The 46,371-nt window shown below is 32.4% G+C and carries 41 protein-coding genes and 1 pseudogene; 38 read left to right on the top strand and 4 right to left on the bottom strand.

Annotated features, from left to right (window positions below):
• The first annotated feature begins 97 nt into the window (after positions 1-97).
• The 4 genes and pseudogenes from trpS to EUBIFOR_RS12595 all read left to right on the top strand — a co-directional run.
• Positions 98-1,156: a tryptophan--tRNA ligase gene (trpS, locus tag EUBIFOR_RS00700; RefSeq protein ID WP_003863960.1), complete on the top strand. Its 1,059-nt coding sequence runs from the start codon at positions 98-100 to the stop codon at positions 1,154-1,156.
• A gap of 11 nt (positions 1,157-1,167) precedes the next feature.
• Positions 1,168-1,512 carry a cupin domain-containing protein gene (locus EUBIFOR_RS00695; RefSeq protein ID WP_003863959.1) on the top strand — a complete coding sequence of 115 codons (345 nt, stop codon included), beginning with the start codon at positions 1,168-1,170 and terminating at the stop codon, positions 1,510-1,512.
• Between the two features lie 462 nt (positions 1,513-1,974).
• The gene (locus tag EUBIFOR_RS00690) at positions 1,975-2,955 is read left to right on the top strand and encodes a S66 family peptidase (protein WP_003863958.1); all 981 of its coding nucleotides are present in this window, start codon (positions 1,975-1,977) and stop codon (positions 2,953-2,955) included.
• Positions 2,956-2,968: 13 nt separating this feature from the next.
• Positions 2,969-3,145, top strand: a pseudogene (locus EUBIFOR_RS12595) (hypothetical protein); the annotation flags it as partial.
• A gap of 44 nt (positions 3,146-3,189) precedes the next feature.
• Here EUBIFOR_RS12595 and EUBIFOR_RS00680 read toward each other — a convergent pair.
• On the bottom strand, positions 3,190-3,612 hold the full coding sequence (locus EUBIFOR_RS00680; RefSeq protein WP_003863956.1) for a type II toxin-antitoxin system HicB family antitoxin: 423 nt from the start codon (positions 3,610-3,612) through the stop codon (positions 3,190-3,192).
• Positions 3,613-4,142: 530 nt separating this feature from the next.
• Positions 4,143-4,439 (bottom strand): hypothetical protein, encoded by a 297-nt coding sequence (locus EUBIFOR_RS00675; protein ID WP_003863954.1) that lies wholly within the window; start codon positions 4,437-4,439, stop codon positions 4,143-4,145.
• Positions 4,440-5,289: 850 nt separating this feature from the next.
• On the opposite strand from EUBIFOR_RS00675, the gene EUBIFOR_RS00670 reads away from it, so the two are divergent.
• Both EUBIFOR_RS00670 and EUBIFOR_RS00665 read left to right on the top strand, forming a co-directional pair.
• Positions 5,290-5,640, top strand: a complete 351-nt coding sequence (locus EUBIFOR_RS00670; RefSeq protein ID WP_003863953.1) for a type II toxin-antitoxin system RelE/ParE family toxin — start codon at positions 5,290-5,292, stop codon at positions 5,638-5,640.
• On the top strand, positions 5,633-5,929 hold the full coding sequence (locus EUBIFOR_RS00665) for a helix-turn-helix domain-containing protein (protein ID WP_173790169.1): 297 nt from the start codon (positions 5,633-5,635) through the stop codon (positions 5,927-5,929). The genes EUBIFOR_RS00670 and EUBIFOR_RS00665 overlap by 8 nt, the downstream gene beginning before the upstream one ends.
• 899 nt (positions 5,930-6,828) lie before the next feature.
• Here EUBIFOR_RS00665 and EUBIFOR_RS00660 read toward each other — a convergent pair.
• A complete protein-coding gene (locus tag EUBIFOR_RS00660; RefSeq protein ID WP_003863951.1) occupies positions 6,829-9,012 on the bottom strand; it encodes a glycoside hydrolase family 2 TIM barrel-domain containing protein in 2,184 nt (727 codons plus the stop codon).
• On the bottom strand, positions 9,009-9,725 hold the full coding sequence (locus EUBIFOR_RS00655) for a sugar-binding domain-containing protein (protein ID WP_040465987.1): 717 nt from the start codon (positions 9,723-9,725) through the stop codon (positions 9,009-9,011). Before EUBIFOR_RS00655 ends, EUBIFOR_RS00660 begins: the two co-directional genes overlap by 4 nt.
• 103 nt (positions 9,726-9,828) lie before the next feature.
• Between EUBIFOR_RS00655 and EUBIFOR_RS12590 the strand changes: the two genes are divergently transcribed.
• From EUBIFOR_RS12590 to EUBIFOR_RS12000, 32 genes are all read left to right on the top strand, one after another.
• Complete coding sequence (locus tag EUBIFOR_RS12590; RefSeq protein WP_003863949.1) at positions 9,829-9,966, top strand: hypothetical protein; 138 nt, start codon at positions 9,829-9,831, stop codon at positions 9,964-9,966.
• Positions 9,967-10,122: 156 nt separating this feature from the next.
• Positions 10,123-11,787, top strand: a complete 1,665-nt coding sequence (locus tag EUBIFOR_RS00650; protein ID WP_003863948.1) for a hypothetical protein — start codon at positions 10,123-10,125, stop codon at positions 11,785-11,787.
• A gap of 57 nt (positions 11,788-11,844) precedes the next feature.
• Entirely contained in the window at positions 11,845-12,015 is a 171-nt protein-coding gene (locus EUBIFOR_RS13070; RefSeq protein WP_003863947.1) for a DUF2871 family protein, read from the top strand.
• A gap of 150 nt (positions 12,016-12,165) precedes the next feature.
• Positions 12,166-12,780 carry a sugar transferase gene (locus EUBIFOR_RS00645; RefSeq protein ID WP_003863946.1) on the top strand — a complete coding sequence of 205 codons (615 nt, stop codon included), beginning with the start codon at positions 12,166-12,168 and terminating at the stop codon, positions 12,778-12,780.
• 46 nt (positions 12,781-12,826) lie between these two features.
• Positions 12,827-13,924, top strand: a complete 1,098-nt coding sequence (locus tag EUBIFOR_RS00640; protein ID WP_003863945.1) for a glycosyltransferase — start codon at positions 12,827-12,829, stop codon at positions 13,922-13,924.
• A gap of 111 nt (positions 13,925-14,035) precedes the next feature.
• Entirely contained in the window at positions 14,036-15,142 is a 1,107-nt protein-coding gene (locus tag EUBIFOR_RS00635; RefSeq protein ID WP_040465986.1) for a glycosyltransferase family 4 protein, read from the top strand.
• The gene (locus tag EUBIFOR_RS00630; protein ID WP_003863943.1) at positions 15,139-16,146 is read left to right on the top strand and encodes a GHMP family kinase ATP-binding protein; all 1,008 of its coding nucleotides are present in this window, start codon (positions 15,139-15,141) and stop codon (positions 16,144-16,146) included. The genes EUBIFOR_RS00635 and EUBIFOR_RS00630 overlap by 4 nt, the downstream gene beginning before the upstream one ends.
• Positions 16,146-17,384, top strand: a complete 1,239-nt coding sequence (gene gmhB, locus EUBIFOR_RS00625; protein ID WP_040465985.1) for a D-glycero-beta-D-manno-heptose 1,7-bisphosphate 7-phosphatase — start codon at positions 16,146-16,148, stop codon at positions 17,382-17,384. Before EUBIFOR_RS00630 ends, gmhB begins: the two co-directional genes overlap by 1 nt.
• A 2-nt stretch (positions 17,385-17,386) precedes the next feature.
• Positions 17,387-18,043 carry a D-sedoheptulose-7-phosphate isomerase gene (locus EUBIFOR_RS00620; RefSeq protein WP_003863941.1) on the top strand — a complete coding sequence of 219 codons (657 nt, stop codon included), beginning with the start codon at positions 17,387-17,389 and terminating at the stop codon, positions 18,041-18,043.
• Positions 18,040-18,885: a glycosyltransferase gene (locus EUBIFOR_RS00615; RefSeq protein WP_003863940.1), complete on the top strand. Its 846-nt coding sequence runs from the start codon at positions 18,040-18,042 to the stop codon at positions 18,883-18,885. Before EUBIFOR_RS00620 ends, EUBIFOR_RS00615 begins: the two co-directional genes overlap by 4 nt.
• Positions 18,886-18,896: 11 nt before the next feature.
• Entirely contained in the window at positions 18,897-19,850 is a 954-nt protein-coding gene (locus EUBIFOR_RS00610) for a glycosyltransferase family 2 protein (protein WP_003863939.1), read from the top strand.
• A gap of 80 nt (positions 19,851-19,930) precedes the next feature.
• Positions 19,931-21,061, top strand: a complete 1,131-nt coding sequence (locus EUBIFOR_RS00605; RefSeq protein WP_003863938.1) for an ABC transporter ATP-binding protein — start codon at positions 19,931-19,933, stop codon at positions 21,059-21,061.
• 11 nt (positions 21,062-21,072) lie between these two features.
• A complete protein-coding gene (locus tag EUBIFOR_RS00600) occupies positions 21,073-21,855 on the top strand; it encodes an ABC transporter permease (RefSeq protein WP_003863937.1) in 783 nt (260 codons plus the stop codon).
• A 36-nt stretch (positions 21,856-21,891) separates the two neighbouring features.
• Entirely contained in the window at positions 21,892-22,863 is a 972-nt protein-coding gene (locus tag EUBIFOR_RS00595) for a glycosyltransferase (protein WP_003863936.1), read from the top strand.
• Between the two features lie 24 nt (positions 22,864-22,887).
• Complete coding sequence (locus tag EUBIFOR_RS00590; protein WP_003863935.1) at positions 22,888-25,368, top strand: glycosyltransferase family 2 protein; 2,481 nt, start codon at positions 22,888-22,890, stop codon at positions 25,366-25,368.
• A 2-nt stretch (positions 25,369-25,370) separates the two neighbouring features.
• Complete coding sequence (locus tag EUBIFOR_RS00585) at positions 25,371-26,519, top strand: MerR family transcriptional regulator (RefSeq protein ID WP_003863934.1); 1,149 nt, start codon at positions 25,371-25,373, stop codon at positions 26,517-26,519.
• 4 nt (positions 26,520-26,523) lie between these two features.
• On the top strand, positions 26,524-28,185 hold the full coding sequence (locus tag EUBIFOR_RS00580) for a CDP-glycerol glycerophosphotransferase family protein (protein WP_003863933.1): 1,662 nt from the start codon (positions 26,524-26,526) through the stop codon (positions 28,183-28,185).
• A gap of 66 nt (positions 28,186-28,251) precedes the next feature.
• Positions 28,252-29,130 carry a glucose-1-phosphate thymidylyltransferase RfbA gene (rfbA, locus tag EUBIFOR_RS00575; RefSeq protein WP_040465984.1) on the top strand — a complete coding sequence of 293 codons (879 nt, stop codon included), beginning with the start codon at positions 28,252-28,254 and terminating at the stop codon, positions 29,128-29,130.
• 13 nt (positions 29,131-29,143) lie between these two features.
• Positions 29,144-29,716 (top strand): dTDP-4-dehydrorhamnose 3,5-epimerase, encoded by a 573-nt coding sequence (rfbC, locus tag EUBIFOR_RS00570; RefSeq protein WP_003863931.1) that lies wholly within the window; start codon positions 29,144-29,146, stop codon positions 29,714-29,716.
• 6 nt (positions 29,717-29,722) lie between these two features.
• Entirely contained in the window at positions 29,723-30,757 is a 1,035-nt protein-coding gene (rfbB, locus tag EUBIFOR_RS00565; RefSeq protein WP_003863930.1) for a dTDP-glucose 4,6-dehydratase, read from the top strand.
• Between the two features lie 38 nt (positions 30,758-30,795).
• Complete coding sequence (gene rfbD, locus EUBIFOR_RS00560) at positions 30,796-31,710, top strand: dTDP-4-dehydrorhamnose reductase (protein WP_003863929.1); 915 nt, start codon at positions 30,796-30,798, stop codon at positions 31,708-31,710.
• A gap of 185 nt (positions 31,711-31,895) precedes the next feature.
• Positions 31,896-33,707, top strand: coding sequence for a DUF2142 domain-containing protein (locus EUBIFOR_RS00555; RefSeq protein WP_167528764.1), 1,812 nt, complete (start codon positions 31,896-31,898; stop codon positions 33,705-33,707).
• Positions 33,708-33,779: 72 nt separating this feature from the next.
• Positions 33,780-34,496, top strand: a complete 717-nt coding sequence (locus EUBIFOR_RS00550) for a glycosyltransferase family 2 protein (protein ID WP_040465983.1) — start codon at positions 33,780-33,782, stop codon at positions 34,494-34,496.
• Positions 34,497-34,499: 3 nt separating this feature from the next.
• A complete protein-coding gene (locus tag EUBIFOR_RS00545; RefSeq protein WP_003863926.1) occupies positions 34,500-34,850 on the top strand; it encodes a DUF2304 domain-containing protein in 351 nt (116 codons plus the stop codon).
• A complete protein-coding gene (locus EUBIFOR_RS00540; RefSeq protein ID WP_003863925.1) occupies positions 34,843-36,093 on the top strand; it encodes a lipopolysaccharide biosynthesis protein in 1,251 nt (416 codons plus the stop codon). Before EUBIFOR_RS00545 ends, EUBIFOR_RS00540 begins: the two co-directional genes overlap by 8 nt.
• 13 nt (positions 36,094-36,106) lie before the next feature.
• On the top strand, positions 36,107-37,207 hold the full coding sequence (locus EUBIFOR_RS00535; RefSeq protein WP_040465982.1) for a glycosyltransferase family 1 protein: 1,101 nt from the start codon (positions 36,107-36,109) through the stop codon (positions 37,205-37,207).
• Positions 37,208-37,220: 13 nt separating this feature from the next.
• Positions 37,221-38,099: a LicD family protein gene (locus EUBIFOR_RS00530; protein WP_003863923.1), complete on the top strand. Its 879-nt coding sequence runs from the start codon at positions 37,221-37,223 to the stop codon at positions 38,097-38,099.
• Entirely contained in the window at positions 38,089-39,246 is a 1,158-nt protein-coding gene (locus EUBIFOR_RS00525; protein ID WP_003863922.1) for a glycosyltransferase family 4 protein, read from the top strand. The genes EUBIFOR_RS00530 and EUBIFOR_RS00525 overlap by 11 nt, the downstream gene beginning before the upstream one ends.
• A 13-nt stretch (positions 39,247-39,259) precedes the next feature.
• The gene (locus EUBIFOR_RS12010; protein ID WP_167528763.1) at positions 39,260-41,911 is read left to right on the top strand and encodes a C39 family peptidase; all 2,652 of its coding nucleotides are present in this window, start codon (positions 39,260-39,262) and stop codon (positions 41,909-41,911) included.
• Positions 41,912-41,921: 10 nt separating this feature from the next.
• Complete coding sequence (locus tag EUBIFOR_RS12005; RefSeq protein ID WP_003863920.1) at positions 41,922-42,929, top strand: GH25 family lysozyme; 1,008 nt, start codon at positions 41,922-41,924, stop codon at positions 42,927-42,929.
• Positions 42,930-42,974: 45 nt separating this feature from the next.
• Positions 42,975-43,754 (top strand): PspC-like choline-binding domain-containing protein, encoded by a 780-nt coding sequence (locus tag EUBIFOR_RS00505; RefSeq protein WP_261795736.1) that lies wholly within the window; start codon positions 42,975-42,977, stop codon positions 43,752-43,754.
• Between the two features lie 66 nt (positions 43,755-43,820).
• Positions 43,821-46,343, top strand: a complete 2,523-nt coding sequence (locus EUBIFOR_RS12000) for a glucosaminidase domain-containing protein (RefSeq protein ID WP_003863918.1) — start codon at positions 43,821-43,823, stop codon at positions 46,341-46,343.
• Positions 46,344-46,371 lie beyond the last annotated feature (28 nt).

The raw sequence follows: 46,371 nt of genomic DNA, 5'->3' as shown, positions 1-46,371 counted from the left end.
GGTTCAACTTGGTTGGGTAGCTGAAAAGAATTTAGATGATATGTGTAGAGATACATGGAATTTTGCGAAGAAACAATTATTGTAGAATGAGGTATTTATGGCAAAGATTATTTTAACGGGGGATCGTCCCACAGGAAAATTACATATTGGACATTATGTTGGTTCATTAAGAAATCGTGTTCTTTTACAGAATTCTGGGGAATATGATGAGATTTATATTATGATTGCGGATGCGCAGGCTTTGACAGATAACTTTGACAATCCGGATAAGGTTCGTGAAAACATTTTAGAGGTTGCCTTAGATTATTTGGCTTGTGGTATTGATCCTAGTAAGACAACGATTTTTATTCAGTCTGAAATTAGTCAATTAACAGAATTGACATTCTATTATATGAACTTGGTTTCTGTAAGTCGTCTTCAAAGAAATCCAACAGTAAAGGCTGAAATTAAAATGCGTGGATTTGATGCGAGTATTCCTGTAGGATTCCAGTGTTATCCAATTTCACAGGCTGCTGATATTACGGCATTTAAGGCAACGACAGTTCCTGCTGGAGAAGATCAGATGCCTATGATTGAACAAACACAGGAGATCGTTCATAAATTCAATTCGATTTATGGTGAGACTTTAGTTGAGCCTAAGATCTTATTGCCACAAAACGATGCTTGTTTGCGTCTTCCTGGTACGGATGGTAAGGCGAAGATGTCTAAGTCTTTGGGGAATTGTATTTATTTATCGGATGATGAGGAAACAATTAAAAAGAAAGTTATGAGTATGTATACAGATCCAGATCATATCAAGGTTAGTGATCCGGGTAAGATTGAGGGAAATTGTGTATTTACTTATTTGGATGCGTTCTGTAAGCCGGAGCATTTTGAAAAGTATTTGCCGGAATATGAAAACTTGGATGCATTAAAAGCACATTATCAACGTGGTGGTTTAGGAGATGTTAAAGTAAAACGTTTCTTAAATAGTGTTATGCAAGAGGAGTTGGGCCCAATTCGTGAAAGAAGATTGGAATGGCAGGCAAAACTTCCTGAGGTTGTCAAGATTTTAGAAGAGGGTACAAAAAAGGCTTATGCGACGGCTGAAAAGACGTTGAATGAAGTGAAATCAAGTATGAAGATCAATTATTTTAAAGATAATTCTTTGATCTAGGGGTATAGAAAATGGTAGTAGTTGATAAAGAAAATTTTATGGGTGGTACTGGTATTGCGCATTTTGAACATGTCATGACGGCAGATGAGATGCATGGTATGAATCGTGTCTATGCTAAGGTCACTTTAAAGAAGGGTTGTAGTGTTGGTTATCATGTGCATAATGGAGATGGCGAAGATTATTTCGTTCTTTCTGGAATGGCAACGCTTGATGATAATCATGAAAGAACTTTATATTTAAAACCGGGTGAGCATTATTTTACACCAAGTGGTAAGGGTCATAGTATTTCAAATGAGCAAGATGAGGATTTGGTTTTCATGGCTTTGATTATTTATGATTCTCAACAAAAAATATAAATAGATTACTAATTTGTGCAAACGCAAGGAGCCAATTTGATATATAATACTATTGGTTTTGTGAAAGCGTTTTCGCACATAGAACTATTTCTCTCTATAATATTTCTGTGAGAAATAATCCGTCAGTATATTCTCTTAAATCGCGACTTAATGGAGGATACATAAAGAGTAGGAATGCGCGCCTACTCTTTTTTGTTGCATATTGAATGTTTGAAGTGTTTAAAAAGGTATCGTAGGGCAGGCGTTCAGTATCATGATATAGAATTTTAGAATTAGAATATTCGCTTGTAGTTCATATAAATTTACTAAAAAGTACAAAGACAAATGGATTTGTTTTGACTATAATAAAAGTGTATTGGGGCAATACTAAAACTTCCTTTCTATCTTAAAACTATTGGGAATGCGGCAGGACTTTGTGTCTTGTCGTTTTTCCTTTATAATGGATTTGGAGGTTTTTTTATTATGAAATATCCTAAGTTTTTAAATGAGAATAATAATACGATTGGTGTTTGTGCTATGTCGAGTGGTGTAGGGCATAAGTTAGATAGTTTTGATGAGTCGATGGATTATATTCAGTCTTTTGGGTTTCATATTGTAGAGAGTAGTAGTGTTCGTAATGATAGTGAGCCAAGTTGTGATGCCTTGACGCGTGTTGATGAATTGAATGCATTGGTGAAGGATTCGAGTATTGGAGCTGTATGGTTAGCGGCTGGTGGTGATTTTCAGTTTGAGACGTTGCCATATATTGATTTTGAATGGATTGAAAAGAATCCTAAGTGGTACTTGGGTGCGAGTGATCCTACAAATTTATTATTTCCTGTAACTTGTAAGTGTGATTTGGCTACGGTGTATGGTTTTAATGCGGGTAGCTTTGATGCATATGGAGTGAATGAATATTCCAATTTGTGCCTTGATTTTTTAAAGGGAAAGAATATTGAACTTCATTCAAGTTCTTTACATCAGGATGTTGATTTTTATAATGATGGAGCGCCTATTCTTAATACTAAGACTGAATATGATGGTAGTTGTAGTGTATCGGGTAGATTACTTGGTGGATGTTTTGAAAGTATCAATGATATGGCGGGTACGCCTTATGATTTTGTAGAAGAATTTAATGAGCGTTATAAATCGGATGGTGTTATTTGGTTTTTTGATATTTTTTCGATGAATTCATGTGATGTGTATCGTGCTTTATTGAAGATGAAGTATATGGGGTATTTTAAATATACAAAGGCCATATTGGTAGGTCGTGTTTTATTTAAGAATGTTTCGGATTTAATTGGATATGAAGAGGCATTTAAAAGGGCACTACCTGATATAGATGTTGTATTTAAGATGGACATTGGACATACGTATCCGCATATGTATGTGGTGAATGGTGCTATGGCTAGAGTTGATATTTGTGATGGTCATGGTTCGATTCAATATGAAATGAAAGAGTGATTCAAAATATCAAGGTTTGGGTATTGCAGGTCATTTGATTGAACTTGTTAAAGAGAAGTATAAGGATTGTTTATATATTGATGGTATGCCTGAAGACAAGAGCAATGTGGCTTTTTATGTTAAACATGGCTTTCAAGAATTTGAGGGTGCTGGTTGTATCATCATTTGTAATCCGGGTAAAAAAGAATAGTTTAAAGCCCCGTATCTATAGAAGGTATGGGGCTTGTTGGTGCTTTAATTGGAGTGTAATTTGGCAATTAATGCTTCTTGAAGTACTTGGGAAAAATTGATTTTCTTACTCATGGCTTCTTTGTTTAACCATTCGGGAATTGTGAGTGTTTTCTTGATAGCCTTGTTGAAATGGGTTTTCGCATATTCTTCAACATCAACAGATACAAGGGTGACAAAAGATTGTTTAAATTCGAATTCAAGTTCAGATGCGATTTGTGTTGGATTAATTTCTTCTAACTTTGAAGGAATTGGACTATCTTCATTGTCTAGTTTTGCACTGAATAATGCACCGGCTAGACAATCAATGGCCATTTCCATAGCGTCTTGTAGAGAATCTCCGCAAGTGGAAAGGGAATTGAAGTCTGGAAAAATAACGGAATAATGATTTTCTTCTTCAAAGAAACATGCTGGATAAATTGATAGCATATTGTTTGCCTCCTTTTTAAATAGTATATTAAAATATACGTATATATTCAATACGTATATTTATGAAACGTGTAAATAAATATAATAAAAAATCTGTCCTGTTGTCATATTTTCATATGCAACAAGCTTTGATTCAATTACATTAATGTCATCATGAATTAAAAGAAGATGAAATGCTATATAAAAGATTACAATTCATTCACAAAGTTCAATAAATTACTTACATAGTGTGAGTATTATTGCAGCCTTTCCAATAGGTATAGTCATGATTGCGATTGGTTTTCTAAAGGATGGTAAAAAGGGTTGAATATTGATTAAACACTTTAAAAAATGTGATACAATATCTTCGACGAAGGTGTGAGGTGCGCACCCTGGAATCCTACCTCAACTTGATTGATATGGAGGCCAGGCTTTTTTTGTGTAGCGTAAATAATATAAAAAGGCATCCTTGTGGAATCTGACTTCATAAGAATGGTTAATTGTTATAATGATCTTCTTGTGCATAAAATGCATTAAATTTTTCTTGTTCTTCATAATCTGTTTCTAAATAGAAATCTTTTTCTTTGAGCTTGTAATAGAGATTGGTTTTTCAAAAATGATTCTAGAACACTCTTCTTGTTGTCATTCATTTCTTTCAAATCATTAAAATCAATATTTGCGATAAACCATTTTTGGTATTCGCATAATTCATAACATACGCATAAGTATAAATTTGAAAAATCATCTTTTAAGGTAAATAGTATAGGCTGATCATCGTAATGAAAAATATAATCAATATACAAATCTCCATATTCTGGAGTATTTTCAAAATAAATCTGTTTAGTCATTTATATCATTTTCTTACTTAATAAACATACACTAATTCTTCTAGTTGTGTGAAACTAAAAGGCAATTCATTAGATTCTTATTCTGCAAATATATGTATTAATGCCACTTTTAAAGTCGTTGGCATAAAAACAATAGAGGAAGCAATGCCTCCTCTATATCACTTTATCGTCTCCCGTTTCAACGTCTTCGGCAGGGAATCGCCAAACTTTATCGGTTCTATTAAAGAATTACCACTATCAAAATAGATATTTCTTTTTTCGTACTGTCATAATAGCATGTTTTATCAAAGATTTCATTAATGATTAGTTTATTTTGAAAATTGCATAAAAAAGTGGGTCCAATCGATATAAGCGAACACAATAATATCGACTTGCTCTTCACTTATATCCCGCTTATTCTTTGAAACGATTGAGTAATCGGTTGGATATTGGAGTGGCTAATTTTTTTATCTCTACATGTAATATACAAAAAAAAGGTGTAAATCAAAGACTTGATTATCTTGAGAATTTTGAAAATTAAGCATAAAATCGCATAAAAAAGATGTTCTAAGACATCAGTATAATCTTTAAGCAAGTTTTATTCTGGCTGTCAGCTCATCGCTATTAGCAACAATGATTAGGATGTTTTACCGACTTTCTATTGTCTTCAGCTTATAGTGCTTGTTCACTAAAGATATTTCTATCTCGACTTATAATTTAGCATAAAACACGAATAATTGTAAGTTATTAAAAAAGTGACCAATTCACTGATACTTTAAATCGATTTTTTAGGATGAAAAAGTGTTTGGAATTACCTTGACAATATGTTGAATGCGACATATTATGATTATAAAGAGGAAGGAGCATACTAATGTACGAGATCATTTTATATGATACAGAAGATGGAAGATGCCCTGTGCAGGAACTATTAGATTCCCTGGAGCCTAAGTTGCTGGCAAAAACATTGCGGACAATTGACTTACTGGAAATGAACGGTCCATTGCTTCGTGAGCCATATTCAAAACCATTGGAAAATGGAATATTTGAGCTTCGCACCAAGCAGGGATCAGATATTACAAGAGTACTGTATTTCTTTATTGTAGGAAAGAAGGCGGTACTGACTAATGGATTTATAAAGAAATCGCAGAAAACACCAAAGGCAGAAAAAGAACTGGCAAAGAAGTATAAATCAGATTATGAACGGAGGTATGGCAATGAGTAGCTATAAAGATTATAAGAAAAGAGCATTGCAGAATCCGGAGGTAAAGGCAGAATATGATGCATTGCAACCGGAATATGATATTATCCAGGCGATGATTGATGCAAGAGTGCAACAGAATATGACACAGAAAGATTTATCAGCTAAAACCGGAATAACGCAGGCAGATATAAGCCGGATTGAGAATGGAACAAGAAATCCCAGTCTGAGTATGGTGAAAAAACTTGCTCATGGATTAGGGATGCAATTAAAGCTGGAGTTTGTTCCGATGCCAACAAAGAATAAAATGTAAAGAGTAAGATAGGAATCGCAGGAATTTTCGTCTGCGGTTTTTCTTTCTTTTCTTCAAGCGAGAATTTCGAATCAATGTCTATATTTTTTGACAAAAGAAAAAGAACCCGACGCATCAGGCTCCTTCTAGGTGTTGTTCGAAGACGACCACCGCAATTTATGCAATTATATACCACACCGAATAACATTATGCAAGAGATTTTAAGATTGGCTAATAAAATTTTGTAACTGCCGCAGGTGTGCTTGCTGCTGAGCCCCTAGAATTTGATTGCAAATGTTTGGGGAAATTTGTTGGTGCAGTCGATGAATGCCATTATAAAGTGTTTGCAGGCTGTTTTAGTCTCTCCTATTTTGCGTTGAGTATAAGTAATTAAAACAATGTAAGCATAAACATACTAGAAATCTAAACCGGTGATTTCAACCTCTGTTTCGAGAAGAAAAAAGTCTATAAAATAATTTATAAAGATTTTTGATTTTTGATAATAAATATTGCATAAAGTTCTTGTAAAAAATATCAGGACGCTTAGTCCGCATAATTGGTAGGCACAAGCCTACCTTTTATAATATTTGATTCTTGTCTTGGTAACATTTAGATTTGTCTTTTGGCTTTTGTGTTTCAAAACAAAATAATCTAAATTTCATTTAAGGAATCTTGAAATCTGTTTATAGAATTATTTGATTATGAATTTGTTGGGGAAGTGATAATTTTGGTGTTTTACAACTCTAAATGACTATAAGATAAAAAGAAGCTCACCGTGAACTTCTTTTCTTTGAAAAAGTAATAATATCTTTCTCACTCCGGAAAAAGATTTCTTTGTGATTAAATGATAGCTAGATAGTAATTTGTTGTCAATACTTGATTTTAAATTTGAAATTTGAAGGTAAATAAAAAGAAGGAGATTAATCCTTCTTTGAAATGTAAAGTGTACATGTAAAGTCTAGGTTTTTCGATTGATCAATCAAATATTGGGGTTGTACTTTAGCGCCCCAGCTATTGATTCCGCCTACGCCCATTTGTTGTTTTGTGATTCTTAAATAGGTTGTGTGGGTTTGTGGCAGTTCAAACGTGTGTTTTGCGTTATATAAGTGCATAAAGGAATATTTGCTGGCTTGACATTCCATGTTTTCTGCTTTGATGTTGAATGTGTTTGTTTCATTGGATAGGCAGCACCATTTGCAGTCGGTATGATTGCCGTGTTCTTGTGGTTTTAAGTATGGAATGTAGTTTGTATCTACATTTTCAGAGTAGAAATCGGTTAGTGCGTGATTTCGATCTATATATGTGTCTTTTTCGCCTTTTCCAAAATACGCAAAGTTTTTAAATGTTTCTTTTAGGGCAAACTCGATCCCAAATAGTGGTAGGGTTTGTCTTTTTGAGTTTTTGTCTAAGTGCAATTGGATTTGAATACTTTGATTGTTGTAGACTGTATAGACGAGTTTACATTCTTCTTCAATGGATTCTAGTTGAATTGTATAGATCATTTGTGCGCATTTGGAGTTGCGTATCATTTTAAAGTCAACTACATTTTGAAATAGGCTTGCGTTAAGCCAGTTGGCATAAGTTTGTTTGGCACCACGATCATTGTCGGTTAAGGCTCTGTAGAAGACAGGTTTTGGTGTTTCTTGAAGTAATTCTGTATCGTTTACTTGAATGGATACTAAGCCTTTTCGTTTGTCGAATAGATATTCAGTGTCCATAAATTGAATGCCAATTGTATTTTGTCCTTCCACTACAAGCATTGCACTTTCTTTTGGTTGGTCTTGTTTGACTTCGAAGACTTGTTGGTCAAAAGCTTGAATACCAAGTGGTGTTTTATAGTAGATGGTTTTTGTATAGTAGCCTGGCGTATTGATTTGTTTAAATTGTACGGGCATTGTTTTTGTAGTGCCTGGTTCTACACTTGTTTTAAAGATGCCGGATTGAATGGCTAGTCCATTTCGTTTGAGTTCAAAGATAAATGTATCTTTACCTAGGTCGTAGAATAGGTTTTTGTTTTTAATGGTTACCGAATCGAAATGGATTTCCATATCGACATATCTGTAGAGTTGTTTGAGTTCTTGGCTTTTGCCAGTTTCTTGTCGGTTGGCTAGAAGGATACCGTCTCCACAGAAGTTAGAATCGTTTGGATAATCGTCAAAGTCTTTTCCGTAGTAGTATTTGCCGTCTTTTTCAATGGCTTGGTCTACATAGTCCCATACAAAGCCGCCTTGGTATTGTTCATATTCGTCTTCTAGGTCTGTATATTCTTCCATGCCTCCTAGACTATTTCCCATGGCGTGCATATATTCACATAGAATAAATGGTTTCATTGGATGGCTTTCTAGATAGGCTTTTACACTTTGTGGTGTGGCATACATTCTGGATTCAATGTCACTGGCATTTTCAAATGTTCGATCTTGTGTGATGCCTTCATAGTGTACAAGTCTTGATGCATCTTGTTCTTTGAAGTAGTCGTGTAGAATCATAAAGTTGGATCCGCTTCCAGCTTCATTTCCTAGTGACCACATTAAAATGCATGCATGGTTTTTATCTCTTTCGTACATGCTTCTTGCACGATCTAATAGACAATCGGTCCATTCGGTTTTGTTTTGTGGGATGATGTCATTAGCACCATGGGTTTCTAGATTCATTTCGTCAATGACATAGATTCCATATTGGTCACATAACTTATACCAATAACTGTTGTTTGGATAGTGGGATGTTCTTACGGCATTGATGTTTAATGCCTTTAGCATATGGATGTCTTCTTCCATTTGTTCATATGTAATGGCTCTTCCGGTTTTCACGTTCCATTCGTGGCGGTTGATGCCGTGGAATACGATGCGTTTTCCATTGAGTTTCATAATGCCATATTCGAGGCTGAATTTACGAAATCCTATTTGTTCTTGAATGGTTTCAATGATTTCGTTGTTTGCATCGTATAGAACAATTTCCAATTGGTATAGGTTTGGGTATTCACTACTCCAAAAACTTGTATTTTCTACAGGTATTTCAAATGTGTCTTGCATATTGGCATTCCATACGATATTTCCTTGTGGATCGTATAGTTTGGCTTGTAGTATATGGCTTTCATTACTGCTCATTTTACATGTGCATGTAAGAATACTTTTTTGGTGTCTAGATCAATATTTGTATCAATCTTTAAGTCTTGTATGTGAAGATTTGGTTGTTTGTAGATCATGACATCTCTAAAGATTCCGCTAAAGCGCCACATGTCTTGGTCTTCTAGCCATGTGCCTGTACATTTTTGAAAGATGCGTACGCAGAGTACGTTATCTTTTTCTTGTGTATATTTTGTGATGTCAAAACGGCTTGGGGTAAAGGAATCTTCTGAGTATCCGATAAATTTACCATTTAGCCATACGTAGATATTGGATTCAACACCTTCAAAGGATAGAATGAGTTTATTGCCAATGAAGTCTTGTGGACAATCGAATGTTTTACGGTATTGATAGACTTTGTTTTTGTCCATATCGATTTGTCCTGGTTTTACTACGTCATGTCCATCCCATGGGTAGGTCACATCTGTATAGTGGGGGTTGTCAAATCCTTGAAGTTGAATGTGTCCAGGAACTTGGATGTCGTTCCAATTGGCATCATTAAATTCTGTGTTATAGAAGAATTTAAAGCATGTATCATAGTTTTTGGATTGGTTGAATTTCCATGTTCCGTTTAGGGAAAAAGAGCTTGGTTTTTTGTCTTTTCCAATTGTATATTTATGATCACTGTATGCTTGTAGTCGGTTGACTTGAAAGATACGTGAGTCTTTTAGCCAGTTTAAATCTGGTGTTCGCATTGTATCACTCCTCTGTATTCGTGTACCTTTCATTATAGCAAACCGCCCTATTGAAAGGAAGGTGAAAATGAATTAAAATAAGTGTTAAATTGGAGGTTGAAAGATGTCAGACATTCTTGGTTTAGTGGTTTCAATAGCTTTGATTTATTTTGCGATTAAGTTTACTTTTAAATGCATTAAATGGATTGGTATTCTTTTGATTGTAGTCTTTGTGTTTAAGATGGTGGCTTTGATTTTATAGAAGAGGTGAACTCTTCTTTTTTTATAACCTAAACAATGTGAAATTATCATATATAGATTTGTTAACGTATGATGATTTATGGTCAAGTTCTAACTGAAAGCGCTTTTAATGATACTTAAAATCTAGTACAATGAAGTTAGTTAGGAGGGTTTAATAATGAACAAATTAACAAAGCAGTTATTATCGCTAGGGTTGAGTGTTGTAACTGTGGCTGGTATGGTTTCACCGGTACTCGCAAATGATGGAGTGAATGTTTTAAAAGCTCAAAATTCTTCAACTCATACAACTAAGGAAGGCACGAAAACAATTAAGTTGCATGTTTTCAAGGATGGAAAAGAAGAACCAAATCCTATTGATGTGGAAGTACCTGCAAATGCTGATTTTTTCGAAGTGATGAATATAATTGCGAATAATTATGTTCCTGCTGGATATGGCATTGATGGAAAAGGTGGGGCTTCAGGTCTTTATAATACTCCGGAAGATGAAAACGTATGGTATATGCATTTAGTGAATAAGAATGCTCCACAAGTTCAATTGAAGGATTACAAAGTTGAATATGTACTTAAAGGATCTGATGAAGTAGTTGGAAATTTTTTGATTAAATTAAGTGACTATTTAGATGCAGATAAGGTAAGTAAAGATGTTGAGTTTGGTATTTCAACAGAATATAAACTTGCGTATGAAAATGAAAAGCCATTGATTGAAAAAGATGGTAATGGTGGATATAGAGTTTATGTAGTCAAAAAGTCTACAGATGTTTTGGAGAATCATCATTTAAAAGTTGTTTATCAATATGAAACTAGGGAACCACAAAATTTTGAGTTGAAGCTAAATGAAACTGAAGATGCTTTTGGTTATATTGAAGATAATTATGTTCCAACTGGATATAAATCATTCACTTTAGGATATGATTTTGATAAAAATGGTGAAAAACAATGGACTTTACAAGTTTATAAGCCAAAAACTGTAAGCTATAAAGTGTATATCAATGATGCTACAGATGGAGTGATTCATACTGCAGAAGTTCCTGCATATGGTACAAAGAAAGATGTTCAAGATTGGCTGCTTAGTGAGAATGGATATGTATTCTATACTTTTGATGATTTGATTGAAGAATCTTCTGATACATATGTAATGTATTTACATAGTAGTGATGCGCTTGTAGCTAAACCAGAAAAATATCCAACAGATACAACAGATTTATTAAAGAATAGTTTAGCTTTAGAGGCAAATAAAGATCTTAAGGCTAAATATGATGAGGCTGTTTCAAATGGTGCTACACCTACACTTGTTCCAGTTATGAAACGTGAGGGTGCTGTTTCTGATACAGACAACAATTGTTTAAATAAATTCGCCAAAGAAAATGGATATGGTGCTGGAAATGTGTTTGCAATCGATGTTGCGTTGGTAAGTGATGGAGAAACTTTGGGTTATTTAACTCAGTTATCTGAACCATTGACTTTCAAAGTTGAAATTCCTAAGGAATTGAAAAAAGCAAATCGTAAATTCTATGTATTGCGTTTACATGATGGTAAAGTTACTGCATTAGATTTAGCTGAAGATGGAACATTTACAACAGATCAATTCTCAAGTTATATGTTGGCATATAAAGATGTAGTTGTAACTAAGCCTTCAACAGGCACAACTACAACTAAGCCTGCAACACAAACTAAGAAAGATCCTGCTGCTAAAAAAGATCCTAAAAAGAATAAAACTGTGAATACGGGTGTACAAACAGCTGGTACATTCTTTACTGGCTTAATGGCTGTTTCTGTTGCTGGTTTTGGTGTTGTAGAAGTATTAAAAAGAAGAAATAAATAATGGTTCAATTTGGAGGTAGAGATACCTCCTTTTTAATATGGGCATACCCATTGATGGATGTCTAAGAAAATAGGTCGTGGTGGTGTGTTTTATCGTGAATTCACAAAATTGAATGGTTTTACTGGTTTTACAACATTGTCGGTTGTTCATACACATTATTTGATTTTACGCATTTCTATGGTTTTGGTTTTGATTTCAATTCGAAATTGTATCAAGAATTCATTTTGACAATATCACATAATTTAATGAATGCGCTTTATATAAAGAGAATATTCCATCTTAAGTTCAGCTTTTGTTGAACTTTTTTTGTTTCATAGAAATGAGTATGGTATAATTCCATATGGGGATTTTTCCCTATATTTATAGGAGAGTGTATTTATGTATTCGAAATATGGTAAGCGAACGATTGATTTTGTTTTGAGTTTAGCTGGAATCATAATTTTATCTCCACTTTTAATTGTATTAATGGTTTTAATTAAAGTGACTTCTCCAGGGCCAATCTTTTTTAAACAGAAGCGCGTGGGAATTCACAAATCTTATTTTAATATTTTAAAGTTTAGAACAATGCGTATTGATACGCCTAAAGATATGCCAACACATTTATTGGAAAATCCAGATCAATATATTACAAGTGTTGGTAAGTTTTTAAGAAAAACGTCTTTAGATGAGCTTCCACAGTTGTTTAATATATTCAAGGGGGAAATGGCAATTGTGGGTCCTAGGCCTGCTTTATGGAATCAATATGATTTGATTGAATTAAGAGATGCATATGGCGCTAATGATGTCTTGCCGGGTCTTACTGGTTGGGCACAGGTCAATGGTCGTGATGAATTAGAGATTGATGTCAAGGCTAAATTGGATGGCGAGTATTGTAAAAATTTAAGTTTTTTATTTGATGTAAAATGTTTTTTAATGACAATTTTTTCGGTATTGAAACATGATGGAGTTGTCGAAGGGGGTACAGGAAGTATCCATAATAAAGATAATAACTAGGGGATAGTTAGAAGGTCTTTAATTCATTTATATTGGAGAGTAATCTATGGTAGTGGCATTGGTGTATGCGTTTGATACATGTTTGGATCGTGTGCAATTATTGAAGAAATACTATACTTCTAGGGGGTATGAAGTTAAAAGTGTTACTTCAAATTTTTCGCATAGAAAAAAAGCTGTGTATGATCCAAGTACGGATGTAGTCATACCTGTGCGTGAATATCACAAAAATTTATCATTGGATCGAATTTTATCGCATAAACAGTTTGCGAAAGGGGCAAGGAAAGCTTTGTGTGAAATTCAGCCGGATTTAGTACATTGTATCATTCCGTGTAATTCACTTGTCAAAGAAATGTCAAAATATAAAAAAGAACATGGGGATGTAAAAATTATATATGACATTATTGACTTATGGCCTGAATCGATGCCGATTGAAAAATATAAGAATCTGTTGCCTTTTAAAATATGGAAAAACACGCGAGATAAGTATTTATCAAGTGGAGATGTGATATTCTGTGAATGTGATTTATTTAAGCAATATTTGCGTTGTGGTAAAGTTCTATATTGGTCTATAGATCGTGATTGTTTACCAATGAGTCCTGATTTAAAAGAGGATGAATTACAATTTTGTTACTTGGGTTCAATAAATAATATTATAGATATTTCAATGATTACTACATTCTTAAGAGAATGTAGCATATTAAAGAAATGTGTATTGCATATAATTGGTAATGGTGAAAAGAAAGAACAGTTTATACAAGATGTATTGGCAGTTGGTGTGAATGTCATAGATCATAAAGAGGTTTATGATCAAAGAGAAAAACAAGAAATACTTGATCAATGTAATTATGGATTCAATGTAATGAAATCAAGTGTGGTAGTTGGACTAACCATGAAATCATTGGATTATATGTGTGCTGGTTTACCAATTATTAATACAATTCAGGGAGATACAAAGAATTTTTGTGAAGAATGGGATATTGGATTTAATATAAATAAAGGTAATATCAAAGAAATAGCAAATCAAGTTTGTTTGGAGAGTATGGATGTGCAGCTTCAAAGAAGAAAAAATATTCAAACTCTGTATAATACTTATTTTACGAAGAAGCGTTTTTATGAAGTGTTAGATAAAGCTTTAGATTTATAAAAATGTGAGTATTCACATTTTTTTTGATTGGAGGTTGAGTTATATATGAATATATTGCATATTTCTCCGTATGTTCCTAGCTTGCATACAAATCATGCAGGAGGGGTTTGTATGGGAAAACAAGTAGAAGCATTAAGAAAAAAACATAATGTTTATGTTTTGTCATTTATAACAATGCCTTTAGAAGAGAGAATAGTAAAAGAAGAATATAATACGAATAGCAGTTATTTTGTCCGTATATCGAATAAGGATCGATTAAGAGAAGGTTTATTACATTTAAATAAGCCTTTGATGTTTTCAGCTCGAACTTCAAAGGAATTTAAGCAGCAATTCCTTAAAATAATTGAAGAAAAGAAAATTGATGCGATTCATTGCGAATATACGGCAATGGCTCAATACATTTGGATTAAGAAAATGTATCCGAATATAATTTTTAATATAGTTGAACATGATGTGACAAGACAATCTTTTTATAGAAAGTCAATGGACTCAAAAGGGCTTAAACAATTATTTTGGAAATGGCAATTAAATTTAGCAACTAAATATGAAAAAGAGTATTGTCAAAAAGCAGATCATGTTATTGCGGTAAACTCAAAAGATCAACGATTGCTTCATGAATATTATGGATTGAATCAAGTTGAATTGATGAATCCATATTATGGTGTTGACTTTGATGAGATTTCAGATAAGGTTGTAAATAAAATTCAAAAATCAATTTGTTTTATTGGACAAATGGGAAGAGAAGAAAATCATTTGGCTGCCATGCGCCTTATTCATATTGTGAAATCATTAAATAGAGATGATATTCGATTGACAATTATTGGAGCACATCCTAATGAGGAGTTACAAAAAGAAGAATGTGAGAATATCCATATTACTGGTTTTGTTGAGAATATTGAAGATGAAATTCTAAAGAATCAAATTGCCGTATTCCCATTAACATTGGGAGCTGGAATTAAGCTAAAAGTATTATTGGCATGTGGACTTGGGTTACCTGTAATCACAACTGATATTGGTGCTGAAGGTATTGATGAAGATGGAAATACATTGATTCTTGCTAATACAGATGACCAAATCAAAAATGAAATTATAGAATTGATTGATGATTCAAATAAAATTAAATCTAAATCAATTGAGAGTAAAGATTTTGTAAAAAAATATTTTAGTTGGAATAAAACGGTCGAATTATTTGATCGACTATATGAGGTGAGAAAATGATAATCACAAAGACACCATTTAGAATGTCTTTCTTTGGTGGTGGTACAGATATGGAATCTTTTTTTAAAGAAAATGGTGGATCTGTATTATCTACTACTTTTGATAAATATTGTTATGTCAATGTTAGACATTTACCAAGATTTTTTGATTATTCAACTGAATTAAGTTATTCAAAGACAGAAAGAGTAACGGATATTGATGCGATTGAACATCCTGCCATTCGCAATGCGATGAAGATGTTAGATATGCATGAAATTCGATTGACATATGAAGCCGATTTACCAGCTAGAAGTGGATTGGGTACTTCAAGTTCTTTTGCGGTAGGAATGTTAAATGCTTTTTATGCATTAAAAGGTAAATATGCATCAAAAAAACAATTGGCAGATGAAGCTATTTACCTAGAAAGAGTATTATGTGATGAAGCAGGTGGCTGGCAAGATCAAATTGCGGCAAGTTTTGGTGGTTTTAATCGCATTGATTTTAATGCGGATGGTTATTCTGTGCATCCTATTATTATTTCACCTGAAAGAAAGAAACGATTAAATGATAATTTAATGATGTTTTTTACCGGCTTTACACGTTTTTCAAGTGACATTCAAAAAGCGAATCATTTGGATGATGAAAGTAAGACTAAGCAGTTAAAACAAATGCTTACTTTAGTGGATGAAGCAGAAAGCATATTGACGGATCAGTCAAAGGACTTAGATGATTTTGGTAGATTGTTAGATGTGACTTGGAAATTAAAGAGACAAACAGGAAAATCTGTTTCAACAAATAATATCGATAATTTATACGATAAAGGGATTACAGCCGGAGCTCTAGGAGGAAAATTGCTTGGAGCTGGTGGCGGCGGATTTTTAGTTTTCTATGTACAACCTGAAAAACAGATGCTTGTAAAAGAAGCCATGAAAGACTTATTGTATATTCCTTTTAAATTTGAAGATGGTGGTACCCAAGTTATATATTATGGACCAGAAGATTACTCGCCTTTGGAGGACAAATGATGAAAGTTGTTATAATGGCAGGAGGGAAAGGAACTCGCATTTCAAGCGTTGCATCCGATATTCCAAAACCAATGATTTTAATTGAAGGTAAACCTGTGCTTGAACATGAAATTGAATGTTTAAGAAAACAAGGTTTTACAGATATCATTTTAACTGTATCTCATTTAGGGAATATTATTATGGATTACTTTCAAGATGGATCTAAGTTTGGTGTTCATATAGATTACTATTTTGAAAAAGAACCATTAGGAAATGCAGGAGCTTTATTTCAAATCAAAGATAAATTATCAGATGACTTTTTATTATTAAATGCAGATGCGATGTTTGATGTAGATTTCAATCGTTTTGTTGCATTTCATAAGAGTCATAAAGGTTTGGTAAGTTTATTTACACATCCTAATAATCATCCTTATGATAGTGGTTTGATTATTTCAAATTCGAAACATCAAGTAGAAAAGTGGTTAGCCAAAGAAGACGAAAGACCAGATTATTATCAGAACCGTGTAAATGCCGGTTTACATGTAATCAACAAAGAAATATTAAATCAAGTAATTGAAACTAAGAAGGTTGATTTGGATAGACAACTATTAAAACCATTGGCTGGTACAGGAAAGATGTATTGTTATGATAGTCCTGAATATGTTAGAGATATGGGAACACCCGAAAGATATTATGCGGTATGTGAAGATTTTAAAGAAGGTCGAGTTCAATCTAAAAATTTATCAAATAAACAGAAAGCTATATTTTTAGATCGAGATGGAACAATCAACAAATATGTTGGCTTTTTAAGAGATATAGATCAATTTGAATTATTACCAAATGTATCAAAAGCTATTAAGAAAATTAATGATTCAGGGTATTTAGCTATTGTTGTGACAAATCAACCTGTTATCGCAAGAGGAGAAGTAACTTTTGATGAACTAAAAAATATTCATAATAAAATGGAAACGTTATTAGGAAATGATGGAGCCTATCTAGATGGAATTTATTATTGTCCGCATCACCCGCATAAAGGGTATGAGGGTGAAATTTCTGAATTGAAAATTGATTGTGATTGTAGAAAGCCCAAACCAGGTATGTTACTTCAGGCATCAAAAGATTTTAATATTGACTTAAATGAATCTTGGATGATAGGAGATAGTGATAATGACATTCTTGCTGGTGAAAATGCAGGATGCAAAACAGCACGAGTAACAGATGATGAATCATTGTATGATATTGTAGAAAGGATATTGTAGGCATGTTAGAAGATAAATTAAAAAAACATATAGATTTATTAATAAAGCGATATCCAATGTTGGAAAGCTGTAAAGCTGATATTATTTCTGGTTACTTAATATTGGAAGATTGTTATGCACATGGTGGAAAATTGTTAATAGCAGGTAACGGTGGTTCTGCAGCTGATGCTGAGCATATTGCAGGTGAATTAATGAAACGTTTTAAAACTCCACGTCCTGTACCTAATGAATTAAAAGAAAAATTAATTAAAATTGATCCTATACGAGGAGAAAATTTAGCTAAAAATCTTGAAAGACCTTTAATGGCTATTCCATTAGTTGCACATGAAGCACTAACTACGGCTTATATCAATGATGTAGATGGTTTGGGTGTGTTTGCTCAACAATTATATGGTTTTGGCAAAAAAGGAGATGTCTTTTTAGGCATATCTACTTCTGGAAATAGTCAAAATATTATGAGTTCTACTGTAGTAGCTAGAGCTTTAGGTATTAAGGTATTAGGATTAACTGGAGCTTTAGGTGGTGAGTTAAGTAGTGTTTCTGATGTATGTGTAAAAGTACCTGAAACAGAAACATATATGATTCAAGAATTACATCTTCCAATTTATCATTGTTGGTGTTTAATGTTAGAAGATCATTTTTTTGGAGAAAGTCAATGATTGGGTGTGTTGTTTTAAATTATAATGATGCAGTCACTACAATTGATTTTGTTGAACGCGTAAAAATAATGGATTCAATAGATTTGATTGTGGTTATTGACAATTGTTCTACAGACGATTCATATATTCAATTGAAAATGTTAGAGTCAAATAAAGTCCATGTTATAAAGTCTGAAAAGAATGGTGGATATGGATATGGTAACGATGTTGGAATTGACTATTTAAAAGATAAAGTGGACTATATAATGATAGCAAATCCGGATGTGATTTTCGAAGAATATGTTGTTTCTAACTTAGTATCTTCATTTGATAAAGATACAGCAATTGTGGCTCCTTTAACTTTGCAGCCTGATGGAAAAAGACAACAGCCTGAAGCTTGGAAAGTTCCAACAGTTAAAGATTATTTCTTGTTTTCTTCGAAAATTTTAAATAAAAAATTACGTCCTATGTGGTATCCTAAGGAATATTTAAGTCACGGTATTGTCGAGGTTGATTGTGTTCAAGGCTGCTTCTTTATGATAAGAACGGATATTCTTCCTGAAACATTATATGACGAAAATATATTCTTATTTTTTGAAGAATCTTGTATTGGTAAATACTTTAAAGACAACGGGTTAAAAACGAAATTATTGATTGATACTACATATATTCACAATCATTCAGCAAGCATTAATAAATCTTTTCAATCCGAAGTAAAAAAAAGAAAGATCACTTTAGATAGTTTTTATGTATATTTTAAAGATTATTATGATTTAAGTCCGTTTTTATTGTGGATTATGAGAGTGTATAAAAAAATCATTTATATTGAAAACTATATTATTTTGAAGACATTATATAATTAGGTGGTGAAATTATGATTTCTGTCGCAATGACTACATTTAATGGAGAAAAATACATTGAAAAACAAATAGAATCGATATTAAATCAGAGTTTATCGGTTGATGAAATCATAATTTGTGATGATGGTTCAACGGATAATACTATTGAGCTTATAAAAAAGTACAATGTTCAAATCATTCAAAATAAGAAAAATTTGGGGTATAAGTTAAATTTCAAAAAAGCAATGGAAAAGTGTAAGGGTGACTACATTTTTTTATGTGATCAAGATGATATATGGAAAAAAGATAAAGTTAAAGAAATGATTTCTATTATGGAAAAGAATAGAAATATTCATGTTTTAGCAAGTTCATTTGAATATATAGATGAAAATGGTACTTTGATTATTTCTAAAAATAAAAAAGGATATTCAAATAATAATCTTTATAATAAAGAAGTAAGACCAGATGATATTGTGCAAGTAAAAACAGATGAATTTATTTATGGAAATTATTTTCAGGGTTGTGCTCTTGCCATAGATAAGAAAACAAAAGATTTTTTTGTGCATCATTTTGATGAAAGAATTCCACATGATTGGATCATTAGTCTATATGGATCATTGGATGGTGGCATGTATTTTTTGAATAAACCACTCTTTGAATATCGTATCCATAGTCAAAATTCGATTGGTGTTTCTACATTAAATCAAGATGCATCTACACATGTAAAGCGTGCTTACCAATTTGAAGAAAGATATCAAAAGGCAAGAGATGCATTATATATTTTGGATATTTTAAAAATAAATTGTAGGGATTATTATTTGCGTAATAAGGTTGATTATTTAAAAATTGAATCATTTATGAATAATCATATTGAATATCTAAGAAATAAAAAACTGTTTAAATTATTCTTTCAAAATAAATATGCTTATTATAAAAAATTAAAAACAATACGTGGAAGAATTATGGACTTGGTTTATTGTTTAAAATAATGAGTGTTGTGTTAGGTATGTAGTATAATATTGTTTACAGTATACAAGTGTGTTAAAATGAATTGAATTGAGGTGTTGAAATGGATTCACAAAATGCGATTGAAGTACGAAATATGTATAAACAATTTAAGGTTGATTATGATAAAGCTCATACTTTAAAAGATAAATTATTATTTTGGAAAACGAGTCATGTTGAAATTCATGAAGTTTTAAAGAATATTAATATGGATATTAAAAAAGGTGAAACAGTAGCATTGATTGGTACAAATGGTTCTGGAAAATCTACTTTATTAAAATTAATGACTAAGATTATTTTTCCTAATAAAGGTACTGTTGAAACAAATGGAAAATTAACTTCTTTATTAGAGTTAGGTGCTGGTTTTCACCAAGATTTTACGGGAAGAGAAAACATTTATTTTAATGCTTCTATTTTTGGTTTAACAAGAAAAGAAATTGATGAACGAATTCAAGATATCATTGATTTTAGTGAACTAGGCGAATTTATTGATCATCCCGTTCGTACTTATTCTTCAGGTATGTACATGCGATTGGCTTTTTCTGTTGCGATTAATGTAGATGCTGAAATCTTGTTGATTGATGAGATTTTAGCCGTTGGAGATCAGCATTTCCAACAGAAGTGTTATCGTAAATTAAAGGAATTAAAGGAATCGGATAAAACGATTGTGATTGTTACACATAGTTTAGATGTTGTAAAAGATTTATGTGATCGTGCAGTTTGGATTTATAAAGGAGAGCTTCGCTTAGATGGTGATCCAATATATGTCATTGATGAGTATTTAAAACAAGTTGCGATTGATCATAAGGAAGAAAAGAAAAAGGCAATTGCAGAAGGAAAGCATAAATTTAAGGCTGCTGTCTTTATTGATGCGCCAAAGGATTTTGCGACAATTCAAAAGGATAAGGGAACGTTAGTAAGTCAAGGTTGGCAAATCAGTGATCATGATCAAGCTGTATTTAAGTTTTTCTTAGATGGTAATGAAATCTGTGGAATTAAGCGAAAGAATCGTCAGGATGTTTTTGAAGCCTATCAAGAAGCATATGCGGGTGACATGGATCCAGATGCAATTGGTTGGCAGGTAAATTTAGATTTAAATGATTTAGATTTAGGGAATCATAAGATTGATATTCAATGTTCAGAACCGGATGGAAATATTTTGGCCGATAAAAGTATACAGTTTACTTTAGAGTAGGTGGTGAAAAGATGCATATATTTAAAGATATTTATGATTATCGTGAATTATTGAAGACAAATGTAAAAAAAGATATTCGTGGAAAATATAAAGGCTCTTTTCTAGGTATTCTTTGGTCATTTATTAATCCTTTATTACAGGTGGTTGTATATTGGATCGTGTTCCCCTATTTAATGCGTGGAGCTGGGGGAGATAACTATTTAGTCTATTTGATTACAGGTTTGATTCCTTGGACATTCTTTTTAACAACTGTAAGCACAGGAACGACTTCGATTAAGGCAAATGCGGGAATTATTAAAAAGGTGTATTTTCCTAGAGAAATCTTATTGATTTCGCAAGTCTTAAGTGGATTAGTCAATTTCTTTATTTCTTGTATCATTATATTTATTTTCTGTTTCGCATTTGGGTATGGAATTTCTATTCAAATTCTAATGCTTCCTGTAGTTGCATTGATTCAATCTATTTTGATTTTAGGTATTATTTTATTGTTAAGTTCATTAAATGCCTATATTCAAGACTTAGAGTATATTGTATCCTTTTTACTAACCATGGGAATGTATGCCACTCCTGTTATCTATGATTTATCTTTATTAGATGGAGCTGGTGTTTTAGGTCAAATCATTCGTATGAATCCATTGACGATTTTAGTTACTTCCTACCGTGATATTTTTATGTATCATGTATGGCCGCCATTAAAACCATTAGGTGCTGTTGCCTTATTGGCTTTGGTTATTTTAGTGATTGGCTATGCCGTTTTCAAAAAATTAGAAAAAGGATTTGCAGAAGAATTGTAAAGGTATTTTTAAAATACCTTTTTTTTGGAGGTTTTTATGATTTCAGTCGCAATCGCCACGTATAATGGTCAAGAATTTATTAAAGAACAGCTTTTATCTATATTGAATCAAACAATGCCGGTTGATGAAATCGTGATTTGTGATGATCAATCGAGTGATGATACAGTAAAAATTATTCAAGAGCTTCTGTGTGATAAGATCTATTTGTATCAAAATGAAAAGAATTTGGGCTATAAGTTAAATTTTAAAAAGGCACTTTCTTACTGTAAAGGAGACTATATTTTTTTATGTGATCAGGATGATATTTGGAAGCCTAATAAGGTACAAACGATGATTGAGATTATGCAAAATCATCCAGAAATCAAAGCATTAGCGAGTACATATGATTTAATAGATGAGTTGGGTAATGAAAAACAGATTGATATTAATCGAAATTATTCCAATAAGAACATGTATAAGTGTAAGGTAAAAGATAATGCATTGGTAAAGGTCCCTTTTGAAAGATTAGTTGTAGAAAATAGCTTTCAGGGATGTGCACTTTGTGTTCGACAATCGATTAATGATAAATTTCAAAGATGCTATACAGAAGACTTCTATCATGATTGGTTTATTAATTTGTTGGCGAGTGAAGAAAATGGAATGTATTTTTTAAATGTACCTCTCTTTCAATATCGTATCCATTCGAAGAATGCGATTGGCTTAAAAGGAAATGTCACCTTAAAAGGAAAAGAGCATTTGAATGCGACAAATACTATAGAGGCGCGTTTGAATACGGCTTTCAATTGTGTTCAAACATTAAATCGACTGGAAGAATTGGATGTAGATTTAAAAAACAACTATCCAAGCTACATACAATATAGATTGTTTTTTATACATCATATGGATTATATTGAGCATGGTAAAGTGTTTAAACTGTTCCTGCAAAATTTTGATTCTTACTATAAATACTTTAAAACAATCAAAGGTAGAATCATGGATATTGTGGTTACTTTAAAAAATATATGTTAATATAGAACTGTTTTGGAGGCTACTATGAAAAGAAACTTTTTTTATACAATAGATAAAGTCATATATAAAGACATTGAAAGTGCAAGCTATATTGCGATTATTGGATGGTGTTATTCAAAGGATGATCTTCCTCTGACATATTCAGCTAAAATTAATAATAAAGAAGCTGCAGTGGATTTGATTAAATCTCATCGTCAGGATGTATTTAAAGAACAGCATGTGGAATTAAAATCTGATTTAGTGGGATTCCGTATTAAAGTCGATGTTGATACGGATATTGTTGATTCATTTGAATTGCGAGTTACGGATGGTCATGCAAGTGAACAAATCTTAGTTTTAAATAAAAAGAAAATTGATAAGATTCGCAATACGACTGCTATTGAATATAGTATGGATAGTGTTGCCAAAGATCTTGATAAGAATTCAATTGCTGTACAAGGGTGGGTATATTCTGAAAATGGAGAACCTGTACAAATTGATGTTTTAGATGAAAATGGAAAGTCATTGGAGTATAAAAAGCGTTCAATGCCTAGACCTGATCTTGTGCGTTATCATTTAGTCAAGGCAGAAAATAAAAATTGTGGATTCCAGGTGAAATTTGATGGTAATCCTGAGAAGACATATTATTTATTATTTAGTACGGAAAAGGAACAGAGAAAGGTTGAAATTGAAGAGAACAATTACACGGCTTTTGGTTTGTTTAAATCGTACTTGACACATATGAATGCGCAAAGTATTCATAATGCGATGAATTATTTGAAACAAAATGGTGTGAAGCGGTTTTTTGAAAGAGTGAAACAAGGCCCAAATTTAGTGGGGTATGAATACCAAAACTGGTTCTTAAAGCAGAGGGTAAAGCCAGAAGAATTAGCTAGACAATCTAAAGAGCAATTTGCGTATAATCCAAAATTAAGTATTGTTGTTGCGACATTTAACACAAAAGAAGAATACTTAAAGGAAATGATTGATACAGTTGTCAATCAAAGCTATTCCAATTGGGAATTGTGTATTGCGGATGGAAGCACAACGGATGCGGTAGAGAAATATGTAAAGGCACATTATGCTTTGTATGGGAATAAAATCAAATTCAAAAAGTTAGATCAAAACTATGGCATTTCAGGTAACACAAATAAGGCTTTAGAAATGGCAGATGGTGACTATTTAGCTGTATATGATCATGATGATGTATTGGAACTGGATTGTTTCTATGAAGTTGTGAAAGCTTTGCAGGAATATAGATATGATACGCTATATACGGATGAAGATAAGTTGAATGATAAATATAAGGTTTTTACAGAACCAAACTTTAAGCCAGACTATAGTGAAGACTTATTGCGTTCGCAAAACTATATTACTCATATTTTCTTTGTGAATCGTCATATTTATGATGAAGTGGGTGGCTATAGAAGTGAATATGATGGAAGTCAGGACTATGACTATATTTTTAGATGTATTGAAAAGGCAAATGCTGTTTATCATATTCCGCGTGTTTTATATCACTGGAGAATGCATCCACAATCAACTGCGATGGATCCAGAAAGTAAACTATATTGTTATACTGCGGGACAAAGAGCTATTGAGTCGCACTACAATCGTATTGGCTTAAAGGATGTTAAGGTGGAACTGATGCCCAAACCATACTATGGTTTCTATCATACGACATATAGTACAGAGCCTAATCCGTTGGTTTCGATTTTGATCCCAAACTATAATTTAAAAGATACATTAAAGACTTGTGTGGATTCTCTGTATAATGTGAATACATATAAAAACTTTGAAATTGTGATTGTAGAAAACAATAGTACAGATAAAGATATTTTCGAATATTATGATAAGCTTCAAAAGGAACATGACAATGTAAAGGTTGTTACATATCAAGGTGAATTTAACTATTCAAAAATCAATAACTTTGGTATGAAATATACAAAAGGAGATTATGTATTATTGTTAAATAATGATACAGAGGTCATTGAACCAACGGCCATTGCAGAAATGTTAGGCTGCTGCTTACGTAAAGAAGTAGGGGCTGTAGGGGCTAAGTTATTATATGAGGATGATACAGTGCAGCATGCTGGAGTAGTTGTTGGCTTTGGAGGCTATGCAGGACATGTCTTTACGGATATTGATAAGGATGATCCAGGAATTTTAATGCGTCCAAGAATTAATTGTAACTATAGTGCAGTTACGGCAGCTTGTATGATGGTAAAAAAATCTGTATTTAATGAAGTGAATGGTTTTGATGAACAATTTGAAGTGGCATGTAACGATGTAGATTTATGCTTGAAATTCCGTGAAAAAGGTTATTTGATTGTCTACAATGCGTTTGCGTTATGGCATCATTATGAGTCAAAATCAAGAGGTTATGAAGATACGCCTGAAAAAGAGGCTCGTTTTGAAGCGGAAAAGAAGAAATTCCAAACTAAATGGCCAGAGATTTTGAAGAATGGAGATCCATACTACAATCGAAATTGGAATATTAATTTAGCACCTTTTAGATTTGAATAATTATGAACTACTATAAGACAGGACAGTTCGCAAAATTAGCGAATGTGAGTGAAAGAACGATTCGATATTATGACAAAATAGGGTTATTAAAACCCTCTTTTGTTATGGAGAATGGATATCGGCAATATAGTGATTTGGATTTGTTGAAGCTACAAAAGATCTTATCGTTGAAGCATTTGGGGTTTAGTATTGAAGAAATCTTTCCGATGGTTATGGACAATACGGATTTAAAGGAAAGCTTTGATTTACAGATTGATTTGATTGAAGATAAAATGAGTCACTTACAATCTTTAAAGGATGCTTTAAAAAGAGCGAGTCAGGCTCCCGATTTATCTTGGAATATGATTCTTTCTTTAGTGCAATTGTCGAATGAAGAGACGAATATTATTGAGCAGTATAAGAATGCGAAGAACCTAAATGATCGGATTCGTCTTCATGAAAAATATTCTACAAATAAGCAGGGGTGGTTTAATTGGTTATTTGAGAAGATTGATTTTTCTAAGGTGAACCGTTTGTTGGAGATTGGCTGTGGAAATGGGAAGTTGTGGCAAGAGAATAAGATTGATTTAAGGAATCGTGAAATATTCTTGTCCGATATTAGTGAAGGTATGGTGGAAGAGGTTCGTAATAAATTGGGTTCGGATTTTAACTGTATTGTGGTCAATGTGGAAAAGATTCCTTTTAAGGATGCGTATTTTGATACGATTATTGCCAATCATGTATTATTTTATTTGAATGATTTAAATCAGGGATTAAAGGAAATAGATAGAGTGTTAAAGCCGAATGGTGTTTTTTATTGTAGTACATATGGAAAAGAGCATATGAAAGAAATCAATGAGATTGTACAGAATTTTGATTCTCGTATCAATCTTTCGAATCATAGCTTGTATAATATCTTTGGATTGGAAAATGGGGAAGAGATATTAAAACATTATTTTTCAAACGTTGAAAGAATGGATTATCAGGATTGTTTAGAGATTACAGAATCGAAGCCGTTGATCGATTATATTATGTCTTGTCATGGCAATCAGAATGAGATATTGGGTCCTAGATTAAATGAGTTTAAAGAATATATTGAATTTATATTAAATAAAAATGATAAAATAGTTGTCACGAAACAAGCTGGCTTATTTATTGGCCATAAAGGATAGAAAAATGGAAAAGAAATTATTTGTGTTCGAATCTGCTCCTGATTTTGCGGATAATTCGAGAGGATTTTGGGAATATTTAAAGAATAATGAAAATGTAGATACATTTTGGTGCGTTCGTGATGAAAATATGTGCCGCAGAATGCAAGAAAAAGGCATTCGCTGTGCTCTATTTGGCACGGATGAGGCGAATGAAATGATTGAACAAGCAGATTGTTTTATTACTTCTTCGTTTGAATTTGCGTATGCAAAAAGGAAAAATCAAATTCATGTTTCTGCTTGGCATGGATTTCCTTTAAAATTAATTGGATACTTTGATAGTGCGAGTCCCAATACAGATTTTATGAATCTAAAAGTAATTACAGCACAGAGTGATATTATTACGGCTACCTCAAGAACGTGTCAGCTAAATATGAGTGGGATGTTGAGTGTAGATCCAAATAAAGTGAAGGTGACTGGATTTCCAAGAAATGATTTATTATATACAGAAAATGGAAAAGAGAATCTTAAGAAGCTGTTGAATGTGGACTTAAATTGTAAATTTATATTTTACTTACCAACTATGCGTAAAGGCTTGAAAGATGAAGGGAAACAGTTTGAAGACAATATCTTTAATTATGATGATTATGATGTGCAAGCATTAGATGCGTTTTTAGCCGAAAATAATGCGTATATTGTGTCGAAATTCCATTTTGCAGATCAAGAATATTACAAGAAGAATAATTTTGAAATTCCTAAGAGAATGATTCTTTTAGATACAAGTACTTTGAATGAACAGTTATTAACGATTTATCATATTATGAATGCATTTGATGTTTTAATCACAGATTATTCTTCTGTTTATGTGGATTATTTATTGTTAGATAGACCAATTGTATTTTCGTGTCCTGACTTAGAAAAATATAAAAAGGACAGAGGTTTTGTTGTAGAAGATCCTAGTCTTTTAATGCCGGGTACTTTGGTTCACAATCAAAAAGAGTTGATTGATTCATTAAAGGCATGTGATTTTGAAAAAGATAAGAGAAAGAATATGATGCCTTATTTCCATAAGAATTGTGATTCATATTCTTCAAAAAGGTTATATGATGAAATTGTTAAGAAGTTTTTAAATAACGATTATGATTTTGATAAAAAATTAGGAAAAGCCTATCTTCCTGGTTATTCAGGTTTATGCAGTTATAATATGGATTTACATACGGAGATATATATAGATAAGGGAAATGGATTAAATGAAAATGACAAGCTGTATATAGATAAGAATGTACAGAATAATGGGGATGAAATTGTTTATGAGATTTCTGGTTTAAAGGATGTAACATATATGCGCTTTGATCCAGATACAAATGGGCATTGGGTAATTGAAAATTTAAAAATTAAGGCGAATGATACATTGCTTCCTTTTCATGTTTTTAATGGAGTTCAGGTTGAAAACAAAATATTTTTTCTTGAATTTGATCCGCAAATTCATATTGATTTAAATAAGAAAAATATAGATTCATTAAATATTTCATTTACTATTTATGAAAGTTATCAAAATATACATTTAATAACAGAAGTGCTTTGTGAGGTAAATGAAAAGAATTCTATTTATAAAAATGAATTGAATTCTATAAAGAATAGTCGTTCTTACAAGGCGACTGAAAAAATTAAAAAGGTAATTAAACGATAAAAAGTTCTTGACCCTTACGTTACGTAAGGGCTTATTGTTTATATGTAATATATGGAGGAACTTATTATGAAAGGTATTATTTTAGCTGGTGGTAGTGGTACGCGTTTGTATCCTTTGACAAAGGTTACAAGTAAGCAATTGCTTCCTATTTATGACAAGCCAATGATTTATTATCCAATGTCTATTTTAATGCAGGCAGGGATTCGTGAAATCTTAATTATTTCAACTCCAGATGATACACCTCGTTTTCAAGAATTGTTAGGGGATGGTCATCAATTTGGAATTGAGCTTTCTTATAAAGTTCAGCCAAGTCCTGATGGTTTAGCACAAGCATTTATCTTGGGTGAAGAATTTATTGGTAATGATAGTTGTGCAATGATTTTGGGTGATAATATTTTCCATGGTCATGGTTTGACTAAACGTCTTCGTGCGGCTGCTGAAAATAAAGTGGGGGCTACCGTATTTGGTTATTATGTAGAAGATCCTGAACGTTTTGGTGTTGTTGAATTTGATTCTCAGGGTAAGGCTATTAGTTTAGAGGAAAAACCTGCTTGTCCTAAATCAAATTATGCCGTAACAGGACTTTATTTCTATGATAATAAAGTGGTTGAGTATGCGAAAAACTTAAAGCCAAGTGCTCGTGGAGAATTGGAAATCACAGATTTGAACCGTATCTATTTAGAGAATGGTGAATTGAATGTCACATTACTTGGTGATGGATTTACGTGGTTAGATACGGGTACACATGAGTCTTTAGTGGATGCTACAAACTTTGTGAAGACAATCGAAGAGCATCAACATCGCAAGATTGCATGTCTTGAAGAAATTGCCTACGACAATGGATGGATTGGTGATGATGAATTAGCTTCTACGTATGAAATTTATAAGAAAAACCAATATGGTGCTTATTTAAAGAAGATCATGGATCGTAAGTATATTAAGTAATGGGGGTATTAGAATGAAGGTAACTGAAACAAAGATTCCTGGAGTATTAATTATTGATACAGATGTATTTGGAGATCATAGAGGATATTTTACAGAAACGTATTCAAAGCCTAAATATGAAAAGATGGGTATTACGGTTGATTTTGTACAGGACAATATGTCTTTTAGTGCGCAGAAGGGTACGCTTCGTGGATTGCATTGGCAAAATCCGCCTTATGCACAAAGTAAATTGGTTTCTTGTACAAAGGGAACTGTGATTGATGTTGCGGTCGATATTCGCAAAGGTAGTCCTACATTTGGTCAATGGGTCAGTGTAGAGCTTAGTGAAGAAAATCATAGACAATTCTTTATTCCACAAGGATTTGCGCATGGATTCTTAACTTTAACGGATGATGTTGAATTTAGGTATAAAGTCGATAATGTCTATAATAAAGAGTCTGAGGGTGGAATGCGTTATGATGATCCGACTTGTAATGTAGATTGGGGTTCATTATTAAATGGTATTGAGCCTGTCTTGAGTGAAAAAGATCAGGTTGGACCTACTTTAGAAGAATCAAACAATCAATTTGTATATGAAGGAGAATAGAAAAATATGAAAATTTTAGTAACGGGTGGTGCTGGTTTCATTGGTGGAAACTTTGTACATTATATGGTAAATAAATATCCTGAGGATATGATTGTAAACTTAGATAAATTAACATATGCAGGTAACTTAGAGACTTGTAAGCCAGTTGAGGATAAACCGAACTACAAGTTTATCAAGGGTGATATTGCAGATCGTGAATTCATCATGGATTTATTTGAAAAAGAAAAGTTTGATGTCGTTGTTAACTTTGCGGCTGAAAGTCATGTTGACCGTAGTATTGAAGATCCTGAAATCTTCGTTAAGACAAACGTAATGGGAACAACTACTTTATTAGATGCTTGTGTTAAATATGGTATTCAAAGATATCACCAAGTTTCTACGGATGAAGTATATGGGGATCTTCCTTTAGATCGTCCTGACTTGTTCTTTACTGAAAACACACCTTTACATACTTCAAGTCCTTATTCAAGTGCAAAGGCAAGTGCTGATTTATTTGTGTTGGCATACCACAGAACTTATGGTTTACCAGTAACGATTAGTCGTTGTTCAAATAACTATGGTCCTTATCATTTCCCAGAAAAATTAATTCCATTAATTATTTCTCGTGCCTTAAATGATGAAACAATTCCAGTATATGGAACTGGTGAAAATGTGCGTGACTGGTTACATGTATATGATCACTGTGTCGCCATTGATTTAATTGTTCGTAAGGGACGTGTTGGTGAAGTCTATAATGTGGGTGGTCACAATGAAAGAACTAACTTAGAAGTTGTAAAGACTGTACTTCATGCATTAAACAAACCAGAAAGCTTAATTACATTTGTAACAGATCGTAAAGGTCATGATATGCGTTATGCGATTGATCCAACTAAGTTGGAAACAGAACTTGGATGGAAACCAAAATATACATTTGACACAGGTATTCCAATGACAATCCAATGGTATTTAGACAACAAGGAATGGTGGGAAAACATCATTAGTGGTGAATACCAAAACTATTTTGAAAAGATGTATGTAGAAAAAGGAAGAGCTAAGGAATAATCTTTAGCTTTTCTTACTATAAATAGGAGGATGAATAAATGAAGGTTTTTGTGACAGGTGTGGCAGGTCAATTAGGTCATGATGTTATGAATGAATTGGCTTCTAGAGGATATGTAGGAGTAGGTACAGACTTAGCTGAAAGTTATAATGGAATTCAAGATGGTACTTATGTAACAACAGCTGAATATGTATCTTTAGATATCACAAACTCAGAGGCTGTAATGGATACAATCAAGTCTGTAAAGCCAGATGTTGTTGTGCATTGTGCGGCTTGGACTGCAGTTGATTTAGCAGAAGATGAAGATAAACAAGAAAAAGTAAAAGCGATTAATGTGGGTGGTACACAAAATATTGCCAATGCTTGTAAAGAAATTGATGCGAAGATGGTTTATATTTCTACCGATTATGTATTTGATGGTCAGGGAACAGAGCCTTGGCAACCGGATTGTAAGGATTATAAACCATTGAATGTTTATGGTGAAACGAAGCTTGGTGGAGAACTAGCTGTATCAAATACTTTATCTAAATATTTCATAGTTCGTATTGCATGGGTATTTGGAAAGAATGGAAATAACTTCATTAAGACAATGTTAAATGTTGGAAAGAAATTTGATACATTAAAAGTCGTAAATGATCAAATTGGTACACCAACCTATACTTATGATTTGGCCCGTTTATTAGTCGACATGATTGAAACGGATAAATATGGTTACTATCATGCGACAAATGAGGGTGGCTATATCAGCTGGTATGATTTTGCGTGTGAAATCTTTAAACAAGCGGGTTATACAAATAAAGTAATTCCAGTAACAACGAAAGAGTATGGTTTATCTAAAGCAGCTCGTCCTTTTAATTCTCGTTTGGATAAATCAAAATTAGTAGAAAATGGGTTTAAACCTTTACCTACTTGGCAGGATGCTTTAAAGAGATATTTACAGGAAATTGAGGATTAGTTGAAAGTATGGATAGAATTAAAAGTGGTATTCATAAGAATAAAAAGTTTTGTATAATTCTTACTTTATTTCTATTTGTTTTTATTTGTTCTTCTTTCGTAACTTATATTACATATGTGAAGAATTTTTTACCTAATGACAATATAGTATATAAAGTAAGAACTAAAGCAGAGCAAGGAGTCCCTTTGGAGAACAATGTTTTTAAACAAGAAATAGATAATGTTTCATCTTCATTAACAGGTGTTGGACTTGGTTTAAAAAATGTTGATAAAAACTCAGATAGTATTTTAAATGTTTCCATAAAGAGTCAAGAGGGCAGTCTTATTCGAAAATGGAGTATGAAAGAAAAAGATTTGAATGATGGTTTTAATGTGCTTCATATGGAATCGTTAACTCTTCCTGATCAAAAATTACTGATCGAAGTATCTTCTTCTGGTTTTACAAATATGCAAGTAGATGTAACTGCTGATGTAGAAGATAATTATCTACAACTGTCTAAATGTAAATTGAATGACGAAAATACAGATTATTCGCTTGTCTATGGTTTGGCGAATGGAAATTGTTTTGCGGTAAGGAGATTATATTTCTTAGTTGTTTTGTTATTTATTTTATTGATTGTTTTGTTTGGAATTTTAAAAATTCTTGAAGTGCACTTGGCTAAAATTTCATTTGTGGTTATTTTTATTACAGGTATTATTTATTCACTTGTATTACCACAATTTACAGTTCCAGATGAATGGACACATTATTTAACGGCTTATTCTCAAAGTAGTGTTTTATTACATAAAAAAGCATTTGATGAACATGGGAATGTTATTTTGTATGAAGATGGTTCTTATTACTTTGTTAGATATGATTGTCCTAATCAATCGACTTATGCGATGGAAATGAATGAGTTAAGTGGACATCAAATGGTGGATATCAAAGGTCAAAGAGCTTCAAGAGCACCATTGAGTTTGGCTACTTTTGGGTATATACCACAAACAATAGGTGTTACGATTGGTCGTCTTTTACATATGAATTCGATGCAAGTTGCCTTTGTAGGAAGAATGTTTGCGTTAATCGTATATGCAATATTGATTTCATGGGGTATAGCGTTAATCCCTAAGTTTGCGAAACGAATTTTCTTTGCGGTATCTATGCTTCCAATGTGTATGCAGCAAGTTTGTTCTTTTAATTACGATTCAGTGTTATTCGCGGCTTCCTTTTTCTTGTTTGCGTATTTATTATATTTAGCCTATAAAAAGGATGAAGTGAATAATGTAGATTTAGCTATAGTTACGATTTGTACGATGGCCATTGCCACAATCAAGTTTATCTATTTACCAATTTTAGGTATTGGATTACTGATTCCGACTAAAAAGTTTAAACATAAAAACACGAAATGGATATATATAGTCTTATTGATGGTAATTAGTGGAATATCTTTTGGTTTAATCACAAAATATAATCAATATTTTTGGACAGTACATATAAATGAAACTAAATCTATTTGGGACGTAGAAACATACAAAGCTTCTTTTATCTTGTATCATCCTATTAAAGAAACGATTGTATTCATAAATACAATTCAATACTTTATGAGTGAATATATTGAACAAATGTTAAGTTCACCATTAGGTTGGTTGGAAATAAAAATGCCAAGTATTATTACAGCTGGATTTAGTAGTGTTTTATTATTATCTTCTATGTCTAGTAAAGATGAGGAAAGTTTAAAATGGCAAAATCGATTGTGGCTTCTAGTACTTTGTAGTTTGATGTTTATAGCTGTTATATTGGCTTTGCAAATCACATGGACTCCAGATCAATTTAATTTAATTATTGGTGTGCAAGGACGTTATTTCTTGCCGATACTGCCTTTATTTCTAGTGTTGATTCATAGTTATTTAACATTAAATATGGAATCGAAATTTATAAATGTAATTACAATTATGAGTATACTTTGTCTTAATATTATGGAAGTTATGACGATATTAATAATTGTCATAGGACGATAGAATATTTTAATAGAATGTGATAACATATAGAGCGGTTATTACATTCTTTTTTTAATGGATGGGGGTTACACAATGGAGGAAAAAGTATTAATCATTATTCCTGCATATAATGAAGAGGAAAGTATTTTAAATACATATAAAACAATTTTAGAATACAATCAAACTCATACTCGTCAATTGAGTACGATTGTGATCAATGATGGATCTAAAGATAAAACAGAACAAATTCTTATTGAAAATAAAATCCCACATATTCAATTGATTCATAATTTAGGCATTGGTGGGGCTGTACAAACAGGTTATAAATATGCTTATGAAAATGATTTTGATATTGCCATTCAATTTGATGGAGATGGTCAACATGATATTACATTTGTAGATGCGTTGGTTGCACCTATTGAAAATGGTAATGCGAATATGACAATTGGTTCACGTTTTGTCGAAGGCTCTACTAGTGAATTTAAATCGACAAAAGCGCGTCAAATGGGAATTCGTATGATTTCTGGATTTATTAAATTTTTTACGAAAGTTAAATTGTATGATGTAACATCTGGTTTTCGTGCCATTGATAAATCTTTAATTAAAGAATTTTCTATGAATTATCCAACAGAATATCCAGAGCCAATCTCAACCACAAGAGTATTGAAGCATGGAAAGAAAGTAGCAGAAGTACCTGTTAAGATGAATGAAAGACAGGGTGGTACTTCAAGTATTCATAGTTGGAAAAATGCATATTATATGATTAATGTTTTAATGTCTATTATTAATATTGGAATCTGGAGGGATTAGTATATGCCATTCAATTTAAGATTCGCAATTTTTATTGTTGCGTGTGTTTTAGCTTTTACTGTTATGCGTATTTTGCATAAAGATATGATACCTGTTAAATATTCTTTATTATGGTGGATTGCGATCATTATTTTAGTTGTATTGGCACTTTGGCCGGATTTCTTCTTATTTTTTGTGAATTTATTAAGATTTCAAACGACTTCGAATATGGTGATTGGTGTCTTTATTGTCATTTTGATTTTTATCACCATGTCATTAACTGTGATAGTATCTTCGCAAAAGAATAAAATTAATTTATTGATACAAGAAGTTTCGATGTTGAAACAAGAAATAAAGGATAAGAGTAATGACTAAAATCCATAAGTATTTATTAAACAGAGAGGTTTCGTTAAAGGAAAACACTTTATGGTTTACAATGGGAACATTGTGCAGTTCTGCAACAAGTGTTTTATTAATGGTTTATGTAACACATCTTTTAGGGGTAGATGAAGCAGGGGTATACTCGATTGCTTATAGTATTGCTCAATTGATGCTTACAATTGGATGGTTTGGAACTAGACAATTTCAAGTATCGGATGTCGAGGAAGAATATTCTTTTTCGGATTACTTTACAATGAAAATTATTACTTCTTGTATTGCATTATTGGGCGGCTTGATTTATGCAGGTATGCTTCATTTAAATGCGCATAAATTTATGATCACATTCTTATATTGTAGTTTTATCATATGTGATATTTTTGCGGATTTATTTTCAGCAAGATTTCAACAAGAAGACCGATTATACTTATCAGGAATTTCATATATATTAAGAATTGGTGGCTATAATGTCATCTTTTTGGTGAGCCTATTAATTTTTAGGTCGTTATTCATATCTATTTTACTGGCATTCATTTATTCTTTGGTAGAACTGATTCTTTTTGATTATCCATTTATTAAAAGAATGTCGGATTTAAAAGTACACCTTGATATAAAGAAAATCATGAATTTGTTTAAGAATTGTTTTCCTTTATTCATCAGTTCTTTTGTGAGTACTTTTATTGTCAATATTCCCAAAAATGCGATTGAATTGAACTTAAGTAGTAGTATTCAAACGTATTATAATATTATTTTTATGCCTTCTTCGATTGTGAATATGTTTTGTATGTTTATATTTGTACCAATGTATACTCAAATTGCAAAGAAATGGCATGAAGATGATAAAAAGAGTTTTATAAAAGTAGTTCAAAAAGTATTTTTAATTGCAATATTGTTTTCTGTCTTTGTATTTGTAGGATGTGCACTTTTAGGAATTCCATTCTTAGAAATATTATATGGTGTAAATTTAGATGGATATAAAACTCCATTCTTAATTTTGATTGGAGCAGGTTGTCTAACCAGTATTAATTCCATCCTTTCTTATATAATGACGGTTATGCGTAAACAACAATATATTCTATATATTTATATTGTTGCATTAGTAGTTTCACAGGTTTGTATTCAATTTTTAATTACAAGATTTGGATTTGTTGGTGCAAGTATAGATTATTTGATAGGAATGCTTTGTATCACAATGTTTATGTTCATTGTTTTTGTTCATAACTTACACAATAAATCATAAAAGGAGGATAACAATGATAAGAGTATTACATGTAATTGGAGCTATGGATCGCGGTGGTGCTGAGTCTATGATCATGAATTTTTATCGTAAAATTGATCGAACAAAGTATAGCTTTGATTTTTTAGTTCATGAAGATCGAGAGTGCGACTTTGATAAAGAAATTCGTGAACTTGGTGGAAATATCTATAGTATACCAAGATATAAAATTTATAATTATTCTAAATATAAAAAAGAAGTGAAAAAATTTTTTGCAGCTCATCATGATTATGATATTGTACATGGACACATTTGTTCATGTGTCAATATTTATTCTTCTATCGCAAAAAAATATGGAATTAAGACAATTGCACATAGTCATTCGTCCAATTTTGGAATTAGTTTAGCAACGATATTTACTAAAGTTGTGTCATTTAAGACAAAATTTATTGATGATTATTTTATTGGTTGTTCTAAGAAAGCTGGGTTGGATCGATATGGATCAAAGATTGTAGAATCAAATCGATTTGATGTTTTGTGTAATGGTATTGATGTTACTAAATATCGTTTTGACGAGATGAAAAGAAATGAATTGAGAGCTAAATTAGGTATAGAAGATAAGCTTGTATTAGGTCATGTTGGGCGTTTTACTTATGCAAAAAATCATGAATTTTTGATAGAAGTCTTTAATGAACTTCAAACGGTGAGACCAGATTCTGTGCTGTTATTATTTGGACGAGGCGAATTAGAAGAAGAAGTGAAAGAAAAGATTCAATCATTGAATATCCAAGATAAGGTTCGCTTTATGGGCGTAGTCCCTAATGTATATGATTATTTAAATGCATTAGATGTATTTGTTTTTCCATCAAGATTCGAAGGACTGCCTATAGTTCTTATTGAAGCGCAGGCTTCAGGATTATGTTGTGTTATCAATGATAGTTTGACATCAGAAATTGATATTACACCCAATATACATCGCTTATCTTTAAATGAGTCAAAAAGTAAATGGGTTCATAAAATTTTAGAGGTTGATAATAATAATAGGTTAAAGGGATATGAGTTAGTAAAGAATTCGCCTTTTAATATTGATAAAGAGGTTCAACATTTACAAGAGATTTATGATAATTTGATGAAATAAAGGAGGGTATATTTTGAGTACAGTATTATTTAAACAATACGATCCTGTAGTATTAAAAAAATTACAAGGTGTACAAACACAGATGTTGAAAGATGTACTTGATGTTTGTGAAAAACAGGATCTTCCTTGTTTTTTGATTTATGGTACAGCCATAGGTGCAGTTCGTCACCAAGGTTTTATTCCTTGGGATGATGATATTGATGTTGGAATGCTTCGTAAAGATTATGATAGACTAATGGAAATTTTCGATAAAGAATTAGGGGAGCATTATGAATTATTAACGCCAGAGATTGATTCTCGTTATGCTTGTACAGTTACGCATGTACAACGTAAAAATACCGTTTTTATTAGTGAGATGACAAAAGATTTAAAATGCAATTGTCGTATTTTTATGGATATTTTTCCTTTTGATAATGTACCTGAATCTGTTGACGATCAAAAGCGTTTATTAAGAAAATCCACATTATATGGAAAGCTATTATTTCTTTCGGGTTCCGGATCACCTCACATTCCTTATACAGGCTTGAAATATCATATTTTACATTTTGGATGTATGGTTGCTCATTATGGTTTGAAGTTATTTCATATTACTCCAAAATTTTTGTACAAGAAATTTAAAAAGGTGAGTACTTCATTTAATGATGTGGATTGTGAATATGTAACGTCTTATGAGTATACGGGTTGTTTAAAGGATAAAATCAAAAAGGCGGATTTATTGCCACTTAAAAAGGTTCCATTTGAATCGATTGAGGCATATATTCCTGCAAATAATGATGAATTTTTAAAGAAGGTATATGGTGACTATATGCAGATTCCTCCAGTGGAAAAAAGGGTCAACCATGCACCATTAGTCATTCAGTTTGACGGGGAGGAACCGATTTATGGCGAATAAAAAAGTTTGTATTTTTTCTGCACAGCATTTACCACATATGGGTGGTGTCGAAAGATATACTTTAAATTTATGTAAAAAACTCATTGAAAAAGGTAATGAGCCGGTTGTCGTTACTTCTAAAATTGGGGATATGCCTAATTTCGAAATCATGCATGATACTCGTGTATATCGATTTAATTGTTATCCTTTTCTAAAAGGGCGTTATCCATTTTTAAAAAAGGATAGTGAATATAAAAAGATTATTTCTATATTGGAAAAAGAACATTTTGATTTAGTGATTGTAAATACACGTTTTTATCGTCATTCTTTAGTGGCTATGAAATTTGCCCAGAAGAATCATATTCCATGCATAACGATTGAGCATGGTACTTCGCATTTATCTGTCAACAATAAAGTACTTGATTTCTTTGGTTCTGTTTATGAACATGGATTGACGATGTTAGATAAAAGACATTGTGATCGTTACTATGGGGTTTCATTAGCTTGCAATGAATGGTTAAAACATTTTCATATTGAGGCAAGTGGAGTTTTATATAATTCAATCGATGTACATGAGGTGGATGAATTAAGAAAAAATAAATGTGAAGATTATCGTAAGAAATATAATATTTCTAAGGATGCGACAGTGATTACATTTACGGGAAGATTATTACCTGAAAAAGGAATTCCTCAATTACTGAATGTGATGTCAGAAATCAATAAAAAAAGAGATGACGTATACTTGTTTATTGCGGGTGAGGGGGATTTAGAAGCGTATATTGATCAAAGAAAGAATGATCATATTATTCCTTTAGGTCGTATTGATTTTAATCATATTGTTGCTTTATTAGATGATTCTGATATTTTCTGTCTTCCTTCTTTTTCGGAAGGTTTTTCAACCTCAGTATTAGAAGCGGCTGCTTGTGAGTGTTATATTGTCACAACGGCTCGTGGTGGTTCTAAAGAACTTGTCATTAATAAAGATTATGGAACGATTATTGATAATAATTCTGAGGAATTATTACTTCCTGCATTAAAAGAAGCAATTAATGATAAAGAGGGGCGTTTAAAGGCTACAAAATTGTCTTATCAAAGATTGTGTGAAAATTTTACGTGGGATACTGTAGAGCGTAAGGTTGAATTGATTATAGATGAGTTTAATAAATAAGGGGAAGTTGAAAATGAGTTTTAAGAAATTGGTATTAATTCCAATGTTTATGATTTTGTCTGCAGGTATGCCTATATTGGCTGAGGAAACAGAAGTTCAAGAACCTGTAGTAGAACAGACAGAAACAATATTGGGTTGGAATGAAACACATGATATGTATACAAAGGAAGATGGTACATTTGCGCTTGGTTGGCAAGAAATTGATCAAGAAATGTACTATTTTAACGAATCAGGAATTCTTCAATGTGATCAATGGATCGATAATCATTATGTTGGTTTAGATGGTAGAATGGCTAAAAATCAATGGATTAATGATCGCTATGTAGATAGTAATGGTTTGTGGCAACAGAATTGTTGGGTTAATAATGGTAAATGGTTGTATCGCTATGGTGATGGAACGTATGCTCAAAATAAGTTTGAAGTCATTAATGGTTCTACATATTATTTTGATGCAGATGGATATATGGTAACGGGTTGGAGAGTTATTAACCAAAATTGGTACTATTTTAATGTATCTGGATGCATGGCAACAAATACTTGGGTCGGTAACTATTATTTAGGTGTTGATGGTGTAATGGCTAGAAATACTTGGATTGATAATGTTTATGTAGATGCGAGTGGCTTACGACAACAGAATGGTTGGATTTATAATGGTCGATGGTGGTATCGTTATGGAGATGGTAGTTATCCTTGTTCTAAATTTGATGTCATTAATGGTTCTACATATTATTTTGATGATTCTGGTTATATGGTTACTGGATGGAAATCTATTGAATCGAATTGGTATTATTTCAATGCATCTGGATGTATGGTAACAAATGCTTGGGTTGGTAACTATTATTTAGGATCCGATGGTGTAATGGCTACAAAGACTTGGATTGGTAGTTATTATGTAGATGAAAATGGTTTGTGGTCTCCATCTAAGTGGGTGCTGCAAAATAATAAATGGCATTATCGCTATGGTGATGGAACTTATGCTACAAACAAATTTGAAAAGATAAGTGGTTCTACATATTATTTTGATGTAGATGGAAATATGGTTATTGGTTGGCAAGAGATTGATTCCAATTGGTATTGCTTTAATGCATCTGGTTGTATGTTAACAAATGCTTGGGTTGGTAATTATTATTTAGGATCTGATGGCATTATGGCTACAAATACTTGGGTTGGTAATTATTATGTAAAAGAAAATGGATATATTGCGACAAATGAATGGATTGAAAATGATTATGTAGATGCAAGTGGCAAATGGGTGCCAAATCGTTGGATCAGTAATGGTCGATGGTGGTATCGTTATGGGGATGGTAGTTATCCTGCTTCTAAATTTGATGTCATTAATGGTTCTACATATTATTTTGATAAGTCTGGTTATATGGTTACTGGATGGAAATCTATTGAATCGAATTGGTATTATTTCAATGCATCTGGATGTATGGTCACAAACACTTGGGTTGGTGATTATTATTTAGATTTTGATGGAAAGATGGCTATAAGTCAATGGATCAATGATCGATATGTTGGTCAAGATGGTGCTTGGGATAAGTCAAAAGAGCTTTATGTGATTGAACAAGATTCTTTGGGTACGCGTTTTGTGAATCAAAGAACTTTGGAATATGAAAAAGATGGTTGGATCAAAATTAAGAGTGGTTCTTATTATGTAGATTCGAATGGATATGCATTAGTGGGAACGCAGATTCTTGAAGATAAAACATATCATTTTGATGAAATTGGAAAATTGATTACAGGTTGGTACATGGAGAATGAACATACGTATTGGCTTGATACAAATGGTCAGAAAGTTTCAGGTTGGAAATTTATAAATAGTATTTGGTATTATTTTGATTCAAATACTTTTGAAATGGCTTGTAGTGGCTGGCAACAAGTAGGTAGTGGAATGTACTATTTCTTAAGTGATGGTACTATGAAACAAGATTGGTTATTACTAAATGGTTCAGATTGGTATTATTTAGGACAAGATGGAGCTAGAAAAACGGGGCTTGTGACACTGGATAGTAACTCTTTCTATTTCTATGTAGAGAATGATCCAAATGGTGGTTCTGTTGGTTTAATGGCAGCGAATAGAACGATTACTTTAGGAAGTAAAACATTATATATTGATGGAAGTGGATATATTTATCGTAGTGATATTTCAAATATTCCATATCTATCTCAAGTCGATTATAGATGGAGGAATACTTCAATTGGATATTCAACAATTGGAAGTTCTGGTTGTCTTCCTTCTACAGCGGCAATGATTATAAATTATTATAAAGGTACAAATTATACGCCAGTCGATATTGCTCGACAATTATATAGTGCTGGATATATGAATACGCCTACTTATTTTGGTTCAACTTCAGATTCGTATAAAGTTGTTCAAGATAATTATGGGCTTTCTTACCAAAATAACTTGTCATATAGTCAGTTGATTGGTTGTTTAAAGGGTGGAAAATTAGTGGCGGCAGCCGTAGGTAAAGGGGACTTTGTCTATGGGTATGGTATTACGCATGTTATATTATTAGCTGGCTACAACAATGGATATGTATATGTATATGATCCATTGGATCCATATAAAAATGGATATTATTCAATTGATTCCATTTGGAATCAACAATCTAGTGATTATGGAGATTTACAGAATGGAGGTCCATTCTTCGCTTTCTAGGAGGGGTTACATGAAAAGGTTAGTGGCAATTTGTTTATCTATTCTAATGTTTTCATCATCTATAACTGTATATGCCAATGAAGAGGAGTATACGGCAAATAGTTGGCGATATGAAAATGGAGAACCTATTGTTTCAGAAGAAGAAATGATTTGTGCACAAAATGATTCTTTGGCTTGGGTCAAAGAAAATGGTGTGATTTATAATGGGGTAGGTGATCCTATTCCCAATGCAATCTCAAAAGGTATTGATGTCAGTGAATGGCAGGGGGATATTGATTGGGATAAAGTAAAAAAGACAGATGTTGAGTTTGCGATTCTTCGTTGTGGTTTTGCGGGTGATTATGCAAAATATGATGATAAAAAATTTGTAAGAAACGTAAACGAACGCATACGTGTGGGTATGCCATATGGTATATATTTATATTCGTATGCACAAACGGTAGAAGATGCTAAGGAAGAGGCAGCGCATACTTTAAGATTACTAAAGGGTTTAAATCCTTCTTATCCTGTCTTTTATGATTTAGAAGATTATAGTGTCATGTCAAGTGTGAGTAAATCAACGATTGCTCAAATTGCTAAAACGTATGTAACTACAATTCAAAATGCAGGTTATAACTGTGGTGTTTATGCCAACTTAAATTGGTTTACCAATTATTTAACGGATCCTTATTTTGATTCTGTGATGAAATGGGTGGCACAATATAATACGGAATGTACCTACATGAAACCTTATAGTATGTGGCAAGGAACTAGTAGTGGTTATGTAGATGGTATTGCGGGTCGTGTTGATATTGATGTGACTTTTAATTCTTTACGAAAACTTGGTTGGGTTCAAGAAAATGATGGTTGGTATTACTATTCTAATGATGATACTAAACTTACTAGTCAATGGATAGGTAATTATTATGTGGGTGAAGATGGTAAAATGCTCACAAACCAATGGATTGGAGATCGTTATGTAGATGCGAATGGATTATGGTCACCGGATCATTGGATCAATAATGGCGGCAAATGGTGATATCGTCACCAGGATGGATCGTATACTAAAAATGATTTTGAAGATATCAATGGGCAAACCTATTATTTTGATCATGGTGGATATATGGTTACGGGTTGGATTCAAATCAAATCCGATTGGTATTTATTCAATAATTCTGGGGCTATGGTAAAAGATCAATGGTCGGGTAATTATTATCTTGAAAAAGATGGTAAGATGGCCAAAAGTAAATGGGTTGGTACTACTTATTTTGATAAAAATGGAATAGTACAACCAGATCGTTGGATCTATAATGGTCGTTGGTGGTATCGTTATGGAGATGGTAGTTATCCAAAGAATAAATTTGATGTGATAAACAATAATGTATATTACTTTAATTCGGATGGATACATGCTTACAGGATGGCAAGTGATTCAGGGAAAATGGTATTACTTCAATGGTTCTGGGGCAATGGTAAAAAATAGCTGGGTAGGTAATTATTACTTACAAAATGATGGAACCATGGCTATTAATACTTGGATTGGAAATTATTATGTAGATTCAAATGGATTGTGGCAACAAGATCGTTGGATTCATAATGGTAAATGGTGGTATAGACATGGTGATGGATCTTATACTAAAAATGATTTTGAAGTTATAAATGGCCAAACGTATTATTTTGATCAAGATGGCTATATGGTAACTGGATGGAAAAGCTTGAATGATACTTATTATTTCTTTGATGCATCTGGTGCTATGGTAAAGAATCGTTGGATTGGAAATTATTATTTACTTGGTGATGGTACCATGGCAAAAAATCAATGGATTGGAAGTTACTATGTAGGTAGTGATGGTTGTTGGAGATAGTCAAAATTTTTGGCTATCTTTTTTGTTTCGTATTATGTTATATTAAATATTGATTGGAGACTAGAAATGAAAAGATTAATTACATGTTTATTTACGTTTGTAGTAGTTTTGGGTTTTTGTACACAATCTATATATGCGACAAGTGCAGGTACAGATGAAACAAATAATAATAGTTTTGTTGGATTTGATGAAAATGGAAATTTGATTCAATATGATCCTGAAGAATTAGAGGAAGAACTAGCTTCTTCTATGGTTTCAACTGTCATGCTTGCTGAAGAAACTAAAGATGTTACGTATGGGGTTGTTAACTTTAGAACAAAGGCTTCGGCTAATGAAATCACCACCTATACGAATTGTACAAATGGCGAACAAGGCTATATCAATGGGTATACGATGAGTGATGGTGCATATCTTGGTATGGTCAATGGGAAAGTAAAATTTAAGGCAGCTGGTGTTACTGGTTTGGTGGATGCTAGTGAAGTTCAAATTGTCGATTATGCAAATGCCAATACAATTAGTTGTTATAAGACAAATGGTGGTTCTTTATATCATTATGTTGCAAATTTGATTTCACAATATTCAAATTATTATTCTAAAACCTATGTAGGTAATAAGCCGGCTTCATTAAGTGATAATGCGACATATTATAGTTATGATGGTCATTATTTTTATGCAGACTTTAAAACAATGATTCAAGATTATAAAAATGGTGTATATACAAATGCAGTAAATTCGAATGCACCTTATTATAATTATTTTCAGTATTTGCCGGCTCGTACAAAGACAAGTATTACGGCAGCTCAATTTGATCAATATACTTCAAGTCAAGTATCGAGTGGTAAATTGTTGAATGCTGGGGCTTCTTTAGTTTCAAATCAGAATAAGTATGGTGTAAATGCTTTGATGATGTATAGTAATGCCGTACTTGAGAGTGGTTGGGGTCAAAGCCAGATTGCGATGGACAAAAATAATTTATTTGGTCATGGTGCAGCTGATAACAATCCTTATTATGGTGCCAATGGCTATTCAAGTGTGGATGATTGTATTCAATATCATGCGAAGGTATTTATTTCAGAAAGTTATTGTGATCCAAAAGATTATATTGGACGTTATTACGGTTCTCATTTAGGGGATAAAGAGAGTGGTATCAATGTCAAATATGCTTCAGATCCATATTGGGGTGAAAAAATTGCCAGCCTTTGTTGGGAAGTACAAAATGGTTTGGGTATCAATGAAGTAAATGCTTATTCTATTGGTATGGCAAATGGTAGTGTTTCTTATTATACAAATCCGGGTTCAAATTTATTATTTAGTTCTAAAAATGTTGGGGCATATCCAATTGTTTTATTAGCTAAACAAGATGGGTATTATAAAGTACAATCGGATGCTACATTGAATTCAAATCGTACTAGTGTTACACAGGATAATGGAGCCTATGATTTTGACTTGTATTATGCTTATATCAGTGAAAGTGCAGTGACTCCTTTAAACTCTGTTAAAAAAGAGAGTAAATGGGTTCAAGATGAAAATGGCAATTGGTATTGGTATGAAAACAATTCATATGTGACAGGTTGGAAACAGATTCAATCGAAGTATTATTATTTTGATTCAAATGGTGTTATGCAGTCAAATAAATGGATTGGTAACTATTATGTTGGTTCGGATGGAGCTATGCTTAAAAACCAATGGATTGATGATCGTTATGTAGATTCAAATGGATTATATACACCAGCTCAATGGATTTATAATGGAAAATGGTGGTATAGACATTCGGATGGATCTTATACAAAGAATGATTTTGAAGATATTGATGGTCAAACGTATTATTTTGATGGCAATGGCTATATGGTTACGGGTTGGAGACAAATTAAATCCGATTGGTATTTATTCAATGGTTCTGGTGTAATGGTAAAGAATTCTTGGTCAGGAAACTATTATCTTGAAAAAGATGGTAAGATGGCTAAAAGTAAATGGGTAGGCGCTTATTATGTGGATTCAAATGGTGTTTGGCAACAAGATCGTTGGATCTATAATGGTCGTTGGTGGTATCGTTATGGAGATGGTAGTTATCCAAGAAACAAATTTGATGTCATAAATAATAATGTGTATTATTTTGATAATGGTGGCTATATGCTTACAGGATGGCAAGTTATCAATGGAAACTGGTATTATTTTGATGGTTCTGGCATTATGGCTAAGAGTCGTTGGATTGGTAATTACTATGTTGGTAATGATGGCATCATGGCTAAAAACCAGTGGGTTGGTGACTATTATGTAGATGGTAATGGATTGTGGACACCATCAAAATGGATGTATAATGGCAATTGGTGGTATCGCTATACAGATGGAAGTTACCCTACATCAAAGTTTGATATAATTAATGGAGCAACCTACTATTTCAATGATGCAGGTTATATGCTTACAGGATGGCAAGTAATTAATAACAACTCGTATTATTTTAATGGTTCTGGTGCTATGGTTAAAAATGCTTGGGTAGGTAATTATTATTTACAAAGTGATGGAACAATGGCTACAAATACATGGATTGGAAATTACTATGTTGGTAGTGATGGTTGTTGGAGAGGTTAAATGAGGCAGAAATCAATTTGATTTCTGC

This window comes from Holdemanella biformis DSM 3989 (genome assembly GCF_000156655.1).
In the GTDB taxonomy this organism is placed as follows: domain Bacteria; phylum Bacillota_I; class Bacilli_A; order Erysipelotrichales; family Erysipelotrichaceae; genus Holdemanella; species Holdemanella biformis.
Note: the sequence above shows the minus strand (reverse complement) of the source record. Positions and strands in the feature narration are given on the sequence as shown.

What these genes read in the sequence shown, in the direction of transcription:
- trpS (WP_003863960.1), top strand. Translation starts at nt 98, where the DNA reads ATGGCAAAGATTATTTTAACGGGGGATCGTCCCACAGGAAAATTACAT.
- EUBIFOR_RS00695 (WP_003863959.1), top strand. Translation starts at nt 1,168, where the DNA reads ATGGTAGTAGTTGATAAAGAAAATTTTATGGGTGGTACTGGTATTGCG.
- EUBIFOR_RS00690 (WP_003863958.1), top strand. Translation starts at nt 1,975, where the DNA reads ATGAAATATCCTAAGTTTTTAAATGAGAATAATAATACGATTGGTGTT.
- EUBIFOR_RS00680 (WP_003863956.1), bottom strand. Translation starts at nt 3,612, where the DNA reads ATGCTATCAATTTATCCAGCATGTTTCTTTGAAGAAGAAAATCATTAT.
- EUBIFOR_RS00675 (WP_003863954.1), bottom strand. Translation starts at nt 4,439, where the DNA reads ATGACTAAACAGATTTATTTTGAAAATACTCCAGAATATGGAGATTTG.
- EUBIFOR_RS00670 (WP_003863953.1), top strand. Translation starts at nt 5,290, where the DNA reads ATGTACGAGATCATTTTATATGATACAGAAGATGGAAGATGCCCTGTG.
- EUBIFOR_RS00665 (WP_173790169.1), top strand. Translation starts at nt 5,633, where the DNA reads ATGAGTAGCTATAAAGATTATAAGAAAAGAGCATTGCAGAATCCGGAG.
- EUBIFOR_RS00660 (WP_003863951.1), bottom strand. Translation starts at nt 9,012, where the DNA reads ATGAGCAGTAATGAAAGCCATATACTACAAGCCAAACTATACGATCCA.
- EUBIFOR_RS00655 (WP_040465987.1), bottom strand. Translation starts at nt 9,725, where the DNA reads ATGCGAACACCAGATTTAAACTGGCTAAAAGACTCACGTATCTTTCAA.
- EUBIFOR_RS12590 (WP_003863949.1), top strand. Translation starts at nt 9,829, where the DNA reads ATGTCAGACATTCTTGGTTTAGTGGTTTCAATAGCTTTGATTTATTTT.
- EUBIFOR_RS00650 (WP_003863948.1), top strand. Translation starts at nt 10,123, where the DNA reads ATGAACAAATTAACAAAGCAGTTATTATCGCTAGGGTTGAGTGTTGTA.
- EUBIFOR_RS13070 (WP_003863947.1), top strand. Translation starts at nt 11,845, where the DNA reads ATGTCTAAGAAAATAGGTCGTGGTGGTGTGTTTTATCGTGAATTCACA.
- EUBIFOR_RS00645 (WP_003863946.1), top strand. Translation starts at nt 12,166, where the DNA reads ATGTATTCGAAATATGGTAAGCGAACGATTGATTTTGTTTTGAGTTTA.
- EUBIFOR_RS00640 (WP_003863945.1), top strand. Translation starts at nt 12,827, where the DNA reads ATGGTAGTGGCATTGGTGTATGCGTTTGATACATGTTTGGATCGTGTG.
- EUBIFOR_RS00635 (WP_040465986.1), top strand. Translation starts at nt 14,036, where the DNA reads ATGGGAAAACAAGTAGAAGCATTAAGAAAAAAACATAATGTTTATGTT.
- EUBIFOR_RS00630 (WP_003863943.1), top strand. Translation starts at nt 15,139, where the DNA reads ATGATAATCACAAAGACACCATTTAGAATGTCTTTCTTTGGTGGTGGT.
- gmhB (WP_040465985.1), top strand. Translation starts at nt 16,146, where the DNA reads ATGAAAGTTGTTATAATGGCAGGAGGGAAAGGAACTCGCATTTCAAGC.
- EUBIFOR_RS00620 (WP_003863941.1), top strand. Translation starts at nt 17,387, where the DNA reads ATGTTAGAAGATAAATTAAAAAAACATATAGATTTATTAATAAAGCGA.
- EUBIFOR_RS00615 (WP_003863940.1), top strand. Translation starts at nt 18,040, where the DNA reads ATGATTGGGTGTGTTGTTTTAAATTATAATGATGCAGTCACTACAATT.
- EUBIFOR_RS00610 (WP_003863939.1), top strand. Translation starts at nt 18,897, where the DNA reads ATGATTTCTGTCGCAATGACTACATTTAATGGAGAAAAATACATTGAA.
- EUBIFOR_RS00605 (WP_003863938.1), top strand. Translation starts at nt 19,931, where the DNA reads ATGGATTCACAAAATGCGATTGAAGTACGAAATATGTATAAACAATTT.
- EUBIFOR_RS00600 (WP_003863937.1), top strand. Translation starts at nt 21,073, where the DNA reads ATGCATATATTTAAAGATATTTATGATTATCGTGAATTATTGAAGACA.
- EUBIFOR_RS00595 (WP_003863936.1), top strand. Translation starts at nt 21,892, where the DNA reads ATGATTTCAGTCGCAATCGCCACGTATAATGGTCAAGAATTTATTAAA.
- EUBIFOR_RS00590 (WP_003863935.1), top strand. Translation starts at nt 22,888, where the DNA reads ATGAAAAGAAACTTTTTTTATACAATAGATAAAGTCATATATAAAGAC.
- EUBIFOR_RS00585 (WP_003863934.1), top strand. Translation starts at nt 25,371, where the DNA reads ATGAACTACTATAAGACAGGACAGTTCGCAAAATTAGCGAATGTGAGT.
- EUBIFOR_RS00580 (WP_003863933.1), top strand. Translation starts at nt 26,524, where the DNA reads ATGGAAAAGAAATTATTTGTGTTCGAATCTGCTCCTGATTTTGCGGAT.
- rfbA (WP_040465984.1), top strand. Translation starts at nt 28,252, where the DNA reads ATGAAAGGTATTATTTTAGCTGGTGGTAGTGGTACGCGTTTGTATCCT.
- rfbC (WP_003863931.1), top strand. Translation starts at nt 29,144, where the DNA reads ATGAAGGTAACTGAAACAAAGATTCCTGGAGTATTAATTATTGATACA.
- rfbB (WP_003863930.1), top strand. Translation starts at nt 29,723, where the DNA reads ATGAAAATTTTAGTAACGGGTGGTGCTGGTTTCATTGGTGGAAACTTT.
- rfbD (WP_003863929.1), top strand. Translation starts at nt 30,796, where the DNA reads ATGAAGGTTTTTGTGACAGGTGTGGCAGGTCAATTAGGTCATGATGTT.
- EUBIFOR_RS00550 (WP_040465983.1), top strand. Translation starts at nt 33,780, where the DNA reads ATGGAGGAAAAAGTATTAATCATTATTCCTGCATATAATGAAGAGGAA.
- EUBIFOR_RS00545 (WP_003863926.1), top strand. Translation starts at nt 34,500, where the DNA reads ATGCCATTCAATTTAAGATTCGCAATTTTTATTGTTGCGTGTGTTTTA.
- EUBIFOR_RS00540 (WP_003863925.1), top strand. Translation starts at nt 34,843, where the DNA reads ATGACTAAAATCCATAAGTATTTATTAAACAGAGAGGTTTCGTTAAAG.
- EUBIFOR_RS00535 (WP_040465982.1), top strand. Translation starts at nt 36,107, where the DNA reads ATGATAAGAGTATTACATGTAATTGGAGCTATGGATCGCGGTGGTGCT.
- EUBIFOR_RS00525 (WP_003863922.1), top strand. Translation starts at nt 38,089, where the DNA reads ATGGCGAATAAAAAAGTTTGTATTTTTTCTGCACAGCATTTACCACAT.
- EUBIFOR_RS12010 (WP_167528763.1), top strand. Translation starts at nt 39,260, where the DNA reads ATGAGTTTTAAGAAATTGGTATTAATTCCAATGTTTATGATTTTGTCT.
- EUBIFOR_RS12005 (WP_003863920.1), top strand. Translation starts at nt 41,922, where the DNA reads ATGAAAAGGTTAGTGGCAATTTGTTTATCTATTCTAATGTTTTCATCA.
- EUBIFOR_RS12000 (WP_003863918.1), top strand. Translation starts at nt 43,821, where the DNA reads ATGAAAAGATTAATTACATGTTTATTTACGTTTGTAGTAGTTTTGGGT.